We start from the raw sequence: 48,689 nt of genomic DNA, 5'->3' as shown, positions 1-48,689 counted from the left end.
GCCCGACGACGCCCGCACCCTCATGCACCTGATGCAATCGCTGGTCATGGTCTCCTTCCCCATCGAAGTCTGGAAACAGCCCCGCGTCCCCGACAGCGGCGCCGCCTGGGCCGAAATCACCAAAGAACCGGTGGTGTAACCGCATGCTGACGCTCAAGGCAGCCGGACTCCTCGATGTCGAGACCGGCGAGATCATCCGGCCGGGCATCATCCACATCGATGGCGAACATATTGCGGGCGTCGGCGGCGAACCCCGCGGCGAGGTGATCGATCTCGGTGATCAGATCCTCATGCCGGGTTTGATGGATATGGAGGTGAACCTGCTCATGGGTGGGCGCGGCGAAAAGCCCGTCTACTCCACCGTTCAGGACGATCCTCCGATACGCATGCTGCGTGCGGTGGGCAATTCCCGCCGCACGCTGCGTGCGGGCTTCACAACGGTCCGAAATCTGGGGCTGTTCGTCAAGACCGGCGGCTATCTGCTCGACGTCGCTCTCGGCAAGGCGATCGACGCCGGATGGGTCGACGGTCCCCGCATCGTCCCCGCGGGTCACGCGATCACCCCGACCGGTGGTCATCTGGATCCGACGATGTTCGCGGCCTTTGCGCCCGGTGTCCTCGATCTGACCATCGAGGAAGGTATCGCCAACGGTGTCGACGAAGTTCGCAAGGCCGTCCGATACCAGATCAAGCACGGCGCTCAGCTCATCAAGGTATGTGTCTCGGGTGGCGTGATGTCGATGACGGGATCGGCAGGTGCCCAGCACTATTCCGACGAAGAACTGCGCGCGATCGTCGACGAGGCACATCGTCGCGGCATGAAGGTCGCGTCCCACACCCACGGCGCTGATGCCGTGCGTCACGCGGTGGCCGCAGGCATCGACTGCATCGAGCACGGCTTCCTCATCGACGACGACGCGATCGACCAGATGGTCGAGAACGGCACGTGGCTGGTTCCCACGACACGTTTGGCCGACGCGATGGACACCTCTCATGCACCGCCTGAGCTTCAGGCGAAGGCAGCCGAGATGTTCCCGAAGGCGCGCACTTCCGTGCTCGCGGCGTACAAGGCCGGTGTCAAGATCGCCGTCGGCACCGACGCGCCGGCGATCCCCCACGGAAAGAACGCCGACGAGATCGTGGCGCTCGTCGACCGAGGTCTCCCCCCATTGGCGGTCATCCAGGCCGCGACGATCAATGCAGCCGAACTGATCGGCGTCGACGACCGCGGCCGTCTGGCCGAAGGCCTGCTCGCCGACATCATCGCGGTACCGGGCGATCCCACCGAGGACATCACCGTCACCCAGGATGTGCGGTTCGTGATGAAAGGCGGAAAGGTCTATGTCAACAAGTGACCTCGTAGAGATCAACCAGCTCCTCGCACGCTATGCCGTGGTCATGACCAAGGGCGAGTTCGACGGTATCGTCGACGTGTTCACTCCTGACGGCACCTACAGCGCTTTCGGCGACGTGTTCACTCTCGACCAGTTCCCCCAGCTGGCAGCTGCGGCACCCAGAGGCCTGTTTCTCGTGGGCACTTCGATGATCGAGCTCGACGGCGACACCGCTACCGGCACACAACCGCTGTGCTTCGTCGAGCATTCCGCGCACGACATGCGGATCGGCTACTACAACGACACCTACGTCCGTACCGAGGCGGGGTGGCGCTTGAAGACACGCAAGATGACATTCATCCGCCGCAGCGGCGAGCACGACTCGGGAATCCCGCACGCCTTCGAGGCACCGACGGCATGAGCGTCACCGGGGCGAGCGAAGCGACGGGGAGTGTCACCGGGGCGAGCGAAGCGACGGGGAGTGTCACCGGGGCGAGCGAAGCGACGGGGAGTGTCACCGGGGCGAGCGAAGCGACGGGGAGTGTAGGAGAGTTCAGAACAGCGGTACGCGTCTGGCTCGACGAGAACGATCTCACGCCCGGACCCGACCTCACGTTCGACAAGCAGGTCGAACAGCTGGGTCGGGTCCGGCGCGCTCTCTACGACGCCGGTTGGATGCGATACGGATGGCCGAAGGAGGTCGGAGGACTCGGCGGGCCCGCGATGCTGCGGGCCGTACTCGGCGAGGAGGTCGCCACACGCGACCTCGCCGAGCCGGGCATCTACTCGATGATCGAGGTGCTCGCCCCCACCATGATCAAGTACGCAAGTCCTGAACTGGCGGCCGAAATGGTGCCGCGTCTGCTCGACGGCAGCGAGCAGTGGTGCCAGGGCTTCTCCGAGCCCGGCTCGGGCAGCGACCTCGCGTCGCTGTCCACCCGCGCCGAACAGCGTGGCGATCAGTGGGTGATCAACGGCCAGAAGGTATGGACCTCTCTGGCGCAGTTCGCGACCCGTTGTGTTCTCCTCACCCGCACGGGCCCCGGGCACGACGGCATCACCGCCTTCTTCCTCGACATGGACACCCCTGGCATCACCGTCCGGCCGCTGACGACGATGCACGACCGCGAGGAGTTCTGCGAGGTCTACTTCGACGATGTCGTGGTACCTGCCGATCGGATGCTGGGTAATCCCGGAGACGGCTGGAAACTCGCGATGGATCTGCTCCCGCACGAGCGCTCGTCGTGTTTCTGGCACCGGATCGCGTATCTGTTCACTCGTCTCGATCAGGTCGCTGCTGTCTCGGATCCCGCCGACGATCGCGAACTCGGCGACGCCTACCTTGCGTTGCACACGGTGCGGAGCCGTTCGTACGGCACGCAGAAGCGCCTCCAGGCCGGGCTGCCGTTGGGTCCGGAGACCTCCGTCGACAAGGTTCTGCTCGCGACCGCCGAGCAGCAACTGTTCGACACCGCGCGGGATCTGATTCCGGGAAGGATCGAACTGTTCGACACCGAACTGCGGACCGAGTTCCTGTATTCGCGGGCCGCGTCGATCTACGGTGGTACCGCGGAAATCCAGCGCAACATCATCGCTCGCCGTCTATTGCAACTGGGGAAAGAGTGAAGACCACGAACAGCACTGCACCGGCGATCGATTCGGAACTGGCACTCCTCGAGGACGCGCTTCGCAAGACCATGGAGGCCGCCTCGGGTGTCGCACTCGACTCGGCGCTCGTCGAACTCGGCTGGCACGACATGCTCAGCGAGATGCCTGATGTCGCAATCCCCCTGGTGTTCCGGTTGCTGGGCGAGACCGGCGCGCACGCACCGGTGATCAACGACGTGATCCTGGCCGAGGCCGGCGCCGAACCCGGAGGTACGGTGCCGCTCCCGTACGCGGGGGGTTCGTGGCTGGTGTGGCACCGCACCGAGCGGAGCACCGAGGTTCTCGACAAGGAGCTCACCGTCGAGGTGGTCGAGTCCGGGAATCCGGTACCGGTCGCTGCGGGTCGCCGCGCGCTCGGGTGGTGGCTGGTGGGCACGAGCCGCACCATGCTCGACCTCGCCCGTACTCATGCGCTCGATCGCACGCAGTTCGGTAAGCCCATCTCCGGCTTCCAGGCGGTGCGGCACAAACTCGCCGAGACGTTCGTGGCAATCGAGGGGGCCGAAGCGGCGCTCCTCGTCGCGGACGACGAGTTCAGCTCGCTTTTGGCCAAGGCCGCCGCAGGCAAGGCGGCGGTGACCGCCGCGCGGCACTGTCAGCAGGTGCTCGGCGGTATCGGGTTCACCGACGAACACGATCTGCATCGCCATATCCGCCGCGGATTGTTTCTCGACGGGTTGCTGGGCAGCTCAAAGGAATTGACACGAGAAGCAGGTGCGGCCATCCGCGCGTCGGGGTCCGCTCCGCGCGTCGCCAACCTGTAGCAATCACCTGACCAGTAGGGGCCACCGTCAACGACGGTGGCCTCTACTCGTACATCCCCGAGATCGACTACGACGCTGCCGCGCCGTTCTTGGAGGGATCGGGGTGGTTCGAGAACCAGAGGTTCTCCTCCACGGCCTTGCGGCTCTTCCATCCGTCGACTGTGCGCACGACTTCGTGGTGGTAGTTGCCGCCGCAGTACGTCAGGCCGTCGACGCCCGGCAGCTGCATCGGGTTGTAGAACATCGCCGAGACCGCAGCGGTGTCGTCATCGACGAACGTGATCGCGATGTTGGTGACGAAGTGCTGGGTCATGGGGCACTGGTCGAGTGCGCGGCTCAGCATGGCGATCACCTGGTCGCGTGCGCCTGCCGGGTAGCCGACGGACGTGTAGTCGAGAGCTGCGTCGTCGGTGAAGACCGACGCCAGCGCTTCCCAGTTCTTCGTGTCGACCGAGGTCGCGTACTTGTACAGCAGGTCGGCGATGTCGAGCCGGTCCTGGAGTTGCTGCAATGTCATTGTTGTCCTTTGCTTCTCGATGTCGATCTGTCGCATTTTCCCATCACCGGGCAGGCGGCCGGCTCTGGGTGTCCACCCGCTCCGATCACTACTCTCCCATACCGAAATCATATTCTTGGTTGTAAGAATCTTCTTTCCAAATTCCAGATTCTGCGTCACAATCGGTGCATGACGCCATTGGATTCACTGCACAACCTCACGGGAAAGACCGCCATCGTCACCGGTGGCTCACGGGGAATCGGCCGCGCAATCGCCCAGATACTCGCCGAGGCAGGGGCCGACGTGGTCATAGCGTCCCGCAAGCTCGACGGCTGCGAGCTCGCCGCGAAGGAAATCGAGGCGTCGACCGGGCGTCGCGCGCTGGCCGTCGCCTGCCATGTGGGGAACTGGGACGACTGCGACGCACTGGTCGACCGCGCCCTCGAGCACTTCGGGCGCCTCGACATCCTGGTCAACAACGCCGGAATGTCACCGCTGTACGAGAATCTCGAATCGATCACCGAGGAGCTCTACGACAAGACCCTCAACGTCAACCTCAAAGGACCGTTCCGCCTTGCCGTTCGCGCAGGTGCTCACATGGCCGCCAACGGCGGCGGGTCGATCATCAACGTCGGTACGGCGGGCTCGCTGACTGCGAGCGTGCGCGAACTCCCCTACGCGTGCGCCAAATCGGGCCTCAATGCCCTGACGGTCGGTCTTGCAGACGCGTACGCACCCACCGTCCGTGTCAATGCGATCCTGCCCGGACCGTTCAGGACCGACCTTTCGAAGGCATGGGCCCCGCCGGAAGGCGAAGAAGCACCGTTCGTCCCGCTGGGGCGTATGGGCCGACCCGAAGAAGTGGCTCCGCTCGCGCTGCATCTCGCCAGTGATGCTTCGAGTTTCACCACCGGGGCCATCATCCGCGTGGACGGCGGAGTCACCAAGAAGGTCTGAACCGGCGGTAACCCACCCACACATTTCGAGAAAGGATCCCATGACGGATTCGAAGCAACTCGCAGACAAGGTCGCCATCGTCACAGGAGCGGGCGGCGGGATCGGCCGCACCTACTCGCGTGGTCTCGCCGAGGCGGGCGCCGCAGTGGTCGTTGCCGACATCGACCTCGACACCGCGACCGCGACCGCCGACGAACTGAAGGCCGACGGATATCGGGCGCTCGCCGTCCGGGTCGATGTGAGGGACGAGAAGAGCACGTCGGACATGGCCGCCGCGGCTGCCGCAGAGTTCGGATCCGTCGATATTCTCGTCAACAACGCAGGTCTGATGGCAGAGGTCGTCGGCAAGGGCGGTCTCACCTCCATGTCGTTGGACCTGTGGACCAATACGCTTGCGGTCAATCTCACCGGCCCGCTCCTGTGCACCCGTGCGGTGGTCCCGTACATGAAAGAGCGCGGCTACGGAAAGATCGTCAACCAATCGTCCAGCGGCGCATTCATGGCCGCCCAGGCCTACGGCATCACCAAGCTCGGCCTGGTGAGCATGACGGTGTCCCTCTCACGGGAACTCGCGCCGTTCGGGATCCGCGTCAACGCCATCGCGCCGGGCATGGTGAACACCGAAGCCGGCGACATCGCATCGCCGCCCGAACTGAAGGAGATGGTCAAGCACGCGATCCCGTTCCCCTTCGGTGAACCCGAGGAGCTGATTCCGGGTCTGCTGTATCTGGTTTCGTCCGGCAGCGACTGGGTGACAGGCCACACCTTGAACATCGACGGCGGCTGGATCGTTCGAGTCTGACCCATCCACACATGAAAGGCGAAGCATGAAGCATTACCTGATGGTCGAGGCGTACCCGTCCCATCCGGAACGGGTCGACGAGTTCAACGAATGGTACGAGTCGACGCACATCCGTGAGGTCGTTGCATGTGACGGCTTCCTCAAGGCCACCCGCCTGGCCCCGGCCGACGCTGCCGGGGGCTCGTTCGTCACCCTCTACGAGATCGAGGGTGACCCGGAGAAGGCGCTGCACAATGTGCACGCCAAGGCAGCCGCGAAGCAGTTCGATATGTCGGATTCCCTGAGCTTCGGTCCTGTCCCGAAGATGCGCATCATGAGCGTGTACTCGGAATACGTCAAACCGTAAGCATCCCAATCTGATTCGGGCGCCTCCGCACTTCGCGGAGGCGCCCGAATCGATTTGCTCTACTCGATGTTCTGCTTCATCTCGTCGAGCTTCATCAATACCGGCCATCCACCGACGCTCAGGGCGTTGCCGTGGCCGGTCTGGTGCACATCGAACACCGACTGGATGGCCGCATAGAAACCCTGGACGTCGAGTGTCTGATTGACCGCACGTTTGGCCTGGCGCAGACCGAAGGGCGGCATCTTCGCGATCTGTTCGGCGAGTGCTCGCGTCTCGGTATCGAGCTGGTCACGTGGCACGACCTTGTTGACCATGCCGGTCTTCTCGGCCTCTTCTGCTGTGACCGGCCTGCCGGTGAACAGGATCTCCTTGGCCTTGCGCGGACCGAGTTCCCAAGTGTGACCGTGGTACTCGACGCCACCGATACCCATCATGACCACCGGATCGGAGAACTTCGCATCCTCGGCCGCGATGATCAGGTCGCACGGCCAGCACAGCAGCAGACCGCCGGCGATACAGCGCCCCTGCACCGCAGCGATCGAAGGCTTGGGGATGTTGCGCCAACGCATCGAGTACTCGAGATAACGACGGGATTCGGTGGTGTAGATCATGTCGAGAGTGATCTTGTCGGGCACCGGGCCCCCACCGCCGGTCATGTCGTGCCCCGCGGAGAAGTGCTTGCCCTCCGCGCGCAACACGATCACCGACACATCCGGGTCGTCGCCCGCACGAACCCACGCTGCGTCGAGTTCGTCGAGCAGAGCTGCGTTCTGAGCATTCGCAGCATCCGGCCGGTTCAACGTGATCGTGGCGATCCTGTCCGCTACCTCGTAGAGAATGTACAAGTTGCGCTCCTCAGCCGCGTGGTAGCCCGAGCACTCGCTGGGCGACGATGTTCCTTTGGATCTCGGAGGTCCCGCCCGCGATGGTGCCTGCGAAACTGCGAGCGAAGCGTTCGAACCAACTCGACGAGAAGTTGTCGAGGTTCCATGGCGTATACGGCGCGGTCGATGCCGGGTGCACGAGCCCTTCAGCTCCTTCGGCATCGAGTGCGTGCTCGGCCGAACGCTGAATGGCTTCGGATCCGAGCAGTTTCAGTACCGAGAGGGAGGCGACATCCTGCTCGCCACGTGACTCGCGTGCCAGGGCCGCAGATCCGAGCAGACGCAGCGCCTGCAGGTCCATCACCAGCGTCGCGTACCGGTCGCGATCGATGACCGTGCGCGGCTCGAAGTCCACGACGAGATCTTCCAATCGGTCTGCGAAGCTGAGCCACAGGAGGGTGCGTTCGTGCCCGAGCGAGCCGTTGGCGACACTCCAGCCCTGGTTGATCTCGCCGATTAGGTTTTCCGCCGGAACCCGGACGTCCTCGAAGAACACCTCGTTGAAGTCGCGATCGTCCTTGTCGGCGATGGACGCGAACGGACGCCGGACCACACCCGGTGTGTCGGTGGGGATCAGCAGCACGCTGATGCCCTTGTGCTTGGGCGCATTCGGATCGGTGCGAACGAAGGTGAGGAGCACATCGGCGTGGTGCGCGCCGGAAGTCCATACCTTCTGTCCGTTGACGACGAAGTGGTCGCCGTCGAGCACGGCACGCGTGCGAAGACCTGCAAGGTCGGAGCCTGCACCGGGTTCGCTCATTCCCAGTGCTGCGGTGATCTCCGCGCGCAGGATGCGCGCGGCCCACTTCTGCTTCTGCTCCTCGGTACCGAACGAGAGGATGGACGCCGCAATGATGCCGAGCCCCTGAGGGTTGAAGCTATGGTAGATCCGGCGCTTGGACAGCTCTTCGAGATGAACGGCCTGCTGGATCAATGTCGCATTGCGGCCACCGAATTCAGGCGGATTCCCCGGAAGCAGCCAGCCGTTGTCGAACTGGAGTCGCTGCCAGCGGCGTGCCCATTCGGGCATGTCTGCGCTCGAGGTGGATCGTTCTGTGGCGTCCGCCTCGTCGGGCAGATTCGCTTCGAGGAAGGCCACGAATTCGGCGCGGAACGCCTCGACGTCGTCGTCATACGAGAGTTGCACGGTACTCCTCGGTGATCAGTGCCCGATGTTCGGCAGCGCCACCGAGCAGATGCTCACAGGCGCGGGCACGTTTGAGCGCGAACTGCAGATCGTTCTCCCAGGTGAAGCCCATGGCGCCGAACAACTGCAATCCGTGACGGAAGACGAGCGATTGGCATTCACCGGCTGCAGCCTTGGCCATCGACGCGGCAAGGTTCCTGCGCGGGTCGTCCTCGGCGATGGTGAGCGCCGCGAAGTACGCCAGTGCGCGGGCGCGTTCGATCGCGATGTGCATGTCGGTGGCCTTGTGCTGGACGGCCTGGAACGATCCGATCGCCACGCCGAACTGCTGCCGGTTCTTCACATGGTCGAGCGCGAGGTCGAGAACCCGTTGGCACGCACCGACAGTCGTGAGCGCGAGCCCTGCGAGCGCCATGTGGCGGGCCAGGGCAGGATCGACGTCGGAACGCGGATCGCCCTCGACCCGAACGTGCTCGAATCGAACCTCCGCGATGTGCAGGGCGGGGTCGAACACCGGGCTGCGGGTCGCGGTGACCTTGTCGGAGGTGACGACGAAGACGCCCGCGTCGGTGACCACTGCCAGAAGGTCGGCGCGATCCCCGTCGAGGACCTGCGCGGCCGTGCCGTGGAGCACCCAGCCGTCGGCGTCGCGATGCGCACGGACACCGCTGTATACCGCGGCACCGGTTTGGTCGGGCTCGGCCACACCGGGCGCGAGCTGCGCGAATTGCGTCATCGTCGCGAGATAGGGCGTGGGGTCCGTAGCCCGTCCCAATTCCTCCAGGACGATCCCGAGTTCGACAGCAGCTTCGGGATCCGTGAGCTCGGTCCAACCGAGCCCCACGAAGACTTTCCACAGCGGCCCTGGATCTGCGCCGTTGTCGACGATATTGCGGATCAGCGTGGACGGACATTCCTTCGCCGTGACGTCACGGACGGTGTCCTGCCACAGTCGCTGATCGGAGTCGAACTCGAAAAGCATTCCGACATACCTCTCTGACAGAGCTGCGGTGCACAGCAGGATGAGAATATCATTCTCAATACGAGAAAGTAATGGTCTCATTCGGCGCATCTGACTCTCGGGTAACCTTGCGGATACGAACACATTCTCCGGTACAGTGCTCACATGTTTGCCTCACGCAACGACGAGCAGTGCGCGCAGTGACCGGCCCGAGCGAAGAACCCGCATGGAAGCAGCGCGCCGTCGAGCGGTCCATCCGCACCGCGAAGCTACGGGCCGAGCAACGCGTGCAGCGCTTCCTCGACGCCGCCCAGGCCATCATCACCGAGAAGGGCAGTACCGACTTCACCGTGCAGGAGGTCGTCGATCGCTCGAAGCAGTCACTGCGTAGTTTCTACCTGCAGTTCGACGGCAAGCACGAGCTGCTGCTCGCGCTGTTCGAGGACGCCCTCGGCCGTTCGGCCGATCAGATCCGCGCGGCCGCGGCCGGCGAGGACGACCCGATGGATCAGCTTCGCGTGGCAGTCGAGCTGCTGTTCGAATCGTCGCGCCCCGACCCCGTCGCGCAGCGCCCCCTGTTCACCGATTTCGCCCCTCAGCTACTGCTCACGCACCCGGCCGAGGTCAAGGTGGCACACGCGTCCATGCTGGCATTGTTCACCGAACTGATGGAGAAGGTCGCGGCATCGGGCCAGTTGCGCGGCGATTTCAACGCGCGACGCGCCGCAGCAATGACCATGCAGACCGTGATGTTCATCGCCCAGTCCAGCGGCGACGCCGACGCCACCGCACGCCCGATCACCGCCGACGAAGTATGGACATTCTGCTCGCATGGGTTCGCTACCAAGTAAGAAGAATGCTGTTCTCATTTGAGAGCGGGTCATTTACACTCGGCATGTGACCGAGCTTTGGAATGACCTCCTGACGTGTCTCGACCTCACTCCGGCAGCCGATTCGGCCCCCGATCCCACTGACGCCAGAGCCGGCAATGTGGTTCTCGAAGGCGCAAACCAGCGCCTCGAGTACCACCGACTCTTCGGTGGGCAACTCCTCGGACAGTTCGTCCGAGCAGCTCAACTGACGTGCCCGGAGAAGGCCGTCAAGTCGCTGCACACGGTGTTCGCCCGAGAAGGCCGCGCCGACGAACCGGTCCGCTACGAGGTGACCCCCCAACACGAAGGCCGGACGTTCGGCACCCTGACCATCGTCGCGCGCCAGACCAAGGGCGTGCTGGCCACCGCATCGGTATCGATGCATGCCCCGGAAAATGGCCCCGAACGGCAGTCCTTCCCTCCCGTCCCGTCGCTGCTCCCCGAGGAGAGCCGGGTCGACTTCTCCCTCATACCCTGGGAGACCCGCGCGTCCTCGGATCTCAACGATCTCGGAACTGCCGCACCAGAATTCGACATGTGGATGCGCACGCCCGCCGTGGACGAAGCACTGGCGCCCGCGCTCACCTCGTATGCGACCGATCTCCACCTCATCGGTACCGCACTTCTCGCCGTCGACGGCTACTGCCAGACCGGGAACGGCACGGCCTTCACCTCCGCGGTGACCTCCCACAATCTCTGGTTCCACCGGCCGTTCCGCACCGAGGACTGGCTTCTGCTGCGCCACAGGAGCCCTCTCATCGCCAACGGGCGCTGCTTCGGCCGCGGCGATGTCTTCACCGAGCAGGGCGACCTGGTCGCCTCCTTCGCCCAGGAAGCACTCCTGCGGCTCCCCACCGAGGTGGTCTGACATGCCCCAGAAGCAATTACGCGTCGTCCAGTGGGCCACCGGAAACATCGGCACCCGCGCACTCCGGGCGGTGATCGACCATCCCGAGCTCACGCTGGCCGGGTTGTATGTCCACAGCGACGCCAAGGAAGGCCTGGACGCCGGCGCCCTGTGTGATCGAGATGTCACAGGGGTGAAGGCAACCCGCAGCCTCGACGAGATCATCGATCTCGGTGCGGATTGCGTCCTCTACATGCCGCTGCAGTTCGATCTGGACGAAGTCTGCCGGATCCTCGCCTCAGGCACGAACATCGTCACCACCCGAGGCGAGTTCCACCACCCACCGAGCATGCCCGCCGCGATCCGCGACGCCGTCGAAGCGGCGTGCGCTACTGGCGGCACCTCCGTCCACAGCACGGGGAGCAGCCCCGGATTCATCAGCGAGGCAGTGCCACTGGTTCTGGCGTCGATCCAGCGTAAGCTCGACCATCTCGCCATCGACGAGTACGCCGACCTGTCTCAGCGGGATTCACCCGGCATCCTCTTCGAGGTCATGGGCTTCGGTCAGCAACCGGCCGATTTCGCGCAAGCGCGTCTCGACCATGTGAAGGCCAATTTCGGGCCGTCGCTCCAGGTACTCGCCGACGCACTCGGCCTGCCGTTCGACTCCGTCGAAGCCAGTGGAGAATTGACTGTCGCCCGGAGTGACGTCACGATCGCGGCGGGCACAATTCCCGCGGGAACGGTAGCAGCACAGCGCATCACGATCTCCGGTATTCGCGACGGCCGGGAGCTGATGCGTTTCAGGCCCACGTGGTACTGCACCACCGATATCGATGTCGACTGGAACATGCACGCGACCGGATGGCACGTCTCGATCGACGGGGACGCCCCGCTCGACATCGAGATGCGCTTCCCGATTCCACTCGAGCGGATGAGCGAGACGGCCCCGAACTACACCGCGAACCGCGCGGTCAACGCCGTACACGCGGTGCATGCTGCAACACCCGGAATTCGCACCAGTCTCGATCTTCCGCTGATCGTGCCGGTCCTGAACTGACCTCCGACCGCCGCCTGCCGCCCGGTTCTACTGACCGAGCAGGCCGGCGGCGGCGGTGTACGGGTCGCTGCGCCCGTCCGCGACGGCAGCGGCGAGTCCATCGAGGTCCGGGTGGGTGCGCAGCCGCGTCGTGGCGAGCGACAGGATTTGGGCACGAGCACGCGCGGCGCGGCGTTCCGGTGTATCGGCGCGCTGGTACGCCTCGATGGCGTCGATCAACTTGTCCACGCCTTCGCCCGTCGACGCGATCAGCTTGAGGATCGTCATACCGGTTTCGACACGAAGGTCGCGCACCGTCGCATCGGCGCCGTCCCGATCGGCCTTGTTGACGACGAGGATGTCGGCCACTTCGAGCAGACCCGCCTTCGCGGCCTGAACAGCATCTCCCGCACCGGGATTGAGAATGACGACGGTCGGGTCGGCGACCGCGGCGATCTCGACCTCCGACTGGCCGACCCCCACTGTCTCGAGCAGAATCACGTCGTAGGACAGCGCACCGAGCAGGGTGATCGCCGCCGGTACCACCGCGGCCAGGCCCCCGAGATGACCGCGCGATGCCACCGACCGGATCAACACATCCGGATCGTTGACGTGCGCGGCCATCCGGATGCGGTCGCCGAGCAGAGCTCCCCCGCTGTACGGCGAGGAAGGATCGACGGCGAGCACCGCGACACGGAAGCCCCGCGCGCGGTACCCGCCGGTGAGCACGCCGACCGTCGTCGACTTCCCGGCGCCCGGCGGCCCGGTGATCCCGACGACCCGTACCGGTGCAGCCTCGATCACTTCGAGAACCTCGTCGCGGCGATCCCCTTCGACCAACGTGAGCAAGCGGCCCGTCGCGCGCGGTGAGCCGCGACGAGCCGCTTCGACGAGTTCGACGACGTTCACGCCGCGCCCGAGTTCGGCTGAAGTGTCGGAAATCCGGGTGTCACGGCGCAGGCACCTCGATCACCACTGCCGAGCCGATTCCTCCGCCCGCGCACATCGAGGCCACACCGACGCCACCGCCACGACGACGCAGTTCGTGGACGAGTGTGGTGAGCATGCGCGCACCGGTTGCGGCGACAGGATGCCCGAGTGAGCATCCGCTGCCGTGCACGTTCACGCGATCTGCGTCGAGTTCGAGCATCTTGATCACGGCGACACACTGCGCCGCGAACGCCTCGTTGATCTCGAACAGATCGACGTCGGCGATCGACATACCGGCACGGGCCAGCGCCTTCGGGATCGCATCCACGGGCGAGAGCCCGGTGAGCGCGGGATCGATGCCGGTGGAGGCCCACGCCTTGACGGTACCGAGCGCAGGAAGACCCAGGTCGCTGCTCGCGATCGTCAGGGCGGCCGCGGCATCGTTGCCACCGCTGGCGTTGCCCGCTGTGATGCTGAATCCTTCGATCTCCGGGTGCAGCACCTTCAGCGACGACAGCTTTTCCATGCTGGTGTCGCGACGCGGGTGCTCGTCGACGGAGAACAGGCCGTGCGGGGTCTCGATCGGGACGATCTCGTCGACGAACTTGCCCTCGTCGATGGCCTTGATCGCGACCTGGTGGGAGCGCAGGGCCCAGGCGTCCATCTCTTCACGCGACACGCCGGCCTTCACTGCGGCGTTCCAGCCGACGGTGATGGACATGTCCTTGTTGGGTGCGTCCTCCCGATTCGGGTGGGTCGGCGACAGCCACGGCTCCCAGTTCTCGCCGTTGCGCATGAGTGACTGCGGGGACGTGGAGGCCGAGTTGACGCCACCGGCGATCACGAGCCGGTCCATGCCTGCCATGATGCTCGCCGCCGCGTTCTGCACTGCGGCCAGGCTCGCGGCACAGTGGCGGTTGGTGGCCATGCCCGGCACAGTGGTCAGGCCGGCTGTGATCGCAGCGTGGCGGGCGATCACGCCGCCGCCGTACAGGCCCTCACCGAGGATGACGTCGTCGATGTCGGCCGCGTCGTGGCCTTTCGCTGCCGCAGTGACGATGTGGTCGGCGAGATCGAAGGCGGTGGTGTCGCGGAGCGTACCCTTACGGGCGGTCCCGACGGGCGTCCGCAGCGCGGAAACGATGACGGCTTCAGGCATTTTGGTTCTCCAGTTCGGCGAGTAGGGTGCGGCGCAGAAGCTTTCCGGTTTCGGTCTTCGGGAGTTCGTGTCGGAAGACGATGGTGTCGGGGGTCTTCGACGAGCGCAACCGGTCCTTGACCCACTGTCGCACCTCGTCCGGGTCGGCGTCGCCGACGAGGACCGCCACGATGCGCTGTCCCCATTCGGCGTCGGACACACCGATCACGGCGGCTTCGACGATCGCGGGATGGGCCAGCAGGACGTCCTCGATCTCGGCGGGAGCGATGTTCTCGCCGCCGCGGATGATCGTGTCGTCGGAGCGGCCCTCGACATACACGTAGCCGTCGGCATCGAGGTGCCCGAGGTCGCGGGTGGAGAACCACCCTTCGGCGTCGAGCACGCTGCGTCCACCGTATTCGCCGGAGATCTGCTCACCGCGCACGAAGATCAGCCCGGTCTCGCCGGTGGCAACCGGTTCGTCGCTCTCGGTCCGGATCTCGATCTCGATGCCCGGCAGGGGCCTGCCGACCGAACCGAGCCGGTCGCGCACGGCCGGGTCGTCGGAGGAGATCGCCTCGCGATGGTCGTCCGGTCCGAGGACCGCAACCGAGGAGGCCGTTTCGGTGAGGCCGTACGCGTTGACGAATCCGGTGGTGGGGAAGGCGCGCAGCGCATGCTCGAGGACGGGTCGCGGAGTGCGGGACCCGCCGTAGGCGAGGGTCGCGAGCGTCGGGACGTTCGCGTCTTCACTTCCGAGATGGGCGACGATCCGGGCCAGCATCGTCGGCACGAGCATCGCGTGGACGACTTCCTCTCGCCGCACGGTCTCGAGCCAGGTGGCCGGTTCGAACGCGGACAGGTACACGATCCTGCGGCCGCTGTAGAGGTTGGAGATGAGGTTCGTCAGACCCGCGATGTGGTAGGGCGGCACCGACACCAGTGACGCATCGCTTTCCTCTGCGGATGCGAACTCCATCGTGTTGAGGACGTACGCGATGACATGCCGGTGACGTAGGACGGCGGGCTTGGGATCCGACGTCGTGCCGCTGGTGTAGATGATCGCGGCAATCGCGTCGCCGTCCCACTGTGGTTCGAGTTCGGCCTGATCTGCGTCGTCCGGTGCATGGTCGAGCAGCGCGTCGAGATCGTCCTGGCGCAGGATCGTCGCGCCGGGATGCCGATCGATCAGCGCCGACAGTTGCTGATCGCCGAGGCGGTAGTTGAGCGGGACGAACGGCACCCCCGCGAGTGCCGCGCCGAACAGTGCCACCGGGTAGGCGAGGTGATTCGTCCCCAGGTAGAGCACCGCGGAGCTGCCACGCACTCGGGCAGCGAGGTGTCGCGCGTGTGTGTCGAGGTCCGTGGCGGTCAACGAGCGATCGCCGACGGTCGCAACTGCGCGCTCGCCGTTGTTTGCCACCATTTCTAGAATCATGCTTAGGTTCATGAGAACATTATTCTCGCAGCACGAGAGCTTTAGTTGCAAGAAGGGAAATCGGAATGCAGATCTCAGGTATCTCAGCCATCGTCGTCGGAGGCACCGGAGGCCTCGGGCAGGCCACCGTTCGCCGCCTCCATGAGGGTGGAGCCAAGGTTGTCGTCGCAGACGTCAACGACGAAGCGGGCAAAGCTCTCGAAGACGAGCTGGGCGTGCGCTACGTCAACACCGACGCAGGTAGCGAGGAGTCGGTCCTCGCAGCCATCGCCGAAGCCGAGTCGCTCGGACCGCTGCGCGTGTCGGTGGACTGCCACGGCGGTCCCGCAGGCGGCGGCCGTCTCGTCGGCAAGGACGGCAGCCCCATGTCGCTCGAAGGCTTCACCAAGACCATCCAGTCGTACTTGACCTCGTCGTTCAACGTCATGCGACTGGCCGCGGCGGCCATCGCCAAGCAGGACCCGTTCAATGACGAGGGCTCGCGCGGCGTCATCGTGCAGACCGCGTCGATCGCCGGCTACGAAGGTCAGATCGGGCAGCTCCCCTACGCGGCAGCCAAGGGCGGCATCCTCGGTATGACGCTCGTCGCTGCGCGTGACCTGTCGCCGTTGGGAATCCGCGTCAACACGATCGCCCCCGGCACCATCCTCACCCCCGCGTACGGCAAGGCGGGCGATCAGCTCGAGGCGTACTGGGGCCCGCAGATCCCGCATCCCAAGCGCATGGGCCGCCCGGCCGAGTACGCGACACTGGTTGCGTCGATCGTCGAGAACGACTACCTCAACGGCGAGACCATCCGTCTCGACGGCGCGCTGAGGTTCCCGCCGAAGTGAGGCCCCTCGACGGAAAGGTCGCATTCGTCGCGGGCGCCAGCCGCGGGATCGGGGCCGCGATCGCCGTCGCCCTCGCTGATGCGGGGGCTGCGGTGGCCGTTGCCGCACGGACCGAACAGGAAGGCAAGATCCCGGGCACCATCGGTGCGGTCGCCGAGAAGATCAAGTCTTCCGGAGGAAAGGCGCTCCCGGTCCAGTGCAATGTCGCGGACGAGGCCTCCGTCGACGCCGCCATCACCACCACGGTCGGCGAATTCGGCGGCCTGGACATCCTCGTCGCCAACGCGGGTGTCCTGTGGATGGGTCCGATCGAATCGACACCGCTCAAGCGGTGGCAACTCTGTCTCGACGTGAACTTGACCGGCGTGTTCAACGTGACCAAGGCCGCCATCCCGCACATCCGTGCGCGGGGCGGCGGGTCGATGATCGCGGTGACCACCACCGGCGTCACCATGATCGACCGTGGATCGAACGCCTACTGGGTGTCGAAGGCCGGCGTCGAACGCCTCTACACGGGTCTCGCGTCCGACCTGTCGTCCGACAACATCGCGGTGAACTGCTTGTCGCCGTCGCGTGTCGTGCTCACCGAAGGGTGGCTTGCCGGCGGTGGCGGGCAGAAGATTCCACCCGAGGCGATCGAGCCGCCGGAAACGATGGGTGCCGCAGCCGTTCTGCTCGGACAGCAGGACGCGTCCGGTATCACAGGCACCATTCAGCGCTCGGAAACGCTGATACCGCAGCAGTAGTTCGTCGAATGAGGGCCGGTCATCCGTGGGATGATCGGCCCTCATTCGTCACCGGTCAGTCCCCGAAGCGCGCGACCAGTCGTCCCGTGACCTCGTTGCGGCGCAGGCGTTCCAGCCCCTCGCCGATCTCGTCGAAACCGATCTCGGTGTACTCGGGTTCGATCTCCCGGGCGAGCAGCAGTTCGTAGACCTCTTCGATGTCCTGCACCGTTCCACCCAAGGAGCCCACAAGTGTCCTGCCGAGCATCGTCGGAGTATTCACCGTGAATGTCGGCCTTCCCAAACCGACCTGGACAACCTTGCCGCCGCGCTTGATGGCCTCGAGCGCCCTACCGGTTGTGTCGAAGCCCGCGTAGTCGACCACGAGGTCGAACCCCTGGCCGGCCCACTCCGACGCATCGCGCACGACGTCGACCACCCCGGCCGCTCGGGCGAGACCCCACACGGATTCTTTCGTCTCCGCGACATGCACCTCGGCACCCGCGAGAACTGCTGCGCGCGTGCCGAACTGCCCGAGCCCCCCGTATCCGATGACGCCGACCTTCATCCCGGCCGTGGCTCCGCCCACCTTGATGATCGCGTGGTACGAGGTCATACCCGCATCGGTGGCGAGCGCCGCCAGCGACAGGTCGAGCCCCTTGGGTACGCGCGCAAGGTCGCGGGCGTCGGCGAGGAACTTGTCGGCCATGCCGCCGGGGGTGAACATTCCGGCCGGCGGACGGAAGCCGGACGTACAGACACCGACGATGTCACCGAGTGCCCAACCGTCGACTCCGTCGCCGAGGGCGCTGATGACCCCTGCGTTCTCGTGGCCCTGAGTCATGGGCAGGAACGGCATACTCGCCTCGCCGACCTCCATGTACATGATGTCGCTGTGACACAGCCCGGCAGCCTTGACATCGATGACGACCTCGCCGTGCCCCGGTTCCGGTTCCGGCACCTCGTTCAGTGAGATCGGCTTCCCGGTTCCTTCGAACTGCCATGCCTTCATGTTGCTTCCCTTCGTCGCAGACCGGACAGCCGCCGGCCTTGGAAATCGAACGTCGACACCGTGCTGGAACCTTGCAGAATCACCCGCTCGAGATTATGGTTCTCCACATTCGGAAGGACATTCTTGAATTGCAGAGTACGTGACGGGGGCTGTTCGGTCAGGCGTGATCTGACTTCCACGTTCCCCACCACAGACAGCAGAGAGCAGAGCCATGAGTGTTGATGACGCTGTATCCGAGGTCGGGCGCAGGCAACCCGTGTTTCAGTTCGACAGGCACGCACCCGACTATCGCGACAAGTTCCAGGACATCACCGAGGAATTACAGTCCACTTGCCCGTTCGCGTGGTCCGACACCCACGGCGGCCACTGGGTTGCTTCCGGAGGTGACCAAGTATTCGCTCTCGCCCGCTCCGCGGACATCTCGAATGATCACGATGTCAAGGGAGTTCGCCGCGGATACAAGGGGATCATGATCCCGTCTGCGGTCAGGGCGTCCGGCGTACGCGGCGGGATCCTCGAAATGGACGACCCCGAGCATCGCGAGTTCCGCGCGGTCCTCAATCCGTACTTGTCGCCCGCCGCGGTCAAGAAATGGGTTCCCGTCATCGACGAAGTGATCCGCGCTTGCTTGGACGAGAAGATCGAGACCGGGCAGATCGATTTCATCGACGACCTCGTCAACATCGTCCCTGCGGTGATCACACTCGCGATGCTGGGTATCCCGGTCGCCAAATGGGACGTGTACTGCGAACCCGTGCATGCGGCGATGTACACGCCCCCGGATTCACCCGACGTCACCCGGGTCGCGGAACTGCACCGGCGCATGGGGCTGGATCTGCTCTCCAGCCTTCACGAAATTCGAGAGAATCCCCGCCCGGGCATGGTCGACGCGATCGCCAAGGCCACCGTCGATGGCGAGCAGCCCGACGACGCAGAACTTCTCGGGGTCCTCAGCCTGCTCATCGGCGGCGGCTTCGATACGACGACAGCGCTCACCTCCCACGCACTCGAATGGTTGTCGCAGAATCCCGATCAGCGCGAAACTCTCAGCACCGAGCGCGACACGCTGCTCGATTCGGCCACCGAGGAGTTCCTACGCTTCTTCTGCCCGTCCGCGGGCGACGGCCGCACTTTCTCCGCGGACATGGAGATCGACGGCATCGAAGCGAAAGAGGGCGAGCGTGTGTGGCTTTCCTGGGCCATGGCCAACCGCGACCCCGCACTGTTCACCGACCCCAACACGGTCGACCTCGAACGCAAGGGCAACAGGCACTTCAGTTTCGGTCTGGGCGTCCACCGCTGCATAGGATCCAACCTGGCGCGAACTGTGTTCAAGCGAATGCTCGTGGCGGTGCTCGATCGGATGCCGGATTTCCACTGCGATCCGGAAGGCGCGGTGCACTACGACTCCATCGGTGTCATTCAGGGAATGCGACAGCTCCCGGCGACCTTCACTCCTGGCCCGCGCATCGGAGCCGGACTCGACGAGACTCTGGCCGCCCTTCAGCTCATGATCGACGAACAAGAACTTGCCGCTCCGGTAGCGGTGCGACAGTGAGGAATTCGATGAATCTGGACGATATGGTGATGGTCAGCATCGACGATCACGTGGTCGAGCCGGCAGATCTGTTCGAGAAGCATTTCCCGAAGAGTCTCATGGACCAGGCTCCTAAACTCACCGCTAACCCCCGCAACCCCGAAGTTCAGGCATGGCAGTTCCAGGGCAGCGTCGTCGGTAGCTCCGGCCTCAACGCCGTCGTCTCCTGGCCCAAAGAAGAATGGGGCATGGACCCCACCGGCTACGCCGAAATGCGACCCGGCGTCTACGACATGGACATGCGCGTGCGCGACATGGACGCCAACGGCACCCTCGCCGCCACACTGTTCGCCACCTTCCCCGGCTTCGCAGGCACCCACCTCGCCACCCTGCCCGACAAGAAGCTCTCCCTCGCAGCGCTGAAGGCCTTCAACGACTGGGTCGTCGGCGAAGTCCCCGACACCCACCCCGGACGCTTCATCCCCCTCGGCATCATCCCGTTCTACGACGTCGACGAATCCGTCACGGAGATCCACCGCCTCGCCGCCATGGGCTGCCGCTCCATCTCCATCCCGGAAACCCCCTACGGCGTCGGCGACGGCTACCCCGACTTCAAATCCGGATACTGGGACCCGATCTTCAAGGCCTGCGTCGAGCACAACATCGTGCTCAGCCTGCACATCGGCGGCGGCATGGGCCTGGTCAAACGACCAGAGGCGTTCAACCTCGACGACATGTTGGTCCTCACCCCGCTGATCTCGACGATCGCCGCGACCGACATGATGCTCAGCGGCGCATTCCAGAAGTTCCCCGACCTCAAGGTCGCCATGAGCGAAGGCGGCGTCGGCTGGGTCGCACCCTGGCTCGACCGCCTCGAACGCCACATCGTCAACCAGTCCTGGACCGGCGCGAGCTTCCTGCCGAAAGGTATGTCGCCCACCGACGTGTGGAAGAACAACTTCCTCGCCTGCTACATCACCGAACCGAGCGGCCTGAACAACCGCGAGCGTCTCGGTATCGACACCATCGCCTGGGAATGCGACTACCCCCATTCGGATTCGACCTGGCCTCGGTCGCCGGAGATGCTGATGGAGGAGTTCGTCGCGGCCGAGCTCACCGACGAGGAGATCGACAAGGTCACCTTCGAGAACGCCGCGCGGTTCTTCGGTTGGGATCCGTTCGAGCACACACCGCGTGAGCAGGCCACCGTCGGTGCCCTGCGTGCCCGTGCGAAGGACGTGGACGTCAGCGAGACGTCCAAGCAGGAATACCGTCGGCGTTACGAACTCGCTCACTCGTAGGCCGATACGACGGCGCGTCCGGACTCCGGGGAGTTCGGGAGCGCCGTCGTTCTGTCGGTAAGGTCAGGTCTTCAGGGTCTTGCTCACGGCGGCACACTGTTCGTCGAAGAACTCCCGCGCGACACCGCTGCGCGAGGAGACGGAATCGAAACCGTGGAAAGCCCCCGATACCGAGTGGAATTCGCACGGCACTCCGGCTTCGACGAGACGGTCGGCGTATTCGCGATCCTCACGCGCGAACAAATCGTTGTCCCCCACACCGATCCAGGCCGGTGGAAGTCCTGCCAGGTCGGTGCGGCGGCCCGGAGCCGCAATCGACGCGTCGGCATCTCCGAGAAAGCTCGCCCACCCGAAGCGGTTGCACTCCCCGTCCCACAGGCGCATGTGCTCGGGACCGGAGACGGTCCGGTCGTCGAGCATCGGATAGACCAGGAGCTGGAATACGGGCTCGGTCAGATCGCTGTCGCGTATCGCGAACGCGAGCGCCGCAGCAAGACCACCACCCGCACTGGCACCGCCGATCACGATCTTCGACGGGTCCACCTCCTCCCGGTGCACGAGCCACCGATAGGCATGGAGACAGTCCTCCACAGGGATCGGGTACGAGTACTCAGGCGACAATCGGTAATCGACCGACGCGACGACCGCACCGAGCCGGTCGGCGAAGCGCTGACACAGTGCATCGTCCTGCGCAGCCCGGCCGAACACGTAACCCCCGCCGTGGATCCACAACAGCGCGGGACGCGGCGCATCGCCGGCAGAGGTCCGCGGACGGAAGAACCTCACCGCCACGCCGGGTTCCAGGACGTGGATGTCCGGATCTGCCCCTTTGATCCGCGCGGTGAGGCTACGCAGCACCCCGAGTGTTCTCGGTGTCACTGCGCGTCGCGGTGCCACCAGCGCCGCGACGCGCAGATCAGGATGGAAGTGCGGCAACGACCTCACGCGGCTCAGCATGGTCCCTGCCCCCTGTCCGTGTCGCTCTCTCCGTCAGCTCTTGCCTGCGGTGAGGCGTGCGATGTTCGCCCGGAAATCGTCGCTCTGGAAGGTCATTTCCTCCGCGCTCAGAGCGTAGTCGATCGCGGCGAGAACCGTGCGTTCGAGTTGGATGTTGATCAGGCGCTTGGTCGCCTCGATCGCCTTCTGCGGCTGATCCAGGATGTTCTTGGCCGCTGAGAGTGCCTCGCTCAGCGGATCTTCGACCACATGATTGGCAAGACCCAGTTCGAGTGCACGTTGCGCGGAGATCCGCTGTCCCGTGAACGCGAACTCCTTCGCCTGCAACAGGCTGATCTGCAGCGGCCAGGTGAGCGCACCACCGTCGGCTGCAACCAGGCCGACCTGCACGTGCGGGTCGGCGAGGTAGGCCTTCTCACCCATGTAGACCATGTCGCTCAGTGCCACGATGCTGCAGCCGAGTCCGACCGCCGGACCGTTCACTGCCGCAATCACCGGAATTCGGCACCGCGTCATTCCGAGTACGAGCTCGCGGCCGTCGGCGATCGACTTCGAGCGAAGGTCCGGGTCCTCCGCAAGTTGTGCGAGATAGCCGAAGTCACCACCGGCCGAGAACGCTCGTCCGGCACCCGTGATCACAGCAACGCGGGCGCTACGGTCTGCGCTCAACTGCGTCCACAGCCGCGCAAGGCCTTCGTGCAGAGGATCGTTGACAGCGTTGAGATCCGCGGAGCGGTTGAGGGTGATGATCCGCATCGGACCGTCGGCCTGGACGTCGATTTCGTCGGGCATGTCGTACATGTCAGACCCCCAATCCGAGGATTCGCGAAGCGATGATGTTCTTCTGGATTTGTGACGTACCGCCCATGACCGACTGTGCGCGGCTGTACATGTACGAGCCGAGCAACTCGGTGTCGCGGGTGCCTGCCACAGCAAGTGCGGCGTGCCCTACCGACTGATCCACCCAGGTCATGAGCAGCTTGTCGAGCGAGCCCTCGGACCCGTGATTGACTCCGTCGAGCTGCTCGGAGAGCCGGCGGCGCACGTGCAGGCGCAGCATCTCGGACTGCACCGCCGCCCATGCCAGGTCCTCGGGTGGCCGTCCTTCGGTGCGGGCAGCGAGCTGACGAACGAGTTTGCCGTAGCGCGCGGCGAATCCGAGCGTCGACGGCTCCCGTTCGTGCCCGACCACCGTCATCGCGATACGCCAGCCGTCGCCGGGGTTGCCGACCATCTGATCCGCGGGCACTCGTGCCCCGTCGAACAGAACCTGCCCGAACTCCTTCGTGACACCACTGATCATCTTGAGCGGACGCTGCTCGATACCGTCCTGCTTCATCGGAACGATGAATGCCGAAATACCGCGATGCCGCGACGCATCCGGATCGGTGCGCGCAAGAAGCAAGCACCAATCCGCAACATCGGAATAGCTCGTCCAGATCTTGTGACCGTGTATGACGTATTCGTCGCCGTCGCGGGTCGCGGTGGTGGTCAGCGATGCAAGGTCCGAGCCCGCACCGGGTTCGCTGAAGCCCTGGCACCACCGCTGAGTGCCGTTGATCATCCCCGGCAGGAACCGCTGCTGCAGTTCTTTGCTGCCGTGATGTCCGAGCCCCACCACGAGGTAGCCGAGGCTGGGCCGCGGCGGGGCACCGGCGATCGCGAGTTCCTCGTCGAGGATCACATCGAAGACCGGCGGGAGTTCCTGTCCGCCGTATTCCTTCGGCCACGACAGACCGAAGAATCCCGCCCCGTATAGGGCTTGATGCCATTCGCCCTGCTTTGCCCAGTACTCGTCGCCCGAGGTGGGGAATGTGCCTGCTATCTCTGCGAGCCAGGTGCGCAGCCGCGTACGGAACGCGGCTTCTTCCGGCGAGTCACGAAAGTCCAAGGTCGATCTCCTCCAGGCTCACGGGGAACAGTTCGGTGGACGTCAGCGCCCGCCGAAGATAGACGTGTTCGATGCATTCCCAGGTGTTTCCGATGCCGCCGTGCACCTGGATGGCCGTTTCGCACACCGTGCGTGCGGCACGGGCGCAGTAGATCTTCGCGATCCTCGCGGCGCGCACCGCTTCGGCTGGTGTCAGTTCGTCGACTGCCCACGCGGCGTGACGCAGCACGCTGATGGATCCTTCGATGAGCGCTTCGCTTTCGGCGAGCAGGTGTGCGACGGCCTGGTACGAGCCGATGGTGCTGCCGTACTGCTCGCGGATCTTGGCGTAATCGACTGCGGCTGCCTGGGCGCCGCGCGAGGTTCCCACGAGGTCGGCGCACGTGACGACCAACGCCAGCGCGTAGCCGCGCTCGATCTGTTCGGGCGACAGTTCGCCGATCTGCTCGTACGGTTGGATCAACGTAGCGAATGCGCGGGTGAAGTCGGCTCCCTCTGCGGGGTCGCCGATCTCGGCCGCGAGAACACTGTTGTCTCGCACCACAAGTGCGTGGGTGAGGCCCGACGCATCGAAAGCGTCGTCGCCGATGGCGATGGCCCAGGTCTGCTGGTCGTCGGCTAGGTGCCGTCGCAGATCGTCGGCGAGAACCGGACCGAGGAACGGGACATCCACGAGTCCTCGGCCGAACTCTTCGGCAACGATCGCAACCTCGACGCCGGAGGCGCCGTCGGAACGAAGTTCGCGCCAGCCTGCCGCGGCCACCGTCTTCTCCAGCCGCGCGACACGTGTCGCGTCGTCGAGGTCCTGAACCGAACCCGGCCCCAGATCGTCGGCGAGTTTTGCGGCTGCGTCGCGCAATTGCTGCTGTTCATTGGTCAGACGTACGTCCATGGCGCTCCTCGAGTATTCGGCGCAACACCTTGCCGGAGGGCAGGCGCGGGATTTCGGGCACGAAGACCACTCGGCTCGGACGCTTGTACGAGGCGAGGGTGTTCCCGACGAGATCGATGATCTCGCCGGCTTCGATCGGTGCGGTCGTAGTGACCGCAGCGACGACGGCTTCACCGGTGGCAGCGTCGTCGACTCCGAACACCGCGCAGTCGGCGATGTCGGGGTGGGTGAACAGGACGGCTTCGATCTCGGCGGGCGCCACCTGGAAACCCTTGACCTTGATCATGTCCTTGGACCTGTCGGTGATGCGCACCCAGCCGTCGGCATCGACACTGCCGACATCGCCGGTGCGGTACCAGCCGTCGGCGAATGCGTCGGCGGTCGTGTCGCCGGGTAGGTATCCGGCCATCATGGACGCCGACCGCACCTGGATCTCGCCCGTATCGCCCGGCGCGAGCGTCTCGCCCGTCCCGAGCGACACAACGCGCATCTCGACGCCGGGCACCACGCGACCCACGCTGTCCAGGCGCGCACCCTCGATCGGGCTGCAGGCGATCACCGGGATCTCGCTCGCCCCGTACGCCGGGACCCACGGCACTCCGGTCCGGCGGGTGACGGTCTCGGCGACGCTCGGCGTGACGGGTGTGGCGCCCCACATGATGTAGCGCAGCGACGTCAGGTCGAAGGATTCGAGATCCGGGTGCGACGCGATACCCAGCGCAATCGGCGCCACTGCCATCTCGACGGTGATGCGATCGCTTTCGATGTGGCGCAGCATCGCGTCGAGGTCGAATCGACGATGCAACCGCATCCAGGTGCCTGCATCGAGTGCGGTGACGATGTTGAGCAAGCCGAGGATATGCGACGGGGGCGTGACGATCTGGATGCGATCGCTCGCGGTGAGTTTCAGGGCATCGCGCCAGTGCCCGACCGCGGCGGCGAACGATGCGTGAGTGTGACGGACCGCTTTCGGAAGTCCGGTGGTGCCCGAACTGAACACGAGCAGGGCGTCGGCATCCGACTCGGCCGGCGTGGGCGGACGGAATCCCTCTTCGATCTGATCGTCGAGGCAGAGCATGGGCATCAGGTCGGCGAGTACCGAACTGTCGCCGACCGCGTGGGTGGCCTCGCTGACATCGAGCGCGTGCGTGACTTCGGCACGTTTCCACGCCGGACTGATCAGGACGACGACTGCGCCGAGCTGCCAGATCGCCAGCGCTGCGATGACGAACTCGGGCCGGTTCGACGACATGAGTGCCACACGGTCGCCGGGGCCGACACCTCGACGCTCGAGGGACGCAGCCATACCGGCAGCCAGCGCATCGAGTTGCGTGCGGCTGTATTCCTGCTGGTCGAAGGCCAGCACGGTGGGGTCGGCCATGTCCTCGTTCCTTACGATCCCGTCTCATCCTGGGAACAAACTCCGTCGGGAGCTTTCGCTCTCATTGACGAGAATAGTACTCTCCTAGTAGCAGAATATCGATACCAGGAGGAGACGGTCCATGGCGAGACCACCTTTGTTCCAGCGCGCGACCGTTACCCGGATCGTGAAGGAGACCGACGACGCCCGTACCTACGTGCTCGCCCCCGTGGATGGGCCGTTCACCTATCAGGCAGGTCAGTTCTGCACCTTCAAGGTCGATGTCGACGGCACAGAGCTCTACCGGTCGTACTCGATGTCGAGTGCCCCCGAGACCGACACCGAGATGATGACCACCATCAAGAGGGTTCCCGGCGGCAAGGTCTCCAACTGGCTGCACGACAACGTGGCCGAGGGCGATCAAGTGGAGATCACCCGACCCGCAGGCACCTTCCTGCTGCGCGAAGGGGCAGGGCCGGTCATCGGATTCGCCGGCGGCAGCGGCATCACCCCCCTGCTGTCCATCGCGAAGAGCGCGCTTGCCACCACCGACAGGGACGTCCGCCTGCTCATCGCAGACCGCGACCGAAACGCTGCGATCTTCGACGCCCTTACCGACCAGCTCGTCGAGCAGTACGGCGGACGCCTCACCGTCGTTCGTCACTTCGACGACGACTCGGGTCTGCTCACCCCCGCGGGTGCGCTGGACTTCATCGGCGGCGACACCGCGTCCGACGTATACCTGTGCGGCCCCGAAGCGTTCATGGACATGATCGAGTCCGCCCTCCCCGGCCCCGGCACGGTGTACAGCGAACGTTTCGGCGCCGCCGCAGAACCCGTGAAGGCTGCCGAAGCGGAGCCTGAAGCCCCGGCCGCGCCGATCGAGGGCACCGTGTCGATCCGGCTGGGCAGCCAGCGCGTGTCCGTACCACTGCAGGCGGGCGAAACACTTCTCGAAAGCGCGCGGCGAGCAGGTCTGGCACCTCCGTTCTCGTGCGAGGCCGGTAATTGCGCGACTTGCATCGCGAAGATCACCGACGGCAGTGCCACCATGCGCGTCAACGACGCACTCAGCGACGACGAGATCGCCGACGGCTACACCCTGACCTGCCAGGCTGTACCGGACTGCTCCATCAAGGTGCGATACGAGTAGGACGTGCAACACCGCGATGGCCTCCAACGGGATTTCGTTGGAGGCCATCGCGGTGTTCGGCTTGTGTTCGCAACAGCGGGCCAGAAGGATCAACCGACGGGAAGCGTGCCGTGCTCGCCCAGCTTCGGTGGCGCGCCGTATTCGGGCTCGTAGCCGTCGATGCGGATGGGACTTCCGACGAGCCGGAAGTCGCCGGCCTCCACAACCATCGACGGTGTGGCCTCCAGCGCGTCCGGCAGCGAGCGGACCGCGGCAGCGGGAACACCCAGGGGACGCAATCGCGATTCCCACCCGGCCGCGGTGTCGCCGGCGAGTACTTCGGTGACGACGCGAAGCACCTCGTCTCGCTGCGCCGCACGCTCGGCCATCGTCGTGAAGCCCGCGATGCCCGCCTCGGCAGCGAATGTGCGCCAGAAACCGTCGTGGGTGATGAACAACGCCAGCGTCCCGTCCGATGTCGGGAACAACTGCGCCGGAACATAGTACGAATGCGCACCGCTCGGCATACGACGCGGTGGGGTGCCCTCGTTGAGATATGCCGACGCCCGGTAATTGAGCTGCGAGAGCATGACGTCGCGCAACGAGACTTCCACCTGGCCGCCACGACCCGACACAATCTGGGCGAGTAGGCCGAGCGCGGCTGTCAGACCGGTCGAATTGTCGGCCGCCGAATACCCGGGAAGTGTCGGTGGCCCGGCGGGATCGCCGGTGAGGTCGGCGACGCCCGTCACTGCCTGGATGACGTAATCGAATGCGGGGTCGTCGCCCTCGTCGAGGCCGTATCCCGTGAGCGCGACACACACGATCTTGTCGTTGAACCGTCGCAATGCGTCGTAGGTCAAGCCGTACTTCCGGATCGCCGACGGCTTGAGATTGACCAGCAGAGCGTGTGATTCGGCGGCAAGCTCACCGAGCCGACGCAGACCCTCATCGGTGGTCAGGTCGAGACAGATGCTTCGCTTGCCCCGGTTGAGACTCGCGAAGTATGCGTCGCTGACCTGTCGCGACAGATCCCCGGTCGGTGGTTCGATCTTCGTGACCTCGGCCCCGAGATCGGCGAGCATCATCGTTGCGTACGGTCCGGCAAGGATGTGGCCGACCTCGAGGATCCGGATACCTGAGAGGGGACCGGTCACCGCAGTTCCTTCGCAAGCTCGGCGACGACCTCACGTGTGCGGTACTTCGACGCGACCAGTTCGTCGCGGTTGTTTCCGATGGGAAGCAGGCGCATCGACAGATCGGTCACGCCTGCGTCGCGGTACCGCTTGAACCCGGCGAGGATCGAGTCCTCGTCGCCGACGATGGCCATCTGGCCGATGTCCTTCGCCTCGCCCTGCTCGAGCAGACGCTGGTAGTTCGGCGAGATCTCGGCCTCGGCGAGGATGCGGTTGGCGCGTTCACGCGCGACATCCTCTTCGCCCGGTGCACACAGACACACGGGCACACCCGCGACGATGCGCGGGTCGGGTCGTCCCGCGTCTGCGGCGGCCTTGGTGATGCGCGGAACGATGTGCTCTCCGATCGCCCGCTCGTCGGCCATCCACAGGATCGTTCCGTCGGCCCGTTCACCGGCGATCTTCAGCATGACGGGGCCCAGCGCGGCGACCAGGAGGGGCATCGGCGCCACGGGTCCGATGTCGAGTGGGTTGTGCACGGTGAACGTGTCGTTCTCGACATCGATCGAGCCGGGAAGATCCTTGATCGCACCGAGCACGTCGAGGTAGTCCCGGGTGAACTTGGCGGGCTTGTCGTAGGGCAGGCCGAGCATGTCCTGCACGATCCAGTGGTGCGACGGACCGACCCCCAGAGCGAGTCGACCATCGAGCGCGGCATGCGTGGACAACGCCTGGCGCACCAGATGCACGGGATGCTGCGCCTGCAGTGGCACCACTGCGGTCCCGATCTCGATTCGGCTCGTCCTCGTGCTCATGAGGGCGATGGCAGTCAATGCGTCGAAGTCGGTGGGGATCTGAGGGACCCACACGGTGTCGAATCCGGCGGCCTCCGCCCATTCGACGTCCTTCAACATCCGGTCGACCTTGCGGTTGGTGTCCCCCTGCTCGGGTCCGACCATCACTCCGATCCGCACGATTCCTCCAGCATTCGAATTCGTTGTCTGCGCGGCCCGGTGGCGCGCTCGGTGGGCCGGGCTCGAAGGTGACTACATCTGGCCGTGTTCTCGCTCAGTGCTTCTCTCTCAGTGTGTGTTCTCGGTCAGCTTGCGCACTCCCGCTACCAATTCGTCGAGTGGCGTGCTGGTGGGGAACACTGCGGCAGCGCCTGCTGCGAGCAGTTTGGGAACGTCGGACTGAGGAATGGTGCCTCCGACGATCACGTCGATGTCACCTGCGTCCGCAGCACGCAGAGCCTCGACGACCTTCGTCGTCAATGCAACGTGCGCACCCGAGAGAATGCTCAGACCTACCACCTCGACGTCCTCTTGGACGGCGATGGACACGATGTCCTCGACCTTCTGGCGGATTCCGGTGTAGATCACCTCGAAGCCGGCGTCTCGCAGAGCGCGCGCGACGATCTTGGCGCCACGATCGTGGCCGTCGAGTCCGGGCTTTGCGACGAGAACGCGGGCGGTCATCAGAACACCACCGGCTGCTGGAACTCGCCCCACACGGACTTGAGCGCGGACACCATTTCGCCGACCGTGCAGTAGGCGTTGGCGCAGTCGATCAGGGAGTGCATCAGATTGTCGGTTCCTTCCGCTGCGCGGGACAGTGCGGCGAGGGTGCTGCGCACGGCCTCGGGATCACGCTCGGCCTTTACTTTCGCGAGTCGCTTCAGCTGCATCTCGCGGCCTTCGGCATCGAGTTCGTAGGTGGAGATCTCCGGCGCGGGCTCGTCGGAGACGAATTTGTTGACACCGACGACGGGACGCTCGCCGCCTTCGATCTCCTGGTGGAGCTTGTACGCCTCGTCGGCGATGAGACCCTGGAGGTACCCGTCCTCGATAGCGCGGACCATGCCGCCGTGTTGCTCGAGGTCGGTCATGATCTCGATGATGCGTTCTTCGGTGCGGTCGGTGAGTGCCTCGACGAAATAGGACCCTCCGAGCGGGTCGGCCACTCGGGTCACGCCGGTCTCGTAGGCGAGCACCTGCTGTGTGCGCAGGGCGAGCGTCGCCGACTCCTCACTCGGCAGGGCGAACGGTTCGTCCCATGCCGCAGTGAACATCGACTGAACGCCGCCGAGTACAGAGGCCATGGACTCGTAGGCCACACGAACGAGGTTGTTCTGCGCCTGCGGCGCGTAGAGCGAAGCGCCGCCTGCGACACAGCCGAACCGGAACATCGACGCCTTGTCGCTGGTGGCGCCGTAACGCTCGCGGACGATCGTCGCCCAACGGCGCCGTCCTGCACGATATTTGGCTATCTCCTCGAAGAAGTCGCCGTGCGTGTAGAAGAAGAACGAGATCTGCGGCGCGAACTGGTCGATGGTCATGCGGCCGCGTTCGATCACGGTGTCGCAGTAGGTGACACCGTCGGCAAGCGTGAAGGCCATCTCCTGTACCGCGTTGGCTCCCGCATCGCGGAAGTGTGCGCCTGCCACCGAGATCGCATTGAACCGCGGAACTTCTGCGGCACAGAATTCGATCGTGTCGGCGATCAGTCGCAAGGACGGCTCGGGCGGCCAGATCCAGGTGCCCCTGGACGCATACTCTTTGAGAATGTCGTTCTGGATGGTGCCGGTGAGCTTCTCTCGCGGCACACCCTTGCGTTCGGCAGCAGCCACATAGAAGGCAAGCAGAATCGCCGCGGTGCCGTTGATCGTGAAGCTGGTACTGATCTTGTCGAGGGGTATGCCGTCGAAGAGGATCTCGGCGTCGGCGAGGGTGTCGACTGCGACGCCGACGCGCCCCACCTCCTCGGTGACCTCGGGGTCATCGGAGTCGTATCCGCACTGGGTGGGGAGGTCCAGCGCAACCGAGAGCCCGGTCCCGCCCTGATCGAGCAGGTATCGGTACCGGCGGTTGGATTCTTCGGCGGTGCCGAAGCCCGAGTACTGACGGAAGGTCCACAGCCGTCCCCGATAACCGGAAGCGAAGTTCCCACGGGTGAAGGGGAACTCTCCCGGCAGGGGTAGTTCACGTTCTCGATCCCCCGATCCGTAAACCGGATCGAGCGGGATCCCGGACGAGGTTTCCACGATGTCGCTCACGCCGGATACCTTACTTGCAGAAAATGAGAATGCCAATATCATCGGTGAGAACGAATGAGCTACACGAATTCCGAGTAGGGAGAACGATGACGAGCCAGCATGCACTTCGCGACCGCACGATGGTGGTGTCCGGCGCCAGCCGCGGCATCGGACTTGCGATCGCCGTCGCTGCCGCAGCGCAGGGCGCGAACGTAGTGCTCCTGGCCAAGACCGGCGAACCCCACCCGAAGCTGAAGGGCACAGTGCACACGGCTGTCGCCGACATCGAAGCGGCCGGCGGCAAAGCCGTCGCGATCGTCGGCGACGTACGCAAAGAGGAGGACGTACAGCGCGCCGTCGACACCGCGGTCGAGCGATTCGGCGGCATCGACATGTGCGTCAACAACGCGAGCGCGATCGGCACCGAACCGACCGAACAACTGTCCGCGAAGAAATACGACCTGATGCAGGAGATCAACTGCCGGGGCACCTTCCTTCTCACGAAGGCAGCCCTCCCGCATCTACGCAAGTCCGAGAACGGACACATCCTCACGATCGCCCCGCCGATCAACATGAACCCGTACTGGCTGGGCGCGCATCCCGCGTACACGCTGTCCAAGTACGGAATGTCGCTGCTGACACTGGGGTTCGCGGCAGAATACGCCGAGGCAGGAATCGCCGCGAACTGCCTGTGGCCGGAGACCTATATCGCCACCTCGGCGGTCGCGAACATGCAGGACGGCGAGAACCTGCTGTCCTCATCGCGCAGCCCCGAGATCATGGCCGACGCCGCAGTGGCAATCCTGTCGAGTCCCGCGAAGACCACCAGTGGAAAGTGCTACATCGACGCCGACGTGCTCACCGCGGCGGGTATCACCGATCTTTCACGTTACGGTGGCGGCGACAACCCGCAACGGGATCTGTTCCTCGACGCCTGAAAACCGCACACGCACAACGGCACCGAGTGAATTCACTCGGTGCCGTTGTGCATCGGCGCGCTATCGGACCATACGCCGCCTGCGTGCGGCCTTTCGTTCCTCCTCGGTCATACCGCCCCATACCCCGTATCGCTCACCGGATTCCAGAGCGTAACGAAGGCATTGCATACTCACCGGGCACGAGCGGCAGATCCGCTTCGCAGCCTCGATTCGCTCCTCGCGCGGTTCACCGCGCTCGTTGTCGGGGTGGAAGAAGATCGCGCCGTCGACGTCGCGGCATGCAGCGTCCATCTGCCAATCCCACGACTCCGCGACCGGTGGGGGAAGTTTCAGCAGTTTCAGAGCGGGCACGGGTCACTCTCCCTTCGACATCTCTCGGTAGATTCGGATGAGGGCGTCGGTGGACGCATCACCGGTTGCAGGATCGCTGTCTTCCGACAACGCCGCCTGCAGTTGCGTTGCCTGTACCTTCCCCAGTTCCACACCCCACTGGTCGAACGAGTCGATCCCCCACACGACGCCCTGAACGAACACCTGATGCTCGTACAGCGCGATGAGCTGCCCGAGCGTCGACGGGGTCAGTTTCGGTGCAAGGACGGTCGTCGACGGCTGATTGCCCGGCATCACTTTGTGTGCCACCAACTCTTCGGGCGTGCCGTCGGCCCGTACCTGGTCTGCAGTGCGGCCGAATGCCATCACCTTCGACTGCGCGAAGCAGTTCGCCATGAGCACATCGTGCATACTTCCGGTTCCATCTGCAGTGGGCAGATCATCCGTCGACATGGCGAATCCGATGAAATCGGCAGGTACCAGGTGCGTTCCCTGATGAAGTAACTGGTAGAACGCGTGCTGTCCGTTCGTTCCCGGCTCGCCCCAGAAGATCTCGCCGGTCGCGCATCCCACCGGAGTTCCGTCGGCGCGTATCGATTTGCCGTTCGACTCCATGGTCAACTGCTGCAGGTAGGCGGGAAAACGTACGAGGTCGTTGGAATACGGCAGCACAGCACGCGATTGCGCACCCAGGAAGCTCGTGTACCACACGCCGAGCAGGCCGAGCAGGACCGGAGCGTTCCTCTCGAGGGGCGCCGTTCGGAAGTGAGTGTCGACGCGGCGGAACCCGTCGAGCAGTTCGGCGAATCGCTCTCGACCCACCGCGCACATCACCGACAGCCCGATGGCAGACCCGACCGAGTACCTTCCGCCGACCCAGTCCCAGAAGCCGAACATGTTGGCCGGGTCGATCCCGAACTCTTCGACCCGCTGTGCGTGTGTGGACACCGCCACGAAATGCGCCGCGACCGCGTCGTCTCCGAGCGTCGCGACGAGCCAGCATCTCGCAGCGGTCGCGTTCGTCAGGGTCTCGACTGTCGAGAACGTCTTGGATGCCACGATGAACAATGTCGTCGCCGGATTCAGGCCGTTCAGGGCCGCCGTGAGATCGGCCGGATCGACATTCGACACGAATCGCACCTGCGGACCGTCGTGGTAGTGCCGCAGAGCACGCGTCACCATCACCGGGCCCAGGTCCGATCCACCGATCCCGAGGTTGATCACTGTCGCGATCTTCTCACCGGTCGCTCCCCGCCACCGGCCGTCCCGGACGCGGTCGGTGAAATCGCCCATCGCGTCGAGTACCTCGTGCACGCGGGTCACCACATTCTCACCATCGATCCGCACCTGAGCGGTCGACGGCAGCCGGAGCGCGGTGTGGAGCACAGCCCGGTCCTCGGTGACGTTGATGTGTTCACCGGCGAACATCCCGTCGCGGGCTGCCTCGACCCCCGTCGCGCGGGCGAGGTCGAGAAGAAGCTCCCTCGTGCGGGTGGTGATCCGGTGTTTGCTGTAGTCGATCTCCAGATCCGCGGCGGTGACCGTCATCTCCGTGGTACGGGCAGGTTCTGCCGTGAACAATTCGCGCAAGTGCAACGACTCGACATCGGTGCGATGGGCGTCGAGCGCCTTCCACTGCGGAAGGGTGGTCACGTTCTGTGCAACCGAGGTCATCTCGTCGTCCGTCCGTTCACGCGAGGGCGCGCAGCCGCGGAGCCAGATCCCGCTCGAACAACTCCAGAAAACGCCGCTGATCATGCCCCGGCGCATGAAACACCAAATGATTCAACCCCGCATCCACATACGCCCGCACCTGCTCCACCGCCTCATCCGGATCCGACGCCACAATCCACCGCTTCGCCACCTGCTCGATCGGCAACGCATCCGCCGCCGCCTCCATCTCGATCGGATCCTCGATCGAATGCTTCTGCTCCGCCGTCAACGACAACGGCGCCCAGAACCGCGTATTCTCGAGCGCCGACTCCGGATCCGTGTCATACGAAATCTTGATCTCGATCATCTTGTCGATCCCCGACACCTCCCGGCCGGCCTTGCCCGCACCCTCGGCCACCGCAGGCAACAACTTGTCGGTATACAGCTCCATCCCCTTACCCGAAGTACAGATGAACCCATCACCCGCCCGACCCGCATACCGCGCCACCACCGGACCACCCGCCGCCACATACACCGGCACACCACCATCAGGCACGTCATAGATCGACGCCCCCACCGTCCGGTAGAACTCCCCCTCGAAATCCACCCGATCACCGGTCCACAACGCCCGCATCAACCGCACCGACTCCCGCAACCGCGCAAACCGCTCCTTGAACTCCGGCCACGCATCGCTGTACCCCGTCGCGATCTCATTGAGCGCCTCCCCCGTCCCCACACCCAGAAACACCCGCCCCGGATACAGACACCCCATCGTCGCGAACGCCTGCGCAATCACCGCCGGGTTGTACCGGAACGTCGGCGTGAGCACCGACGTCCCCAACTGCAACCGCTCGGTACGCTCCCCCACCGCCGTCATCCACGCCAACGAGAACGGCGCATGCCCACCGGTATGCCGCCACGGCTGGAAATGATCCGACACCGTCGCCGAATCCATCCCGTGCGCCTCGGCGAGCACCCCGAGCTCGACCAGCTCACGCGGACCGAACTGCTCGGCCGATGCCTTGTATCCCAACTTGAGCATTACGTGTGACCTCCGAAAGACGACGTCGTATGCGGTCGGCCGAGGTCCGTGAGTCGAGGAACCTCGGCGGTTCCGGTGTTCTGGGTGAACTTCTCTTCTCGGCAAACTTCAGCTTCGTGACAACTTCGCGAGCTCTGCGCGAGAACGTGCAGGTTCTGCTCGAAATAATGCACAGTTTCGCGCAGAAGTGTCAATATCTACACGCGTTCTGCGTGTCGGTGCGCTATGGTCGTCACCAATCGAGCAGACTCTCGACCTCGACCGCCCAATACCCACGCACCGATCCGAGGAGCATTCGTGTCCGCGAGCGCACGACGACGTGAGATCTTCACTCGAGTACTCGCCGACGGATATGTCGACGCCAAGACACTGTCGGCTGCCCTCGGCGTCGACTCGTCCACCATCCGGCGCGACCTCGATGCACTCGCACGCGACGGCAAGGTCGAACGCACCCACGGCGGCGCGAAAGCGATCGATGGTGCGTCGTTCGAAGTCCCGTACGCGCTCAAACAGGACGTACGCCGCGCCGAGAAATCGGCGATCGCCGCGGCTGCGGCCAAGTTCGTGTCCGACGGCGACAGTGTCGTTCTCGACAGCGGCTCCACGACCTACGAGGTCGCGGTCGCGCTGCGGGCGAAGTCGTCGCTGACCGTGCTCACCAACGATCTCCGTATCGCGAAGTTCGTCGCGTCGTTCCCCGACGTACGGCTGCTGGTATCCGGGGGCGAGTTGCTCGGCTCCGTCTACACGCTGATCGGCGACCATGCCGTCCGGTTCATGTCGCACTACTCGGCCGATTGGGCGTTTCTCGGGGCAGACGCGATCGACCCTGCCGCCGGAATCACCAACAACAACACGCTCGAGGTTCCCATCAAACGCGCCCTGATCGCCGCGTCCGCACACACGGTGGTCGTCGCCGACCACACCAAGTTCGGACGACGAGCTCTCGCAAAGGTGGCTGCCCTCGACGAGGTGAACACGATCGTCACCGACTCCGGGCTCGGTGACGACCAACGCGACCTCTACGACGACAACTTGACGATCGCGGAGATGCCCACCGCGTCATGACCAGATGCGCAGGCCGGTTTCGGCCGAAAAGAAGAAGACCTCACCGGATTTCGGAATCAGGTGGATCTCTTCGCCGTGTGTTATCGGTTTCCGCCGATCCCATCGCACGACGACCTTGCCCATCCCGTCGGTCGGCGCTTCCGTTACCGCATGAACGAACGACTCGGCCCCGAGTTCCTCGACGAGCACCGTCCGCAATGTCCACGAACCCTTCCGCCACGCACCGACGGGGGTCCACGATTCCGGCCGCACTCCCAGCACCACACGACCCGAGTCGACCGACCGGGGTACCGGAACCTGCAGCGCACCGAGTGTCGCCGATCCGTCCTCCACGGGAACTTCGATGAGGTTCATTCCGGGCGACCCGACGAATCCCGCTACGAAGGTGTTGACGGGGTCGTCGTAGAGCTTGCGCGGCGCCGCGACCTGCTGGAGGCGTCCACCGTCGAGCACGGCGACCCGATCCCCCATCGTCATCGCCTCGACCTGATCGTGGGTGACATACACCGTCGTGGTCTCCAGTCTGCGCTGGAGCTCGGCGATCTGGGCCCGGGTACTCACCCGTAGTTTCGCGTCGAGGTTCGACAGCGGTTCGTCCATGCAGAACACCGCGGGGTGACGAACGATGGCTCTCCCCATGGCCACTCGTTGACGTTGTCCACCCGAGAGTTTGCCCGGCTTGCGGTCGAGCAGCTGTCCGAGTTCGAGCATTCTCGCTGCCTCGAGCACACGCTTCGTGCGCTCGGGCTTCTTCATTCCAGCGTTCTGCAACGCGAACGCCATGTTCTCGGCCACGGTCATGTTCGGGTACAGCGCGTAATTCTGGAACACCATCGCCACATCGCGAGCCTTCGGCGGCAATCCGGTCACGTCGCGTCCGCCGATCTCGACGCGGCCGGAATCGACCGCCTCGAGACCGGCAAGCATGCGCAGGCTCGTCGACTTTCCGCACCCGGATGGGCCCACCAGCACCAAGAACTCGCCGTCCGCGATTTCGAGGTCGAGTGAATCGACCGCCGGGCGCGCCGAACCGGGGTAGCGATGTGTGACATTCCGGAAACTGATCTGGGCCACTGGGTCCGTACCTTCATCTGTGACTGTGTGTTTACAGGTTGGGGGTGATCTGACGATCGATGATCTGCTGCAACTGGTCCTGGATCTCCGCGAACGTCACTGCAACGTCGGCGTTCTGCAGCGCGATCTTCTCGAGTCCGGTTCCGATCACCTGGTCGGCACCGGGAACGAACACGCGGGCGTAGTCCTGCGAACGTGTGACGGCGAGCTGGTCGACGGCGGTGCGCGCGTTGGGGTTCTCGTCGAGATACTTCTTCATGTCGGCGTTCTCGACCGCGGACTTACGGACCGGCATGTATCCGGTGTTCTGTGAGAAGTACGCTGTGTTGTCGCCATTGGTGACGAAATCGACGAACTTCAGCGCGTTGGCCTTGCGCTCGTCGGAAATACCCGACGGGATCGCCAGGCCGGCACCACCGGTCGGGCAGCCGGGCCCGTCGGGTGCAGGCAGGAAGGCGGTGCCGAATTCGAATGCTGCGTTGCCAGTGATGCCGGACAGGTCGCCGGTGGACGCGATCGTGGACGCGAGAAGACCGGCCGAGAAGTCGTTGGCGATGTCGTTCGAGACGGACGCGTACTTCTTGGTGTGGATCATGTCCTTCAGGAAGGCGCCGGCCTCGAGGGTCTTCGAATTTGTGAACTTCAGGTCCCACCCGTCGGAGTAGGCGCCGCCGAAAGTCCAGATCGGCCCCTCGAACGTCCAGCCGAGGTAGTCCGCAGCATTACCCCAGCCGTGCGCCCACCTCCCGCCGCCGACGACCTCTTGGATGCGCGGTCCCCACTCGTCGAACTCGGCCCACGATTCGGGGCCGCGATCGGGCAGCCCGGCCTGGCTCCAGACGTCCTTGTTGTAGTAGAACAACGGCGTCGACCGCGCGTAGGGAAGCGCGAAATGGCTTCCTTCGTAAAGATAGTCGGCGAGAAGCGAGTCGACGTAGTCGCCGGTGTCGACGCCGACAGTCGAGAACAGATCGTCGAGCGGCGCGATGGCACCGGTGATCGCGTAGTTGAACCACCACACGTCGGACAGGACGACGACGTCCGGCAGGTCTCCACCGGACAGTGCCGCATTGAACTTCTGCGACACCTCTTCGTAGTTCTTGCCACCGTCGATCAGGTTGACCGTGAGCTCGGGGTTCTGCGCCTGGAAACGGCCGATCAGTTCCTTCTCGATCTCGATGGACTTGCCAGGGTGATTGGACCAGAAGTTGATGGTGGTCGCGTCGCCGGACGCCGCCGATCCCGACGCGCCGGAGGAACCGCTCGCGCCGTCGCCGGTGCCCGCGCACGCGGCCAGCGCCGCGCTCGTCGCGACGAGACCCGTCAGCCCCAGGAAGCCGCGCCTGTTCAAATTCCTGATGTCGATACCCATTACCAGCTCCCTGAGTGTTCAGCCCTTGACCGCACCGGAGGTGAGGCCCTTGATCATGTGTCGTTGCAGGAGAAGAAAGACCACGAGGATCGGGAGCATCGCGAGCACGGTGCCCGCCATGACCGGGCCCCAATTGGTGACGCCGTCGTTGTTCTGGAGCAGCGTCAGTCCGATAGGCAGCGGCGCGACGGATGCGTCGTCCGCCATGAGAAACGGCCAGAGGTACTCGTTCCACTCGTTGACCACGGTGATGATCGCGAACGCCACCATGGTCGGGCCCGAAACCGGCAGCACGACCCGCCACAGCAGCCGCAGCGGGCCGGCCCCATCCATCCGTGCGGCCTCGATGATCTCGGCCGGAATCGACAGGAAGTGGTTTCGCATCAGGAACGTGCCGAACGCGACGCCCGCGAGTGGAACGATGATTCCCTGGAAGGTATTGCGCCATCCCCATTCTGCGACCAACGCGTAGTTGGAGATGACGGTGATCTGGTTGGGCACCATCAGTGCCGCGATGATTCCGAGGAACACGAGGTTCTTGCCGGGGAAGCGGAGAAACACCAACCCGTACGCGCTGAGCACACCGAGCACGAACTTCACGCCCGCGAGGATCGATGTGATGATCACCGAGTTGCGAAGGAACGCGAAGAACTCCACGGACTGCACGGCCTCGGAGTAGTTCTGGGGATGAAACACGGCCGGCCACCAGGTCACCGGGATCGTATAGATGTCCGGGCGCTCCTTGAAGGAGGTCATGACGATCCAGTACAAGGGCAGTCCTACGATGATCAGGACACACAGCATGGCGGCATAGCCGAACACCTTCACGAGACGTTCGCGGCGTGCGTGGGTGTCGGCATCCACGCGCTCGGGTTCGACGTAGGTGGTGGGACGGTCGGCGAGAGCGGTCACTTCTGATCCCCTCGATCCATGATGCGGACCTGGTAGACGGTCACCGCGAGCAGCACCAGGAACATGATGGTGGCCACGGTTGCCCCGTATCCGGCGCGGAAGTTGCGGAACGACTCGTCGTAGATCTGGAACACCATGGTGGTGGTGCCGGTGCCGAGTGGACCGCCGCGCGTCATCACGTTGATGATGTCGAATACCTGGAACGAATTGAGCAGCACCGTGATCGACAGGAAATATGTGGTCGGGCGGAGCTGAGGCAGGATGACCCTGCGGAACGTCGTCCACCCCGACGCCCCGTCGATCGCTGCGGCTTCGCTCAGTTCGGAGCGCAGTCCCTGCAATGCGGCGAGGTAGATGACGAACGTGTAGCCGAGGTTCTTCCACAGGTAGGTCAGTGTCACCATCACCAGCGCCCAGGTCGGGTCCTGGTAGAAGTTGGGCGATTCGATTCCGATCCGGGCCAGAACGTCCTGGACGAGGCCGAAGTTCGGATCGAAGACGAATTGGAAGGCGACACCGACGGCTGCGCCTGAAATGACGAACGGCGCGAACAATGCGGAGCGGACGAGATTGCGGCCGAGCAGCTTCCGATCGAGGAGCAGAGCGAGACCGAGGCCGAGCACCATCGAGCCGATGACAGCGGCCGCGGTGAAGAAAAGTGTGTTTCCGACGATCTGCCAGGAGTCGGACCTGCCGAACCATTCTCGATAGTTGTCGAAGCCGATGAACGTCGAAGTGGGGCTGGAGATGTTCCACTCGAAGAACGAGAGCCGGATGTTGTCCACCAAGGGGCGATAGGTGAACAGGATCAGCAACGCGACGTTGGGTCCGACGAGCACCGCGAACAGCGCGTAGTCGGTCCACGGACGGCCGCGTAGACCGCGGTTCGTCTGCGGCAGTGTTCGTTCCGGACTCGATGACACCGAGGCAGTCTGGACGTCATCGGCGAACAAGTGGTTACGAGAAGAAGACGCCCCCTACCCTTCCTGGCGAATGTATCGCTCGTCCCGATGGATCGGACCGATTGTTCATTCGCCCGGCCGGGTAGGGGGCGGAAACTCAGCGTGTGTCAGAGGTTCCAGTCTCCGAGTCCGTCCCAGCCGTTCAGGACGCCGCCCGCGGTGTTCTGCACGATCACCGGGTCGCCCTTGCGGGCGTTCTCGAAGAACCACTGCCCGTCGGCGGTACTCACGTTGAGGCAGCCGTGACTGGTGTTGGTGTTGCCCTGCGCCCACTCGGACCACGGAGCTGCATGGATGAAGATGCCGCTGTTGGACATCCGCGTCGCGTATTCGACGTACGTGCGGTAGCCCTCAGGATCGTCGACGGGCACGCCGTACGTGGACGAGTCCATGTACATGTCGCGGAACTTGTCGCCGACGATGTACGTGCCGTTCGGGGTTTCGTAGCCGGGCTTGCCGAAGGAGGTGGGCATGGTCCGGACCACCTCGCCGTTGCGGGTGACGGTGATCGTCTTGGTGTTGTCGTCGGCCACCGTCACGAGGGCGTCGCCGATGGTGAACGACGAGTGCGAGCCGCCCGCCCGGACGTCGACGGTGGTGTGCGCGGGCCAGAACTCGAACGGCTTCCATCGCACCTGCTGATCCGACGCCCAGTAGAAATGGCCGCCGACTGCCGGTTCCGACGTGATCTCGATTGCGCGTTCGGCAGCAGCACGGTCTCCGACGGGCTCGTTGAACCGGATGATGATGGGTTGCGCGACACCGACCGTTTCACCGGAAGACGGATTCAGCGACGGATCCGAGAACGGCGCCGCCGGAGCCGGAGGCGTCGGGAGTTGCGGTGCACCCGGGATCGCCGGAGCGAGACCCTCGATCAGGTCTTCGACGCTCGGCACCTCCGGCCCACCCGGCCACAGCGGTGCGGCGGCCGCAGGGCCGGCCAGAGCGAGAGCGACTGCGCCGGCGCCCGTGAGGGCGGCGACGAGGCGACCGACCCGGCGCGTGGCACGGTGACGACTCTTGGGCATGGACTGCTTCACAAACATCGACAAATTACCCATCGTTCGACGGTGCGTCGCGTTTTCACATCCCCGACCGCGGCGCTGGCGTACCTCGTCATTACACACACCGACCCGTCGTCGAGCAATTCGGGCAGTGGAGCGGATGCGTCGTTCGCTCTCACCGAGGGGGCGAGCGACGCATCCGCTCAATGCAGGTGAAGACAGTGAACGTCAGGCTTCGGGCCTCGACGCTGCGAGCATTTCTTCGATCGAGACGAACTTCAGACGCGACCTTCCCGACGCCTTGCCGCGTGCGCGTTCCTGCTTGTCGATGGCTTGCCAGCCCTTGTAGTCGACGTACTCGGGACGGCGTTCGGCTATCAGGGTGTCGAGCTTCTCTCTATCCGCCACGGGTTCGGCGAGACGGCCTGCGATGAAGTCGTCGACGAGCTGTGCGACGGTCTCGGCCGAGCACTGCTTGTTGGTGCCGATCACACCGCTCGGGCCCCGCTTGATCCAGCCTGCCGTATAGACCCCGGAGACCGCGTCGCCGGTGTCGGGGTCGATGACCTTGCCCGACTCGTTCGGGATGACACCCTTCTTCTCGTCGAACGGGAGACCGTCGACGGGGGTGCCGCGATAGCCGATCGAGCGGAGCACGAGGCCGGTCGTGAGTGTCTCGGTCTCGCCGGTGGGGCGCGCGTCCAGCCGACCGTCGGACTCGACGAGTTCGTTGCGTTCGAGGGTGATCGACTCGACCTTGCCTTCGCCCGCGATCTCGACCGGCGACGCGAGGTACCGCAGCACGATGCGCTTGTTGCCGGGGTTCGGGGTGTTCTGTGCGTACCCCTCGACCTGGCGCATCTTGAGTGCGATCCGCGGCTCCACCTCGGGGTCGTCGAGGATGGCCTGGCTGGCCGCATCGAGTTGGATCTCATTGGGGTCGACGATGACGTCGATTCCCTCGAGCTGGCCGAGTGCGAGCAGCTCGGGGTTGGTGTACGCGGCCTGCGCCGGGCCGCGTCGTCCGATGACGACGACCTCTTCGATGTTCGAGTTCCGCAGTGCCTCGACGGCGTGCTCGGCCATGTCGGTGCGAGCGAGCTCATCGGGGTTCATCACCAGGGCGCGCGCGACGTCGAGTGCGACGTTGCCGTTGCCGATGATCACGGCGCGTTCGCCCGAGAGGTCGAACTTCCTGTCTGCGTAGTCGGGATGGCCGTTGTACCAGGCGACGAACTCGGTGGCGGCGTGCGAGCCCGGGAGGTCTTCGCCGGGCACACCGAGATGACGGTCGCTCGATGCACCGACCGCGTAGATCACGGCATGGTGGTGCGCGAGCAGCTCGTCGTGGGTGATGTGCGTGCCGACCTCGACGTTGAACCAGCACTGGGTGTTCTTGTGGCCGATGGCGCTGCGGAAGACGTCGCCGACTCCCTTGGTGCTCTGGTGATCCGGCGCGACCCCGGCACGAACCAGGCCGTACGGGGTGGGCAGGCGGTCGAACATGTCGACCCGGACACTCGAATGCGAGACGAGTTCCTGCGCCGCGTAGCACGCGGCCGGACCGGAGCCGACGATCGCGACGCGCAGCGTTCCGAGATCTGCCGGGATCTTCTTTCGGCTGCGCAGCTCCGGCCAGTCGGGCCCGATCGGGTACCGCTCGTAGTACGCGGCGTTGATCTCGAGGTACGGCTCCTGCTCGGGAGTGATCTCGTTGTCCGCGAAGATTGCGTCGACCGGGCATTCGTCGACGCAGGCACCGCAGTCGATGCAGGTCTCCGGGTCGATGTAGAGCATCTCCGTCGTTGCGAACGGCGCCTCGTCGGGTGTCGGGTGTATGCAGTTGACCGGGCAGACTTCGACGCACGAGACGTCGTTGCAACATGCCTGGGTGATCACATAAGCCACTTCGCTACCTGCCTGGAGAGTGCCGGGTGGGGTTGTCGAAACCCCAGACTATAACACGTTACAGATTTGGTCGAGAATCACATTACCCAAATCGTACCAGGCGATTGCCAGTGGCGAGAATGCGCTATTCAGACAATTCGTCGCCGGACTCGATCCGGAATCCGATCTTGAGCGTAACTTGCGTGTGCGCGACAGCACCATCATCGATGTGACCACGCGTGTTGACCACTTCGAACCATTCCAGGTGGCGCGTCGTCTCCCCGGCCCGCGCGACAGCCTTGGCGATCGCGTCGTCCACCCCGGTCGTCGACGACCCGACGACCTCGATCACTCGGTACACATGGCTCATGGCGCGCTCCTCACGTATCGGCACAGGGCATGGCAATGCCCTGCTCCGGATACTGCCCGCCTCGACCCGACTTCGCGCCGGAACGGCAATCTCCACCACCCCGAGCGAATTACGCTCACGCCTTCCTGGCAAGCTCGCGTGCCAGCACCCCGAGCCGGGCCAGACGCAGGTCACCGAGCGGAATCGCCCCGGCGCCGAGCCGGTTGGTGGTGAACGCGATCGACAGGCCCGAGTCGAGGTCGGCGAATGCTCCCGAACCACCCACTCCGTAGTGTCCGAGTGCGCCTCGCGGACGCTCGGTGCTCGCGAACACGGGTTGGTGGTATCCGAGTCGCCACGCCATCGGGACACCGAGGACGTAGTCGCGGCCGCGGCGACGCACCTTGTTCATCTCGGCGATCGTCCCGGGATCGAGGAAACGCCTGCCGTCGAGTACGCCACCGGCAGCAATCGCCCCGTACATCCGTGCAAGCGCACGCGCTGTGAAGACCCCGTTCCAGCCGGGCATGACGGAATCGTGGACTGCCGGGTCACGGACGAGTTCGTCGAAACCGTCGGGCATCGCCGCTTCCGCGAGCCCACTGGTCGGTCCGATCCTCGACAACACCGAGGCGCTCATTCCCCAGTTCAAGCCCATCGGATTGATCCGCGGAAACAGCGGTGCGATGCGGTGCCGTTCACCGGGAGGAACCCGATACCAGAAGTCGCCGATACCCAGCGGTTCGGCTATCTCGGCTTCGACCACGTCGACGAACGGTTTTCCGGTGACCCGCGCAGCGATCTCCGCGACCAGCCAGCCGTAGGTCACAGCGTGGTAGCCCGAACCGCGATGACGACGCTTGTCCGGGCGCGCCGCCGCGAGCGCGGCGACCGTCCGGTCGTAGTCGAGGATTCCGCGGGTGCCCGGTACGAGTCCGCGCACACGGTGCAGACCGGCACTGTGGGTCATCACGTCGGCGACGGTGATGGAACCTTTGCCGCCCGCCGCGAACTCCGGCCAGTACTGCGCTACCGGTGCGAAGTAGTCGATCAGACCGCGCTCGGCGAGTCTGTGCACGACGGTCGAGGCCACACCCTTACCTGTGGAGAACGACAACGTCATCGTGTCGCGGCTCCACCGCCGGTTGCGCTCGGCCCAACCCGCCCAGATGTCGAGCACCTTCTCACCGTGCAGATATGCAGTGAGTGCTCCGCCGCCGTGCTGCGGCTCCTTGTAGAGAGCGAAGAATCGGTCTGCGAGCGGGAGGAACCTCGGGTCGACGTGCATGGCGGTCGGGGGCAGTTCTCGGACACTCTGTCCTGGTGAAACCTGGCCCCGGTCGATCGTCTGGACGCTCATGGGCACCTCCGCTCGAATGTTTCCGACACGCTACGTGGCGGAACGAGTCCGGGGAAGGCCTTACATACTCATTGCAGGTACAGATTCACTGCCGGTACAGACGAGTCCTCCGCGACTACGGCGTCGTCGTGTACCGCAAGGACCCGTACACGAGGCAGCCCTGGCCGGTCGTGAGGTTCGCCGCAAGCGCCATCTCGCCCACGCACAGGACCGGGTCGGTCGCGTCGCCGATGAAAGCCTGCGAACCCGGACCTGTCGCCACCACAGCGGTACCCGGCTGATCGAGCACACCGAGTGCGAGCGACTCGGCGCCGACCCCGACGGCAGCGAGCAGTCCTCCGGCGCTCTCGGCAGCTCCGACACCGCCATCGAGACCGGCTGCGCCAACCCTCGAGTCCCCGCGGGAATCGGCAAATCCCACTCCGCCGCCTCCGTAACTCCACGCCCCTCCGGGACCCTCGGTGTTCGCGCCGCACGCGTCGGTTCCGACAACCGCGCTGGATTCTGTCGGGGCACCGGGAGGCGCCGAACAGGTCAGCGACTGCGCAGGCGCCGCAGCCAGCAGTGCACCGCCGAGTGCCGCAGCCAACGCCGCACCGACCACCGACAATCGGCCCGACACCTTCATCCAGGTCACGCCTGCGGCCCTCCAAACGATCAGAACGACTACCCTCGAGTAACAGTCTAGGGAGACATCCTCTGTCACGCTCCACAGTGAGATAACGGCAGAATCTCGGTCAGGTGTTGTTCCCGGAGCTCTTCCCGCTGTTCAGCTCCCGGTCACGGCTCGGTTGCACGCGCTTCGGTTCGCCCGGCATCTTGGGATGATTCGGCGGATAGGGCAGGTCGCCGAGTCCAGCAGCCTCGTCACGGTCGGCCATCTCGAGCAGAACATCGATCGACTGCGCGGCGGCATCGAGATCCGACATCGGATCGGGTCGCCTCGCCAGCAGTTCGGGCACCGTCGCGATCGTGAAATCGTCCGGTTCCGCGTCGGCGAGTTCATTCCACGTCAGCGGCGTCGACACCGTCGCAATCGGTGTTCGCCGCACCGAATATGCCGACGCGATGGTCTTGTCGCGCGCGTTCTGATTGAAGTCGAGGAAGATCCGCTCGCCACGCTCCTCCTTCCACCAGGCGGTCGTCGCGCGGTCACCACTGCGCCGCTCCACCTCGCGCATCAGCGCGATCCCGGCACGACGCACCCCGACGAAGTCCCACTCTGGGACGATCCGCAGATAGATATGGATGCCGCGACCGCCCGACGTCTTCGGGAAACCCTTCAGTCCGAGTTCGTCGAGCAGCGGCCGGACCACGTCGAGCGCGACCGTACGCGCATCACCGAAATCCGTGCCCGGTTGTGGGTCGAGGTCGATCCGGAGTTCATCGGGCCTGTCCGTGTCGCCGCAGCGCACAGCCCAGGGATGGAATGTCACGCACCCCAGATTGGCCGCCCACACCACGTCCGCGGCCGAACGCACTCGCAGGGCATCGGCCTTGCGTCCGGACGGAAAGGTGATCTCACACGTCGCGACGTGGTCGGGTCGCTTCGCGGGTGCACGCTTCTGATAGATCTCCTCACCCTCCACACCGTCGGGAAAGCGCTGCAGATGGGTGGGCCGGTCCCGGAGCGCATCGAGGAGCGGCGAGCCCATGCTCGTCGTGATCGCCCGGTAGTACTCGACGAGGTGGCGTTTGGTGCCGCCCTCCGCGCCGAGCCTGGGAAAGTAGATCTTGTCCGGGTTGGATAGCCGTACGGGCACACCGTCGACGTCGAGTTCTTCCGCAGGTGATCGTTTCGCAGTCGCCACCGTCAGTTCTCCGTCCGGTCCAGTACATCGGCGAGGTCGTAACGCACGGGCACGTCGAGTTGGTCGTACGTGCAACTCTGCGGGTCCCGATCGGGTCGCCAGCGCAGGAATCTGGCCGCGTGCCGGAAACGCATCGCAGTCTCCGGAGTCCCCTCCATCTGGTCGTACGCGACCTCGAGCACTCGTTCCGGACGCAAGGGGACCCAGCTGCGGTCGGCCGCTGAACGCCACCTCGTCTGTTCACCGTCAGCGACCACGTCGTCGCCCACCCGTAGCGGCTGCAACTCGGCGAGCAGCTCCTGACGCCTGACCGTGGTGAATGCGGAGGCGCCTCCGACCATCACGAGTTCACCGTGGTGGTAGAGCCCCAGCAACAGTGAGCCCACCCCGTCGACGCTCTTGTGCTTGCGGTAGCCGATGAGCACGCAGTCTGCGGTCCGGGCATGCTTGAGCTTGATCATGTCGCGTTTGTCGGGACGGTATGTCCCGTCGAGTTCCTTCGCGACCACACCGTCGAGGCCTGCGCCTTCGAATTGTTCGAACCATCGCATCGCGGTCTCCGGGTCGGTGGTCGCCGCGGTCACATGGCAGCTCGGGCCTCCCCCGACGGCCCGCTGCAGCCGCACACGACGTTCGGCGAACGGTTCTTCCATGAGATTGTCGTCGCCGAGAGCCAGCACATCGAACCCGATGAACTGCGAGGGAGTTTCTTCCGCGAGCATCGCGACACGGCTCGCCGCCGGATGGATCCTCTCGGAGAGCGCCTGCCAGTCCAAGCGAGTATGCCCGTCGCGTTCACGCGGTACGACGATCTCGCCGTCCACCACACAGCGCTCGGGGAGCTCGACGCGCACCCGTTCGACGAGCTCCGGGAAATATCTGGCGAGGTCCTTACCACCACGCGACGCGAACACGACTTCGTCGCCATCACGGAACACTATGGCGCGGAAGCCGTCCCACTTCGGCTCGTACGACCACTGCGCCGCACCGGAATCGGGTTGTTCCGGTACCTTCGACGAGGCCTTCGCCAGCATGGGCGCTATCGGTGGCACGACGGGCAGATCCATGAATCTCATCGTTGCATCCGGATGGGCTGCGCGTGCCGGTTGCAACCGATCGACCTCTTCGTCGACCAATTTCACAACGACAGCAGAAAGCCCGTGAACTCGATCACACCGATTCTGTTTCGTGAGGTCGGAGAGAGGCGTTCGGCAACCGTGGCGCGAAGCGAATGATCCGGTTCCGTATCCTGTGCAGCCATGATCACTCTTCGCCGTGCGGCCGGCCTTGCTGTCGCAGCCGTTGCCGCAGTGTCGTTGGTTGCCGGCTGTTCCGACGATGTGGAGCTCCGGGCCGTGCCCGAAGCCGGCTCGTCGACGACGGAATCGACGACGGAATCGACGACCTCGCCCAGTTCCTCGCGCACGACAACTTCGGCTCCGACCACCTCGGAGAGCCCGTCTGCGTCCGATCTCGATCTGGAGGTCGACGCCG

At 64.7% G+C, this 48,689-nt stretch carries 49 protein-coding genes (1 of these 49 running past the window's edge); 18 read left to right on the top strand and 31 right to left on the bottom strand.

Annotation, left to right across the window (positions count from 1 at the left end; translation table 11 throughout):
- The first annotated feature begins 143 nt into the window (after positions 1-143).
- The 4 genes from MWU77_RS14920 to MWU77_RS14905 all read left to right on the top strand — a co-directional run bounded on the left by MWU77_RS14920 (position 144) and on the right by MWU77_RS14905 (position 3,766).
- On the top strand, positions 144-1,355 hold the full coding sequence (locus MWU77_RS14920) for an amidohydrolase family protein (RefSeq protein ID WP_169690981.1): 1,212 nt from the start codon (positions 144-146) through the stop codon (positions 1,353-1,355).
- Entirely contained in the window at positions 1,342-1,755 is a 414-nt protein-coding gene (locus tag MWU77_RS14915; RefSeq protein WP_169690980.1) for a nuclear transport factor 2 family protein, read from the top strand. Before MWU77_RS14920 ends, MWU77_RS14915 begins: the two co-directional genes overlap by 14 nt.
- Positions 1,752-2,960, top strand: coding sequence for an acyl-CoA dehydrogenase family protein (locus MWU77_RS14910; RefSeq protein ID WP_247274095.1), 1,209 nt, complete (start codon positions 1,752-1,754; stop codon positions 2,958-2,960). The genes MWU77_RS14915 and MWU77_RS14910 overlap by 4 nt, the downstream gene beginning before the upstream one ends.
- 71 nt (positions 2,961-3,031) lie before the next feature.
- On the top strand, positions 3,032-3,766 hold the full coding sequence (locus MWU77_RS14905) for an acyl-CoA dehydrogenase family protein (RefSeq protein ID WP_169690989.1): 735 nt from the start codon (positions 3,032-3,034) through the stop codon (positions 3,764-3,766).
- A 67-nt stretch (positions 3,767-3,833) separates the two neighbouring features.
- Here MWU77_RS14905 and MWU77_RS14900 read toward each other — a convergent pair whose 3' ends face one another.
- Positions 3,834-4,283, bottom strand: coding sequence for a nuclear transport factor 2 family protein (locus MWU77_RS14900; protein ID WP_169690978.1), 450 nt, complete (start codon positions 4,281-4,283; stop codon positions 3,834-3,836).
- Between the two features lie 168 nt (positions 4,284-4,451).
- On the opposite strand from MWU77_RS14900, the gene MWU77_RS14895 reads away from it, so the two are divergent.
- The 3 genes from MWU77_RS14895 to MWU77_RS14885 are packed head-to-tail and all read left to right on the top strand — an operon-like array spanning position 4,452 to position 6,367.
- Positions 4,452-5,219: an SDR family NAD(P)-dependent oxidoreductase gene (locus MWU77_RS14895; protein WP_169690977.1), complete on the top strand. Its 768-nt coding sequence runs from the start codon at positions 4,452-4,454 to the stop codon at positions 5,217-5,219.
- A gap of 40 nt (positions 5,220-5,259) precedes the next feature.
- Entirely contained in the window at positions 5,260-6,021 is a 762-nt protein-coding gene (locus MWU77_RS14890; RefSeq protein ID WP_169690976.1) for an SDR family oxidoreductase, read from the top strand.
- A gap of 25 nt (positions 6,022-6,046) precedes the next feature.
- Positions 6,047-6,367, top strand: coding sequence for a DUF4286 family protein (locus MWU77_RS14885; protein ID WP_169690975.1), 321 nt, complete (start codon positions 6,047-6,049; stop codon positions 6,365-6,367).
- A gap of 59 nt (positions 6,368-6,426) precedes the next feature.
- On the opposite strand, the gene MWU77_RS14880 is transcribed toward MWU77_RS14885, so the two are convergent.
- The 3 genes from MWU77_RS14880 to MWU77_RS14870 are packed head-to-tail and all read right to left on the bottom strand — an operon-like array spanning position 6,427 to position 9,380.
- Positions 6,427-7,212, bottom strand: a complete 786-nt coding sequence (locus MWU77_RS14880; RefSeq protein ID WP_247274094.1) for an enoyl-CoA hydratase — start codon at positions 7,210-7,212, stop codon at positions 6,427-6,429.
- A 10-nt stretch (positions 7,213-7,222) separates the two neighbouring features.
- Complete coding sequence (locus tag MWU77_RS14875; RefSeq protein WP_169690973.1) at positions 7,223-8,398, bottom strand: acyl-CoA dehydrogenase family protein; 1,176 nt, start codon at positions 8,396-8,398, stop codon at positions 7,223-7,225.
- Positions 8,382-9,380 carry an acyl-CoA dehydrogenase family protein gene (locus MWU77_RS14870; protein ID WP_169690972.1) on the bottom strand — a complete coding sequence of 333 codons (999 nt, stop codon included), beginning with the start codon at positions 9,378-9,380 and terminating at the stop codon, positions 8,382-8,384. Before MWU77_RS14870 ends, MWU77_RS14875 begins: the two co-directional genes overlap by 17 nt.
- 179 nt (positions 9,381-9,559) lie before the next feature.
- Here MWU77_RS14870 and MWU77_RS14865 point away from each other — a divergent pair, with 179 nt between their 5' ends.
- Genes MWU77_RS14865 through MWU77_RS14855 form a run of 3 tightly spaced genes read left to right on the top strand, consistent with a single transcriptional unit; the run spans position 9,560 to position 12,138 of the window.
- Positions 9,560-10,210 carry a TetR/AcrR family transcriptional regulator gene (locus MWU77_RS14865; RefSeq protein ID WP_247274093.1) on the top strand — a complete coding sequence of 217 codons (651 nt, stop codon included), beginning with the start codon at positions 9,560-9,562 and terminating at the stop codon, positions 10,208-10,210.
- A 46-nt stretch (positions 10,211-10,256) separates the two neighbouring features.
- Positions 10,257-11,099 (top strand): acyl-CoA thioesterase domain-containing protein, encoded by an 843-nt coding sequence (locus MWU77_RS14860; RefSeq protein ID WP_169690971.1) that lies wholly within the window; start codon positions 10,257-10,259, stop codon positions 11,097-11,099.
- A 1-nt stretch (position 11,100) separates the two neighbouring features.
- Positions 11,101-12,138 (top strand): dihydrodipicolinate reductase, encoded by a 1,038-nt coding sequence (locus MWU77_RS14855; protein WP_247274092.1) that lies wholly within the window; start codon positions 11,101-11,103, stop codon positions 12,136-12,138.
- Positions 12,139-12,165: 27 nt separating this feature from the next.
- Here the strand turns inward: MWU77_RS14855 and MWU77_RS14850 are convergent, their stop codons facing one another.
- Genes MWU77_RS14850 through MWU77_RS14840 form a run of 3 tightly spaced genes read right to left on the bottom strand, consistent with a single transcriptional unit; the run spans position 12,166 to position 15,635 of the window.
- The gene (locus MWU77_RS14850; RefSeq protein ID WP_247274091.1) at positions 12,166-13,026 is read right to left on the bottom strand and encodes a GTP-binding protein; all 861 of its coding nucleotides are present in this window, start codon (positions 13,024-13,026) and stop codon (positions 12,166-12,168) included.
- 40 nt (positions 13,027-13,066) lie between these two features.
- A complete protein-coding gene (locus MWU77_RS14845) occupies positions 13,067-14,206 on the bottom strand; it encodes a thiolase family protein (RefSeq protein WP_247274090.1) in 1,140 nt (379 codons plus the stop codon).
- On the bottom strand, positions 14,199-15,635 hold the full coding sequence (locus MWU77_RS14840) for a class I adenylate-forming enzyme family protein (RefSeq protein WP_247274089.1): 1,437 nt from the start codon (positions 15,633-15,635) through the stop codon (positions 14,199-14,201). The genes MWU77_RS14845 and MWU77_RS14840 overlap by 8 nt, the downstream gene beginning before the upstream one ends.
- A gap of 53 nt (positions 15,636-15,688) precedes the next feature.
- Between MWU77_RS14840 and MWU77_RS14835 the strand changes: the two genes are divergently transcribed.
- Together MWU77_RS14835 and MWU77_RS14830 are read left to right on the top strand one after the other, a co-directional pair.
- Entirely contained in the window at positions 15,689-16,456 is a 768-nt protein-coding gene (locus MWU77_RS14835) for an SDR family oxidoreductase (RefSeq protein ID WP_247274088.1), read from the top strand.
- On the top strand, positions 16,453-17,202 hold the full coding sequence (locus tag MWU77_RS14830) for an SDR family NAD(P)-dependent oxidoreductase (protein ID WP_247274087.1): 750 nt from the start codon (positions 16,453-16,455) through the stop codon (positions 17,200-17,202). The genes MWU77_RS14835 and MWU77_RS14830 overlap by 4 nt, the downstream gene beginning before the upstream one ends.
- Positions 17,203-17,257: 55 nt before the next feature.
- On the opposite strand, the gene MWU77_RS14825 is transcribed toward MWU77_RS14830, so the two are convergent.
- Entirely contained in the window at positions 17,258-18,193 is a 936-nt protein-coding gene (locus MWU77_RS14825; protein ID WP_247274086.1) for a zinc-binding dehydrogenase, read from the bottom strand.
- A gap of 211 nt (positions 18,194-18,404) precedes the next feature.
- On the opposite strand from MWU77_RS14825, the gene MWU77_RS14820 reads away from it, so the two are divergent.
- A complete protein-coding gene (locus MWU77_RS14820) occupies positions 18,405-19,751 on the top strand; it encodes a cytochrome P450 (protein WP_169690963.1) in 1,347 nt (448 codons plus the stop codon).
- Between the two features lie 8 nt (positions 19,752-19,759).
- Positions 19,760-21,031 carry an amidohydrolase family protein gene (locus tag MWU77_RS14815; protein WP_247274085.1) on the top strand — a complete coding sequence of 424 codons (1,272 nt, stop codon included), beginning with the start codon at positions 19,760-19,762 and terminating at the stop codon, positions 21,029-21,031.
- Positions 21,032-21,094: 63 nt separating this feature from the next.
- On the opposite strand, the gene MWU77_RS14810 is transcribed toward MWU77_RS14815, so the two are convergent.
- The 5 genes from MWU77_RS14810 to MWU77_RS14790 are packed head-to-tail and all read right to left on the bottom strand — an operon-like array spanning position 21,095 to position 26,152.
- On the bottom strand, positions 21,095-21,988 hold the full coding sequence (locus tag MWU77_RS14810) for an alpha/beta hydrolase (RefSeq protein WP_247274084.1): 894 nt from the start codon (positions 21,986-21,988) through the stop codon (positions 21,095-21,097).
- Positions 21,989-22,021: 33 nt separating this feature from the next.
- Positions 22,022-22,789, bottom strand: coding sequence for an enoyl-CoA hydratase/isomerase family protein (locus MWU77_RS14805; RefSeq protein WP_247274083.1), 768 nt, complete (start codon positions 22,787-22,789; stop codon positions 22,022-22,024).
- 1 nt (position 22,790) lies between these two features.
- Positions 22,791-23,879 (bottom strand): acyl-CoA dehydrogenase family protein, encoded by a 1,089-nt coding sequence (locus MWU77_RS14800; RefSeq protein WP_169690959.1) that lies wholly within the window; start codon positions 23,877-23,879, stop codon positions 22,791-22,793.
- Positions 23,866-24,771 carry an acyl-CoA dehydrogenase family protein gene (locus tag MWU77_RS14795; protein ID WP_169690958.1) on the bottom strand — a complete coding sequence of 302 codons (906 nt, stop codon included), beginning with the start codon at positions 24,769-24,771 and terminating at the stop codon, positions 23,866-23,868. Before MWU77_RS14795 ends, MWU77_RS14800 begins: the two co-directional genes overlap by 14 nt.
- The gene (locus tag MWU77_RS14790) at positions 24,749-26,152 is read right to left on the bottom strand and encodes a class I adenylate-forming enzyme family protein (RefSeq protein ID WP_169690957.1); all 1,404 of its coding nucleotides are present in this window, start codon (positions 26,150-26,152) and stop codon (positions 24,749-24,751) included. The genes MWU77_RS14795 and MWU77_RS14790 overlap by 23 nt, the downstream gene beginning before the upstream one ends.
- A 121-nt stretch (positions 26,153-26,273) precedes the next feature.
- Between MWU77_RS14790 and MWU77_RS14785 the strand changes: the two genes are divergently transcribed.
- A complete protein-coding gene (locus MWU77_RS14785) occupies positions 26,274-27,284 on the top strand; it encodes a ferredoxin--NADP reductase (protein WP_169690956.1) in 1,011 nt (336 codons plus the stop codon).
- An 89-nt stretch (positions 27,285-27,373) separates the two neighbouring features.
- Here the strand turns inward: MWU77_RS14785 and MWU77_RS14780 are convergent, their stop codons facing one another.
- The 4 genes from MWU77_RS14780 to MWU77_RS14765 form a co-directional block, all read right to left on the bottom strand.
- Positions 27,374-28,420, bottom strand: a complete 1,047-nt coding sequence (locus MWU77_RS14780; RefSeq protein ID WP_169690955.1) for a CoA transferase — start codon at positions 28,418-28,420, stop codon at positions 27,374-27,376.
- Positions 28,417-29,373: an LLM class F420-dependent oxidoreductase gene (locus MWU77_RS14775; protein ID WP_169690954.1), complete on the bottom strand. Its 957-nt coding sequence runs from the start codon at positions 29,371-29,373 to the stop codon at positions 28,417-28,419. The genes MWU77_RS14780 and MWU77_RS14775 overlap by 4 nt, the downstream gene beginning before the upstream one ends.
- Before the next feature lie 108 nt (positions 29,374-29,481).
- Positions 29,482-29,877, bottom strand: coding sequence for a cobalamin B12-binding domain-containing protein (locus MWU77_RS14770; RefSeq protein WP_169690953.1), 396 nt, complete (start codon positions 29,875-29,877; stop codon positions 29,482-29,484).
- Complete coding sequence (locus MWU77_RS14765; protein WP_169690952.1) at positions 29,877-31,496, bottom strand: methylmalonyl-CoA mutase family protein; 1,620 nt, start codon at positions 31,494-31,496, stop codon at positions 29,877-29,879. The genes MWU77_RS14770 and MWU77_RS14765 overlap by 1 nt, the downstream gene beginning before the upstream one ends.
- A gap of 44 nt (positions 31,497-31,540) precedes the next feature.
- Here MWU77_RS14765 and MWU77_RS14760 point away from each other — a divergent pair, with 44 nt between their 5' ends.
- On the top strand, positions 31,541-32,371 hold the full coding sequence (locus MWU77_RS14760; protein WP_169690951.1) for an NAD(P)-dependent oxidoreductase: 831 nt from the start codon (positions 31,541-31,543) through the stop codon (positions 32,369-32,371).
- 60 nt (positions 32,372-32,431) lie between these two features.
- On the opposite strand, the gene MWU77_RS14755 is transcribed toward MWU77_RS14760, so the two are convergent.
- Genes MWU77_RS14755 through fgd form a run of 3 tightly spaced genes read right to left on the bottom strand, consistent with a single transcriptional unit; the run spans position 32,432 to position 35,396 of the window.
- On the bottom strand, positions 32,432-32,722 hold the full coding sequence (locus tag MWU77_RS14755; protein ID WP_169690950.1) for a WhiB family transcriptional regulator: 291 nt from the start codon (positions 32,720-32,722) through the stop codon (positions 32,432-32,434).
- A gap of 3 nt (positions 32,723-32,725) precedes the next feature.
- On the bottom strand, positions 32,726-34,375 hold the full coding sequence (gene pgi, locus MWU77_RS14750) for a glucose-6-phosphate isomerase (protein WP_247274082.1): 1,650 nt from the start codon (positions 34,373-34,375) through the stop codon (positions 32,726-32,728).
- Between the two features lie 16 nt (positions 34,376-34,391).
- Entirely contained in the window at positions 34,392-35,396 is a 1,005-nt protein-coding gene (fgd, locus tag MWU77_RS14745; protein ID WP_247274081.1) for a glucose-6-phosphate dehydrogenase (coenzyme-F420), read from the bottom strand.
- Positions 35,397-35,693: 297 nt separating this feature from the next.
- On the opposite strand from fgd, the gene MWU77_RS14740 reads away from it, so the two are divergent.
- Positions 35,694-36,464 carry a DeoR/GlpR family DNA-binding transcription regulator gene (locus MWU77_RS14740; protein ID WP_247274080.1) on the top strand — a complete coding sequence of 257 codons (771 nt, stop codon included), beginning with the start codon at positions 35,694-35,696 and terminating at the stop codon, positions 36,462-36,464.
- On the opposite strand, the gene MWU77_RS14735 is transcribed toward MWU77_RS14740, so the two are convergent.
- From MWU77_RS14735 to MWU77_RS14685, 11 genes are all read right to left on the bottom strand, one after another.
- Positions 36,459-37,538, bottom strand: a complete 1,080-nt coding sequence (locus MWU77_RS14735) for an ABC transporter ATP-binding protein (protein WP_247274079.1) — start codon at positions 37,536-37,538, stop codon at positions 36,459-36,461. The two genes, MWU77_RS14740 and MWU77_RS14735, sit on opposite strands and share 6 nt — an antisense overlap.
- Before the next feature lie 31 nt (positions 37,539-37,569).
- A complete protein-coding gene (locus MWU77_RS14730; RefSeq protein WP_169690987.1) occupies positions 37,570-38,898 on the bottom strand; it encodes an ABC transporter substrate-binding protein in 1,329 nt (442 codons plus the stop codon).
- Positions 38,899-38,928: 30 nt separating this feature from the next.
- Positions 38,929-39,822, bottom strand: coding sequence for a carbohydrate ABC transporter permease (locus MWU77_RS14725; RefSeq protein WP_374229873.1), 894 nt, complete (start codon positions 39,820-39,822; stop codon positions 38,929-38,931).
- Positions 39,819-40,745, bottom strand: a complete 927-nt coding sequence (locus tag MWU77_RS14720) for a carbohydrate ABC transporter permease (protein ID WP_247274078.1) — start codon at positions 40,743-40,745, stop codon at positions 39,819-39,821. Before MWU77_RS14720 ends, MWU77_RS14725 begins: the two co-directional genes overlap by 4 nt.
- Positions 40,746-40,891: 146 nt before the next feature.
- Entirely contained in the window at positions 40,892-41,812 is a 921-nt protein-coding gene (locus MWU77_RS14715) for an Ig-like domain-containing protein (RefSeq protein WP_374229872.1), read from the bottom strand.
- Positions 41,813-42,016: 204 nt separating this feature from the next.
- A complete protein-coding gene (locus MWU77_RS14710; RefSeq protein ID WP_247274077.1) occupies positions 42,017-43,696 on the bottom strand; it encodes an FAD-dependent oxidoreductase in 1,680 nt (559 codons plus the stop codon).
- 124 nt (positions 43,697-43,820) lie between these two features.
- The gene (locus tag MWU77_RS14705) at positions 43,821-44,045 is read right to left on the bottom strand and encodes a dodecin (RefSeq protein ID WP_169690943.1); all 225 of its coding nucleotides are present in this window, start codon (positions 44,043-44,045) and stop codon (positions 43,821-43,823) included.
- A 115-nt stretch (positions 44,046-44,160) separates the two neighbouring features.
- Entirely contained in the window at positions 44,161-45,312 is a 1,152-nt protein-coding gene (locus tag MWU77_RS14700) for a serine hydrolase domain-containing protein (protein WP_374229879.1), read from the bottom strand.
- Positions 45,313-45,499: 187 nt separating this feature from the next.
- Complete coding sequence (locus MWU77_RS14695; RefSeq protein ID WP_247274138.1) at positions 45,500-46,012, bottom strand: DUF6764 family protein; 513 nt, start codon at positions 46,010-46,012, stop codon at positions 45,500-45,502.
- 109 nt (positions 46,013-46,121) lie between these two features.
- Positions 46,122-47,195, bottom strand: a complete 1,074-nt coding sequence (locus MWU77_RS14690; RefSeq protein ID WP_169690941.1) for a DNA polymerase domain-containing protein — start codon at positions 47,193-47,195, stop codon at positions 46,122-46,124.
- 2 nt (positions 47,196-47,197) lie between these two features.
- Entirely contained in the window at positions 47,198-48,262 is a 1,065-nt protein-coding gene (locus tag MWU77_RS14685; protein WP_247274076.1) for an ATP-dependent DNA ligase, read from the bottom strand.
- Between the two features lie 192 nt (positions 48,263-48,454).
- Here MWU77_RS14685 and MWU77_RS14680 point away from each other — a divergent pair, with 192 nt between their 5' ends.
- Positions 48,455-48,689: the 5' portion of a hypothetical protein gene (locus MWU77_RS14680; RefSeq protein ID WP_247274075.1), read on the top strand. It continues 383 nt past the right edge of the window; only the first 235 of its 618 coding nucleotides appear in the window; the start codon lies at positions 48,455-48,457; its stop codon lies off the right edge, out of view.

The sequence above is a fragment of the Rhodococcus sp. F64268 genome (assembly GCF_023015605.1).
In the GTDB taxonomy this organism is placed as follows: Bacteria; Actinomycetota; Actinomycetes; order Mycobacteriales; family Mycobacteriaceae; genus Rhodococcus.
This window is presented reverse-complemented; position numbering and strand designations above follow the sequence as displayed.

What these genes read in the sequence shown, in the direction of transcription:
- MWU77_RS14760 (WP_169690951.1), top strand. Translation starts at nt 31,541, where the DNA reads ATGACGAGCCAGCATGCACTTCGCGACCGCACGATGGTGGTGTCCGGC.
- MWU77_RS14915 (WP_169690980.1), top strand. Translation starts at nt 1,342, where the DNA reads ATGTCAACAAGTGACCTCGTAGAGATCAACCAGCTCCTCGCACGCTAT.
- MWU77_RS14900 (WP_169690978.1), bottom strand. Translation starts at nt 4,283, where the DNA reads ATGACATTGCAGCAACTCCAGGACCGGCTCGACATCGCCGACCTGCTG.
- MWU77_RS14795 (WP_169690958.1), bottom strand. Translation starts at nt 24,771, where the DNA reads ATGGACGTACGTCTGACCAATGAACAGCAGCAATTGCGCGACGCAGCC.
- MWU77_RS14825 (WP_247274086.1), bottom strand. Translation starts at nt 18,193, where the DNA reads ATGAAGGCATGGCAGTTCGAAGGAACCGGGAAGCCGATCTCACTGAAC.
- fgd (WP_247274081.1), bottom strand. Translation starts at nt 35,396, where the DNA reads ATGCTCAAGTTGGGATACAAGGCATCGGCCGAGCAGTTCGGTCCGCGT.
- MWU77_RS14790 (WP_169690957.1), bottom strand. Translation starts at nt 26,152, where the DNA reads ATGGCCGACCCCACCGTGCTGGCCTTCGACCAGCAGGAATACAGCCGC.
- MWU77_RS14905 (WP_169690989.1), top strand. Translation starts at nt 3,032, where the DNA reads ATGGAGGCCGCCTCGGGTGTCGCACTCGACTCGGCGCTCGTCGAACTC.
- pgi (WP_247274082.1), bottom strand. Translation starts at nt 34,375, where the DNA reads ATGACCTCGGTTGCACAGAACGTGACCACCCTTCCGCAGTGGAAGGCG.
- MWU77_RS14785 (WP_169690956.1), top strand. Translation starts at nt 26,274, where the DNA reads ATGGCGAGACCACCTTTGTTCCAGCGCGCGACCGTTACCCGGATCGTG.
- MWU77_RS14685 (WP_247274076.1), bottom strand. Translation starts at nt 48,262, where the DNA reads ATGGATCTGCCCGTCGTGCCACCGATAGCGCCCATGCTGGCGAAGGCC.
- MWU77_RS14890 (WP_169690976.1), top strand. Translation starts at nt 5,260, where the DNA reads ATGACGGATTCGAAGCAACTCGCAGACAAGGTCGCCATCGTCACAGGA.
- MWU77_RS14715 (WP_374229872.1), bottom strand. Translation starts at nt 41,812, where the DNA reads ATGCCCAAGAGTCGTCACCGTGCCACGCGCCGGGTCGGTCGCCTCGTC.
- MWU77_RS14705 (WP_169690943.1), bottom strand. Translation starts at nt 44,045, where the DNA reads ATGAGCCATGTGTACCGAGTGATCGAGGTCGTCGGGTCGTCGACGACC.
- MWU77_RS14885 (WP_169690975.1), top strand. Translation starts at nt 6,047, where the DNA reads ATGAAGCATTACCTGATGGTCGAGGCGTACCCGTCCCATCCGGAACGG.
- MWU77_RS14805 (WP_247274083.1), bottom strand. Translation starts at nt 22,789, where the DNA reads ATGTACGACATGCCCGACGAAATCGACGTCCAGGCCGACGGTCCGATG.
- MWU77_RS14765 (WP_169690952.1), bottom strand. Translation starts at nt 31,496, where the DNA reads ATGATATTGGCATTCTCATTTTCTGCAAGTAAGGTATCCGGCGTGAGC.
- MWU77_RS14840 (WP_247274089.1), bottom strand. Translation starts at nt 15,635, where the DNA reads ATGAACCTAAGCATGATTCTAGAAATGGTGGCAAACAACGGCGAGCGC.
- MWU77_RS14700 (WP_374229879.1), bottom strand. Translation starts at nt 45,312, where the DNA reads ATGCACGTCGACCCGAGGTTCCTCCCGCTCGCAGACCGATTCTTCGCT.
- MWU77_RS14810 (WP_247274084.1), bottom strand. Translation starts at nt 21,988, where the DNA reads ATGCTGAGCCGCGTGAGGTCGTTGCCGCACTTCCATCCTGATCTGCGC.
- MWU77_RS14820 (WP_169690963.1), top strand. Translation starts at nt 18,405, where the DNA reads ATGAGTGTTGATGACGCTGTATCCGAGGTCGGGCGCAGGCAACCCGTG.
- MWU77_RS14920 (WP_169690981.1), top strand. Translation starts at nt 144, where the DNA reads ATGCTGACGCTCAAGGCAGCCGGACTCCTCGATGTCGAGACCGGCGAG.
- MWU77_RS14770 (WP_169690953.1), bottom strand. Translation starts at nt 29,877, where the DNA reads ATGACCGCCCGCGTTCTCGTCGCAAAGCCCGGACTCGACGGCCACGAT.
- MWU77_RS14895 (WP_169690977.1), top strand. Translation starts at nt 4,452, where the DNA reads ATGACGCCATTGGATTCACTGCACAACCTCACGGGAAAGACCGCCATC.
- MWU77_RS14910 (WP_247274095.1), top strand. Translation starts at nt 1,752, where the DNA reads ATGAGCGTCACCGGGGCGAGCGAAGCGACGGGGAGTGTCACCGGGGCG.
- MWU77_RS14695 (WP_247274138.1), bottom strand. Translation starts at nt 46,012, where the DNA reads ATGAAGGTGTCGGGCCGATTGTCGGTGGTCGGTGCGGCGTTGGCTGCG.
- MWU77_RS14835 (WP_247274088.1), top strand. Translation starts at nt 15,689, where the DNA reads ATGCAGATCTCAGGTATCTCAGCCATCGTCGTCGGAGGCACCGGAGGC.
- MWU77_RS14870 (WP_169690972.1), bottom strand. Translation starts at nt 9,380, where the DNA reads ATGCTTTTCGAGTTCGACTCCGATCAGCGACTGTGGCAGGACACCGTC.
- MWU77_RS14855 (WP_247274092.1), top strand. Translation starts at nt 11,101, where the DNA reads ATGCCCCAGAAGCAATTACGCGTCGTCCAGTGGGCCACCGGAAACATC.
- MWU77_RS14815 (WP_247274085.1), top strand. Translation starts at nt 19,760, where the DNA reads ATGAATCTGGACGATATGGTGATGGTCAGCATCGACGATCACGTGGTC.
- MWU77_RS14845 (WP_247274090.1), bottom strand. Translation starts at nt 14,206, where the DNA reads ATGCCTGAAGCCGTCATCGTTTCCGCGCTGCGGACGCCCGTCGGGACC.